Genomic DNA, 56,464 nt, shown 5'->3' with positions numbered 1-56,464 from the left:
TCCGGCAGCGAGTTTTCGTAAACTTCCGCCAGCTCTTTTGGGCTGACGCTGTAGTTTCCCAAAATCCACTCACACGTCAGATGAACAGTCCCAAGGACATAAATGCGGATATACATTTCCGTTTTCGCATCAAGCCGCGTCGTCTGTGATACTCGCTGGACGATTTCTTTCAGGCAGCTGAAATGAATCTCACTCATGTTGCAGATAAACGAATCAAGTCCGCTGGTATGAAGAAACAGATTGGCAAGATAGCGCTTCTGCTCCTGAAAGTAGTTCGCCGCATCGATAAGCGACTGCCTCCAGGAACACTCTTTTACGCCAATCTGCAGCATGATCGCTTCAAGTCTTCTGCTATAGTCCCATGCAATGAGATCATACTTGTCCCGGAACTGCCGGTAAAAGGTTGCGGACGAGTAGCCGCAGTTATCGGCGATTTCTCTAACCGTAATCTTATCGACGGATTTATTTTCCGCCAGCTCCCGGAAAGACTCCGCGAATATTTCTCTTGCTGTTTTTCTTTTCATGCGCTCCCCCGCCAACGGCAACTGTTTTTTTTACTCTGGACCCGCAGTTCCCTTTCCGAATCGGAAGATAAATCAAGGAGATCTCGAAGTCCGCGGCCGGACATGAAGATTCCCGCTTTTTTACGGACTGCCCAAAATAACAGGCACGCTTCGCGCCGCATATTATGTGAAGCGTGATACTTTTAATTATACCGATTCATGATTTCCTCATCAAATCGGACGAAAAGACATGAAAAGGCTCGTAGCGAACGGGACCGCATCGAGAGCATGCCGCCGCGCCGCGGAGACGAAAAAAAAAAGAGAATCCCCAACGGCATGAACTCGTTGGGGATTCCCTTTTATATCGATGATTTTTTGCGCCTCCGCGGCCGCTTTCGTTAAAAAACGAACGCCTACTTCTTGAACTCGATGGAGTTGAAGACGTTCGTGGCGAGATCGCTCTCGTGGTCGCCGGCGATGGCGATGTAGCCGATCGCGGTGTCGTCGATGACGAAAACCTGCGCGTACACGGGCGCGTTGTTGACCGTCGCGGTGTATTCGTAGCTCTCCCCCTCGCCGTCCATCCTGGCGAGATCGGTCGCGCCGTGGACTTTGGCGAACTGCTCGGCGGCCGTCTTGACCGTCAGCTGCTCGGACGCCTTGAGCGCCGACACGGTGAAGGCCAGCGAATTGTCGGCGGCCTTGAGCACGCCGGTGACGGAGTTGTCGTCCTGCTGGACCATCTCGAACGTCCAGCCCTCGGGCACGTCGGCCGTAAAGTAGCCGCAATCCATCGGCGCGGCCCAGGCCATGGCGGCCATCGCCAGCACAAACACAAACGCAAGAAGCTTTTTCATCGTTTTTCCTCCTTGAAAAATGGCGGTTCGTACCGCCAATCGCCCGGGCATGTCCCGGCGTCTTCACATATTCTATCCACAGCTGCCGCGCGCCGCAATGCCCCTCTTGGCTAAAATTGCGCCAAGAAAATTAGCCGAAAGTCCTTGACAAGGGATCCAAAGAAACGTTAGCATTTTGAAAGGACTTCAACCACTCGCAGAAAGGTTCAGAAATCAGATGGTTCACATTGTCGTTGTCAGCCGCCAGAACTTGATCCGCCGCCTGCTCTCGGACTGCCTCGCCGCACAGAAAGATTTCGAGGTCGCCGCCGTTTTGGAACATGAAGAAGAAGCGCCCGGCGTCTGCGAAAGCCTGCGCCCCGATCTGCTTCTGTTCGACGTCGCCCTCGACGGCGTGCGGAGCGCGCTCAGCAGCTCCGCCGCGGTAAAAAAAGGCTCTCCCGCCGTCAAGATCATGTTCCTCACGGGGCTGTCCGACTCGTCGCTGATCGCCGACGCGCGCGAGCGGGGCGTCGACTCTTTCCTCTTCTACAACTGCGTGCAGGAAGGGCTGGTCACCTGCGCCCGCGGCACGGCGGGCGGCTACCAGATCTATCCCAGCGAAGAAATGCTCCGCCAGACCGACCCGTTCGCCGGCATGTTCACGCGCCGCGAGGTCAAGCTGCTCTGCATGCTCTGCAGCTCCCGCAGCCGCGAGGAGATCGGCGCCGCGCTCGCCCTCTCGCCCAGTTCGATCAAAGGCTGCGTGTCGTCGATTCTGAACAAGACAGGCTACGGCAGCATCTCACAGCTGCTTTCCCACATGCTCTCCCGCGGCTGTCTCGCGCCGCGGTGAGCGCAAAGAGTTCTCGCATGCAACGCCGTTGAGAGCAGAAGCAGCGATGGCCGCCATTTTGTCCAGATCTCGAGGGAGCGCTCAGCCATACGGCGGCGACCTCCGCCGGCCCGCCGCGCCCTTTCGCTGGACGGACGGCGCCGTTTTTGACAGCGGAAAGACGCGGCGCGGCAAGATCAAAACATCTTGAGACAAAGGAGCTGAACGACTGTGAACAAGCGGGAAGTGATGGCGATGCTGGACGCCGAAGGGATCGCTTACGAAAAGGTGGAGCACGATCCCGTCTATACCATCGACGAAATGCTGGCGCTTGGCCTGCCTCACGTCGAGGCGATCGCCAAGAATCTTTTCGTCCACGACGACAAAAAACAGCGCTATTATCTGATCACCGTCAAGGAAGAAAAGCGCGTCGACCTGAAAGACTTCAAGGCGCGCTTCGGCACGCGCCGACTCAGTTTCGCCTCGGAGGAAGAGCTGAACCGGATCCTCGGCCTCGCCAGGGGCTCGGTCACGCCCTTCGGCATTCTCAACGACGAAGGACGCCTGGTGACGGTTTATTTCGACGACGATTTCCGCGGCAAAAAGATGGGCATCCACCCCAACGAAAACACCGCCACCGTCTACGTGAAGACCGAAGACGTGGCGCGTCTGATCACGGCGCACGGCAACGAACTGAACTTCGCCCGCTTCTGAGACCGATTTCCAACGTTGAAAGCGGCCGGGGACTGATGACATTCGACTCATCAGCCTCCGGCCGCTTTTTTCGGTTCGGCGGGCGTTTCGCTTTCATTCTTCGGCGGGCGGAGCGGCGCTCTCCTTGGCGGCGGGGCCGGAATATTGGCCGAGCAGCAGGGCGAAATACAAGTTGAAGCAGGTACGAAAACTGTGGATGTCCTCGCCGGTGAGGCGCCTGATCTTCTCGAGGCGGTAGATCAGCGTGTTGCGGTGGATGTGGAGCCGCCGCGCCGTCTCCACCAGCGAGAAGCCGCTTTCGCACCAGGCGCGGATCGTCTTTTCCAATTCCGGCCAGTCGGATTTGCCGCGCAGGTTGCCGGTCAGCCCCTTGATGAAGCGGATGCGCACGGGCGCGTCGATGGTGGAGATCACGTCCTCCATGCGGAAGTCGGCGATGCAGTACACGTCGGGACGCTGTTTGAACTTTTTGCCCAGCATCAGGGCCTTGCGGGCTTCCTGGCAGCTGAGCGACAGCGCCGCGACGCTGTGGGCCGGCGAGCCGATGCCGATGGCGGCTTTCAGCCCGTAATCCTCGAGCCGGTCCAAAAGATTCTGCGAGAGTTCGACGACCTGCGCAAGGGCCGCCTTTTCGTGCTGCGGGGCGGCGTGGTCGGCGTCCTTGACGGCATGAAGCGTGACGAAGCGGTTGTTGCCGCTGACGCTGGAAACGGTGCGCGGGTGGGAGAAGATGCCGCGCATTTCCGCGAGGACGGCCTTCTTGATGTTGAGGATGCGCATCTCCACCTGCCCGCTGTCCCCATCCCGACATTCGCGCCGGACCTCCAGCGCGTAGCGGCCGAACTGATAGAGGTCGACGACGATGGGAATGTAGAACAGGCTCGGATCGTACCCAAGCTCGATGGCCCGCGACTGAAGCATGGTCTCGTTGCCGACGCCGGGGACGAAAGTCTCCAGATCGTGGATGAGGTCCTGCAGAATGCTCTCGCGGCTGCTGGAGTAAACGTAAAGCTCGCGCTCGCGCAGCAGGATCTCGATCTGCTTTTTGACGATCAGCCCGAACGGGCGCACTTCGTCCGGCGAACCGGTGAGAGCCATGGTGCCGACGGTGCGCCCGTTCAGATTCTGGATCGGGAAGGTGACGCCGGGCAGCGTGCCCCTGAATTGGCGCGCCTGTTCCCGCGTCGTCTCGGAGGCCGCACCGGTGCGCGCTACTTCGAGCGAGGCCTCGTGCAGCTGGCCGATGCGCTCACTCTGGCTGGCGCCGATAATCTTGCCGTCCACGTCGGTGATGATGATATTGTGGCCGATGATCGCCGCCGTGGAAGAAGCGATTTCTTGTGCATATTTTTGAACTAATGAACGCTCATCAGAATCATATTTTTTCGTCATTATGAATCACCTCATATGATTGATACGAATTTTCGTGAGTATTAACTCACGAAATCTGGTAACTTGCAACGGTTTTTTTTGCGGGAGCATTCTTTATCATTTTAAATAAGGCGAAGAACCATAAATAATATTCAACAAGCTAAGGAGGAATACTTCTATGAGGCTGGAACTTCGCAAGGCGCATGTGACCGGGCTCGAGTGGGGCAGCCCGACCCGCATGGAAAACGGCGTGCTCTACGTCGACAAGGAAGGTTTGATCGCCGCGCTTTCCGACGACGACCGCATCGAAAAGTGGGACGCCGATCTGGCCCGCCCGGGCGAATCGGTGCGCATCATCCCCGTCAAGGACGTCGTCGAACCGCGCGTCAAGCTCGAAGGCGGCGAAAGCTACTTTCCGTCCGTAGTCGGCCCCAACGACACGGCGGGCGAAGGCGCGACCTTCGTGCTCGACGGCGCGGCCGTCGTCACCGTCGGCCCGATCATGGGATTCCAGGAAGGCTTCATCGACATGTCCGGCCCCGCGGCAAAGTTCAGCCCGTTCGCGGAGCTGTTCAACGTGGTGCTGATCGCCCAGCCCGTCAAAGACCTGGAAAAGCATCAATACGAGGAAGCGATCCGCGTCGCCGGGCTGAAAGCCGCCGTCTGGCTGGCCGACTGCTGCAAGAATGCGAAGATCGACGCTGTCGAAGTTTTCGAAAAGGGCACGGTGGCCGAAGAGCTGAAAAAATATCCCGACCTGCCGCCCGTCGTCCATCTGTGCATGTGCATCACGCAGGGACTGCTGCACGACACGTACGTGTACGGCGCCGACGTCAAAACCTGCCTGCCCACGCTGCTGCACCCCAACGAAGTGCTCGACGGCGCCATGGTCTCCGGCAACTGCGTGTCCGCCTGCGACAAGACGACGACGTGGCACCATCTGCACGATCCCGTGGTCAGCGAACTGTACGCCCAGCACGGCAAAACCGTCAACTTCCTGGGCATGATTCCCACGCAGGAATCGGTCGTCCTCGCCGGCAAGGAGCGCGCCTCGTCCTTCAACGCCCGCCTCTGCCACGAGCTCGGCGCCAAGGGCGTGATCATCACCGAGGAGGGCTACGGCAATCCCGACAGCGACCTCTGCTTGAACGTCAACAAGTGCGAAGCGCTGGGCATGAGCACCGTGGTCATCGCCGACGAAGCCTCCGGCACCGACGGCGCTTCGCAGGGGCTGGCCGACGCCACGCCGCAGATGACGGCCTTCGTCTCCTGCGGCAACGTCAACGAGATGCTCGAGGTGCCGGCCATGAAAAAGGTGATCGGCTTCATCGAATCGATCGCCCACGTTTCCGGCGGCGCGGCCGAGAGCCTTCGTCCCGACGGTTCCATGTACGTCGAACTGCAATCGATCATCGGCTCGACCTGCGAGACCGGCTTCAACAAGTCCGGCTCGCTCTGGGTGTAAGGAGGAGATCGGTCATGACGTTCCGCATCGTTCATTACATCAACCAGTTCTACGCCGGCATCGGCGGCGAGGAAATGGCCCACGTGCCGCCCGAAAAGCGCGACGGCAAAGTCGGTCCCGGCGCCGCCCTTCAGGCCGAACTGGGCAAGGAAGCCGAGATCGTCGGCACGGTAATCTGCGGCGACAACTACTTCAACGAGCACAACGAAGAGGCCAAGAAGACGCTGCTCGAGATGATCGGCAGCTACAAGCCCGACCTGCTGATCGCCGGGCCGGCGTTCTTCGCCGGACGCTACGGCATGGCCTGCGGCGACATCTGCGCCGCCGTGCAGAACGCGCTGGGCATTCCCGTCGTCACCGGCATGTATCCCGAAAATCCCGGCGCCGAATCCTTCGCCAAGAAAGTCTTCATCGTCAAGACCGCCAACAGCGCCCGCGGCATCAAGGACGCGGCCAAATCCATGGCCTCGCTGGCGCTCAAGCTGCTCAAGAAGGAAACTCTCGGCCCCGCCGCCGAGGAGAACTACATCAGCCGCGGCTTCCGCCGCGTCTTCTTCCACGAAAAAAACGGCGCTCAGCGCGGCCTGGAAATGCTGCTCAAGAAGATGGCCGGCGAGCCGTTCCAGACCGAGTACGAGATGCCGACCTTCAAAAAGATCGCACCCTGCGCGCCCGTCAAGGACCTCAAGCACGCCACCATCGCCCTGATCACCTCCGGCGGCATCGTCCCCAAGGGCAATCCCGACAAGATCCGCGTCTCCTCCGCGGAGTCCTACGGCCGCTACGACATCACCGGCCTGAACGACCTCACCCCCGAGAACTACGAGTCCATCCACGGCGGCTACGACACGCAGTGGGCCAACGCCGATCCCGACGTGGTGCTACCGCTCGACGAGATGCGCGAGCTGGAGAAGGAGGGCAAGATCGGCAAAATCTACAAGTACGTGTACTGCACCACCGGCACCGGCACGGCCGTGGCCTGGGCCGAGAAGTTCGGCCAGGAGATCGGCCCGGAGCTGAAAGCCGCGGGCGTCGACGCCGCCATTCTCACCTCCACCTGAGGCTCCTGCACTCGATGCGGTGCATCGATGTCGCGTGAAATCGAGAAGGCGGCCGGCATTCCCGTCGTACAGATCGCCACGATCGTGCCGATCATGATGACTGTTGGTTCCAACCGGATCGTCCCCGGAGTCGCCATCCCCCACCCCGTGGGCAAGCCCGAGCTTGGCGACGCAGAGGACAAAAAGGCCCGCCGCAAGCTGCTCGAAAAGGCGCTCGAGGCGATGGTCACGCCGATCGACAAGCAGACGATTTTCAAAGCGTTCTAGCGTTCGAAGAATGGCTCCTGTCGCTTTCCTGTGATGGGACACCAAAAAGCCGGCGGAACCTCGTCGGGTTCCACCGGCTTTTTGCGCCGCCGCGCAAATGAAAATTTTCACGATCCATTCTCTCAGGCATAAAACCACGTTAACAAAGACGAATTTAACGTCTGATTCTTGAAATCATTTTCTCGGAGGGCTGACCATGATCGTCACCAACAATCCGGACGTCGAAGCGGCGAAACTCGACGCGACCGTGCTGGTCGAAGGAAGTCCGCTGGACGTGCTGCTGAAAGTTTCCGAATATGTGGAGAAAAAATGGCATCTGGTCACGCATCCGCTGTCGGCGAACAACCGCCTCAACAGAAGCCCTTATCGTTCCGTCGTCGTCGCCGAAAAATCCTCGTGGGAGGGCGACGACCGGGACATTCTCGACCGGGCGATCGAACTTCTGTCGCGGCAGGGCTTCGACGATCCCAAGGGAGCCGACGCCGATTACCGCTGGATCGACCTTGAGCATTTGAAAACGGCTCTTGCCGAAGCGGCAAAACTCCACGTGTGATTCGGTTCCCGTCGCAGAGGCCCTGCGTGCCGCGGCTTGGACGGAAACCGCAAGAGCGTGCCGTGAAAATCACGGCCGCAACGTATTGAAATGGAAGGGATGATTCGTTATGGAAGAACAGAAACGGGACAGTTTTGGCAGTCGCATCGGTTTTATCCTTTCGGCCGCCGGATTTTCCATCGGCCTCGGCAACGTCTGGCGTTTTCCTTACCTCACCAGCAAGTTCGGCGGCGGCGCTTTTGTGCTCGCCTACGTGCTGATCTGCGTTTTCGTCGGTCTGCCTCTGTTCCTCGGCGAGCTGAGCATCGGCCGCCGCATGAGAGCGACGCCCATCGTCGGCTTCTTGAAGGAAAAGAAGCCTTTCTGGTCGCTGATCGGCTGGGTCGGAGCCATCGCCTGCATCGTGCTGATGGCCTATTATACGGTCATCATCGGCTGGATGGTCCGCTACGCCGTGAAGGCTTTGAGCGGCGTCTTCGCCGGTTCCACCTTCGAGCAGACCAAAATGATGTTCAGCGACTTCATGAAGAGCCCCTTCGAGCTGATCGCCTACACCGTCGTCGTCTTCGTCGCGCTCGGGCTGGCGATTTCCCGCGGCGTCAAGGAAGGCGTCGAGAAACTTTGCAAGTGGCTGCTGCCCATCCTCGGCGTCATGATCGTGACGCTGGCCGTCCGCTCGCTGACGCTCAGCCCCGTGGAAGGCGTCGGCAAAACCGCCATGGACGGCATGAGATGGTACCTCAGCCCCGATTTCAGCCAGCTGGGCAACCCCGAAGTGTGGCTGTATGCCCTCGGACAGAGCTTCTTCTCCATCGGCGTCGGCATCGCCACCGCCGTCGTGTACGGCTCCTATCGCAGCGACGCCGACAACATGCCCAAGGACGCCGCCATGGTCGTGACCATGGATACTTCTTTCGCGCTGATCGCCGGCGTGGTCATCTTCCCGGCTCTGCTCGTCTACGGCGCCGATCCCAACGCCAGCGGCGTCGGCCTGGTCATGGAGATCATGCCCGTCGTCTTCGGCAAGATGCCCATGGGGTCGTTTTGGGCTTCGCTGTTCTTCATTCTCGTCGCCGTCGCCGGCTACACCTCCGGGCTCGGCTATCTCGAGGCTCCCGTGGCCTGCTTCGCCGATTTCTTCAAGGTGAAGCGCAGCAAGATGACCTGGATCGTCGTCTTCGTCATGTTCGCGCTCAGCCTGCCCTGCGTCTATTCGCTCAGCGAAGGGCACGGCTGGATGTCCGCGTGCCGGATCCTCGGCAAGAGCATCTTCGACTTCGCCGATTACCTGTCGGGCAACGTGATGATGCCGGTCGACGCGCTGCTTGTTTCGCTCTACATCTCCTTCGTGCTGAAGTTCAACGGCTACATGGAAGAGGCGAACAAGGGCCTGAACGAAAGCCATGCCTGGCGCGTCAGCGGCTGGTGGAGACCCTGGATCACCTACGGCCTGCCGGTCGTGCTGATCGTGATCATGTACCGCAACGTGTTCTAGAAAAGGAGCGCCGTTCCGCGCCAAGCGGCGCAGTGAATGAAAAATCCCCGCCGAACGGGCGAAAGCCCGCGCGTCGGGGATTTTTTGCGTTCAAGGCGAGACGTTTTGCCGCGGCGGCATGGAAGTGATAGAATACAGCGCAAGCCGCCGCGCGGCGTTTTGCTTCGTCAATTTTGCGTCCAGAAAGGGAGTCGTCGGCATGAAAAACGGGCTTGGAGACGCGGTGCTGTTTTTCCTTCCGTTCGCCGCTTCCGGTTTTTTCCTCATAAAAAACCGGAAGCTCGGCTCGCTGGCGGTCCTTCTCGGCTACGCGCTGGCGGTGGCTCAGGCGGTCTGCGCCGCCGTGCTGAACCGGGATCTCGATTATTTTGTCTTCATGCGGCTCGACTGGGACATGCTGCGCATGGCGCCGTCCGTCATGGCGGCGAGCAGCGCCGTCTTTATCGCAATTACGGCGCTGGTTCTGCTCGCCGTCTGGCTGAATTGGACGGGGCGGCTGCGGCGCGTTTTCACGCCGAAGCGCCGCTTTCTGCGTCTGGGCCTGCTGGCGCTCTGCGCGCTGACAATCGTTTTTTCGCCCGTAACCTCGGTTTATTGGGAGATGCTGAAGTCATGGCGGCACTACGCACGGGCCTCGTCCTGTTCCGAGGCGGAGCTGTTCGCGGCGCTGGGGGCGCGGCGAAAGCCGGTTGCGGAGGCTGACGTCGCAGCCGAAGCGGGCAGGAATATCGTGGTCGTTTACTGCGAGTCGCTGGAGAACAATTTTTTGAACCGGGAGGATTTTCCGGACTCGCTGCCGCGCCTGCACCGCCTTATCGACGCCGGCTGGAGTTCGTGGAGCGATTACCGCTGTGTCAGCGGCGCGACCTGGACCATCGGCGCGTTGTACGCGACGCAGACGTCGTTTCCCGCCTTTTTCGGCGGCGCGGGCGACGAGCTGTTCGACCGGCTCCGGAGCAGCCGGCTGACGTCGTATACGAAGGTGATGCGGCGAGCGGGGTACGACTGCCTGTTTCTGGCGGGCTGCGAGCTCGGCTTCGGCGGCACGGGCGGCCTCATGAAAATGCTGGGCTACCGCGTCAAGGGATTCCGCGACTTCGAAAAGGGCTGCGAAAAAACCGTCTGGGGCGCTCACGACGCCGACCTGTTCGAGCAGGCCAAGCTCGAATATTCGCGCCTGGCGGCCGCCGGACGCCCGTTCAACCTGACGCTGCTGACAGTCGACACACACTTTACGAAGGGACTTCCCGACGCGCGCCTGAAGGATAAGGTGTCGCCCGCGGTGCCGCCCATGAGCCACGAGTACTGCATGGCCTGTCTGGATTATCTGCTCGGCGACTTCGTCGATTTCGTCGCAGCGCAACCGGGCGGCCGGGAGACGGCGATCGTGATCCTCGGCGACCATCTGATGATGGGCAGCGAGAACAACACGCCGATCCTCGGACGTCTGAAAAAACGCCCGCGCACGGTGGCGCTGCTGACGAACCGCCGCGCCGCGGGCTGGGACCCGCGCGGCGAGATCGGCTTTTACAACGTTCCCCGGCTGATCCTCGATCTGGCCGGAATCAAACACAACGCGCTGTTCCTCGACGGACTCGTGCCGAACCTTTCGCCGCGGACGATCGAAGCGCGCAGCGCCGAACTGACCGCCCTCAACCTGCGCCTGACCGTCGGGGACGCGGCGGAGCCGAAGGCGGAAAATGATATCAATTAAACATCATAATTCATGATGCCTTGGAAACTCAGCGACGACGTGAAACAGTTCCACGTGGAACATCAAAAGACGCCCCCGGCGCGGGCCGATGAATTTTCTTTATCGGCCCGCGCCGGGGGCGCTTTTTTGTCGGAGAAAATGTTGCGTTCCCTTTCGGATCTGGAGGTCGTTTCCGTTTTTGCGGCATCTTTTCGAGGCAGTGTCCGCGCCGCGGGCTATTCGTCCCGGCGCGGCATGCGGGGCGCGAACTTTTCCGCGCCGGCGGTCATCGACTGGATGTAGGCGGCTGCCTCCTGCAGCGCCGGCACGGCTTTTTCGATCAACTGCGGCGTGAGGCGTTCCGTGGTGCTGGCGAGGCCGAGCGCGCCGAGCAGCTCGCGGCCGGCGCCGAAAACGGGCACGTCCAGCGCCGCGGTGCCGTAGGTGCGCTCTTCGCGCGAGACGGCGTAGCCGCGGCGCAGCGTCTCTTCGACGGCGCGCAGCACTTCGTCGGCGGTCGTCGGCGTGTGCTCGGTATAGCGCGGATAAGGGGCTGCGGCGAGGATTTTGGCGCGCAGTTCGTCCGGCCCCCAAGCAAGCATCACCTTGGAGGCGGCGCCGTAGGGGAACTTCGCCTCGCTGCCCTCGGGCGTGACGTAGCGCGCCAGCTGCGCGCGGCAGACGGAACAGACGCACAGGCGCCGGTCGTTGCGGATGATCTGGAAGGAAACGTTCTCGTCCAGTTCGCGGGCCAGCTGTTCCAGCTGCGGGCGCAACACGTGGAGCAGCGGATTGTGGCGCTCGAACGCCTTGCCCAGCGACAGCACGCGGGGACCGAGCACGTAGCGGGCGTCTTCGCCGCGGCGGATCACGTAGCCCATCCGCTCCATCGTGCCGCACAGGCGCATGACGCGCGATTTGTGGATGCCCAGAGCGTTGCTCAGTTCCGTCAGCGACGCCGAGCCCTCCGTTTCGAGAAAATCAAGCGCCTCGAGGCTGAACACGACCGAGGCGTTCAGCCGTTCGGCTTCTTTGACGCGGTTTTTCAGCTCCATGCGGAGTCCTCCTTGCAGGGACGACGTTCGCCGCAAAAGCGGGCGCGCCGTCAGCGCGTTGAATTTCGGCGGGAGGCTTGACAACCTTCGCTGGCTTGCTAAAATAATAGCAATTTTTAAAAATAGAATCAAGTGCCATAAAAATAGAACTTTTGCGCGCCCGATTTTGATCGGACGGCGCGGGACGGAGGATTCTCGATGAAGGAAAAGATGTTTGCGCTGATCGACGCGCTGAAGCCGGAGCTGTCGGCGATGTCCGACGACATTTACGATCATCCCGAGGTCGGCCTGACGGAGGTCCGCGCTTCGGCGCTGCTGACGGAATGGCTGGAGAAGCGCGGCTTCGCGGTGGAGCGCGGCGTCGGCGGTCTGCCCACGGCGTTCCGCGCCGTGTACCGCCGCGGCGAGGGCGGCCCGCGCATCGGCCTGCTCTGCGAGTACGACGCGCTGCCCGCTCTGGGGCACGCCTGCGGCCACCAGATGCAGGGGCCGTGTATTCTCGCGGCGGCGGCGGCGCTGAAGGATTCCGGCCTGCCCGGTCCGTTCTCGGTGGTCGTCTACGGCACGCCCGCCGAGGAGACGGAAGGCGGCAAGATCCTCATGATCAAAAACGGCGACTGCTTCCACGATATCGACGTGGCCCTGATGATGCACGGCAGCGGCGAGACGACGACCGACGTCAAGTCGATGGCGCTGACGAACTTCTTCGTCGCATATCATGGCACGGCGGCGCACGCGGCGATCAGGCCCGAACTGGGACGCAGTTCGCTGGACGCGATGTCGCTGGCGTTTCACGGCGTGGAGTGCCTGCGCGAGCACGTCAAGGAAGACACGCGCATCCACTACAACATCACGGACGGCGGCGGCACGGGCGCGAACACGGTGCCGGCTTTCACCAAAGCGCAGTTCTACGTGAGGTCCTACAACCGCGCCTATCTGGAGAGCGTGATCGCACGTTTCCTCAAGGTGCTGCGCGGCGCGGCCATGATGACGGAAACGGAAGTGGAGATCGAGCGCCGCAAGGACGTGGACAACAAGATCCCGGCGCTGAAACTGAACGACGTGATCATGGAAAACGCGCGGCTCGTGAACGCGCCGGCGATCCGACCGCCGCGCCAGAAGACCGGTTCGACCGATCTCGGCAACGTCATGCAGCTCATGCCGGGTTCGTGCATCCGCGTGGCCTTCGTGCCCGAGGGCTCGCCCTCGCACTCGCAGGCGTACCTGGACGCCGGAAAGACGGAAGCCGCCCACAGCGCCATCGTCACCGGCGCCAAGGTGCTGGCCGGCGCGGCGGCCGATCTGATTTCCGTCCCCGGTCTGCTGGACGAGATCAAAAAAGAGTTCGCAACGCGCAAGGCGCAGCTCGAGGCCGAATCGCGCGCGTAGGTACAAGCGTCGTGGTCCTTGGGGTTTTATTGTTGGAAGCGAATTTGTGAGGAGGGTTTTGTTATGGCAGAAGAAGTGAAAAAAGCGGAAGCCTCGGCAGCCAAGCCCAAAAAGGCGATGAACACGCTGGTGATCATTTTCTCCGTCGTCGTGATCGCCTGCCTGGCGACGTGGATCATTCCCGCCGGCGAGTTCAACCGCGTCAAAGTCGGCTCGCGCTCCGTCGTCGACGCGGCGTCGTTCCACTGGGTGGAGAAAAGCCCCGTCAATCCGCTGCTGATCCCGCTGCACATCGCCAAAGGAGCCAAGAGTGCCGTCGACCTGCTGTTCATGCTGCTGTGCTCCGGCGCGGCCTTCGCCGTCGTCATCAAGTCGGGGGCCATGCATTCGTCGATCGGCACGCTGGCGCTGAAGTACCGCGAGCGCAAATCGATGTTCGTGCTGTCGATGTTCGTGCTGTTCTGCTTCATCATGCTCACGCGCGGCCTCGTCGAATTCGTGGCGTTCGCGCCGGTGCTGGTGATGATCTGCCTGGCGCTCGGGCTTGACTCGGTCACCGCCGTCGCCATCATGACCGGCGGCACGGCCGTCGGCTTCGCCACCGGCATGCTCCAGCCCAGCACGACGCTGATCGCCCAGGAGCTGGCGGGGCTGCCGCCGTTTTCGGGACTGTGGTACCGCGCCATCTGCTTCGGCCTGTACATGATCCTGACCGGTTTTCTGATCTGGCGCTACACCGTGAAGATCGGCAAGGATCCTGCGGCGTCGCCGATGTACGACCTGGACCGGGCGGAGAATCTCGGCGATTCCGACGCGATCAAGGCGTACGGCCCCATGGATCCGCGCAAATGGCTGGTGACGCTGGCGACCGTGGCGGCGATGGTGCTGATGGTTTACGGCAGCATTCGGTGGAAGTGGAAGTATCAGGAGCTTTCCGCCACGTTCATCGGCCTGGCCATCGTCGCCGGGCTGTGCGCGCGCATGAAGCCCGCGGAAATCTCCAAAACGTTCGTGGACGGCGCCAAGACGATGGTCATGGTCTTCTTCCTCGTCGCCGCGGCGCGCGCCATTTCCAGCATCCTCACCGACGGCAGGGTGCTCGACACGATCGTCTACGCCCTCGGCGAAGCGCTCAAGCTCGTTCCCGCCGTGCTTCAGGCCCCGGCCATGTTCATCGCCAACCTGCTGATCAACACGGTCATCCCGTCCGGCTCCGGCCAGGCGGCGGCCGTGATGCCGATCATGCTGCCGCTGGCCGACATCATCGGCATGACCCGGCAGACGGCCATCCTCGCCTTCAACTTCGGCGACGGCTTCTGCAACTGGGTCATCCCCACCAGCTCGGCGCTGATGGCGGTGCTGGGCATCGTCAACATGCCCTTCGAGCGCTGGATGAAGTACAGCTGGCGCGTCTTCCTCTGGTGGGTGGCGCTGGGCTGCGTGCTCGTCTCCGTCGCGCAGATGATCGAGCTGGCGTGAATGAGTTCGCCGGGTTTCGCGAAGAAGGCAAGGTTCTGCATTGCGCAGGATCTTGCTTTTTATGTTTTTTTGCTATAGGATTCGAAAAGGGATCGGCGGCGCATCCCCTGCGACAAGAATCCACTCATACTGATTCTTAATAGAAAGTATTAACATAGTTTTCCGGGCGTTCGGCCTTTTAATTAAGAAATAGTATCAGCACAAAAATGCGATGAGGTGTCTGCGATGAACGGCGATAATCATGAGCTACCGCTTATCAGCGTCATTTTTCCTGCTTATAACGTGGAAAAATTTGTCGAGAAGGCCGTTGCTTCCGTCATGAAGCAAGATTATCCCCATTTCGAGATTGTCTTCATAGACGACCGCTCAACTGACAACACCGCGTCCGTTGCGCAACGGACGCTGGATTCGTGCACGCGCCCCGTTCGCCTGATCAGGAGAACGGAGAACCGCGGCGTGTCGGCGGCGCGCAATCTGGGACTTGCCTTGTCGCGCGGAGAATTCGTGTGTTTCATCGACGCGGACGATTTTATCGAGCCCAACTATCTGACGCTCCTGTATAACGCGATTTCAGCGGAGAAATCCGACCTCGCATTGTGCGGGTTCAACCACTATTTTGTCGATTCGGGAAAAACAGTCCCTGAGCGCTTCAAATTAAAGAAATCACTTGCGCAGCCTGAAGACTATCTTTTCGCCTGGCATATGCGAAAGATTTCCACATCAGTTTGGGGCTTCCTTTACCGCCGAGAGTTTCTTTTGTCAAAAGGAATTCGCTTCAACGAGCGGTGCAACAGAGGGGAAGACGGCGAGTTCATTCAGAAAATTCTCGTGCGAAGCTCCAAAACGGTCTTCGTGCGCGAGCGCCCTTACAATTATGTCCATCACGACCAACAGATTACGGCGATTGGGAGAGAAGATGAGCGCGCTCCCGGGCTGAAAAAGGAAATGACCCTGGCTTCGGTGAGGGCTGCCCGGTATGTCCTTCGTTACAGCCGCTCGAAAAAAGTTCGCTATGCAGTCAGGTATATCCAGGAACCGGAAATACTGATCGGCCGTTTCACTTTTTACGCACGCAGAAGAGATTGGGAAAATTATCGGTCGCGGCTGCGCTTTCTTCGCCACAGGATGGTTCGGAAAATTCTCCTCTCAAGTTTTTGGGCCCTCCCCTATTCGCCGGAGCTGTTTTTTAAGTGCGTCGTTCTGTTGTCCGCGCCGAGACTTTTTTATAAATTACGGGCTCGACAGCTTCGTTCACCCCGACCATAAGTCCAAAGAGGAACTTTGCGGCGCTCGTCATTCCGAGATAAGTCCCTGTGGACAATCCCTTTTCGTCGCCGCGCCGACGGGGGTACCATCGAGAAAAAGGGCGGTCTTCCCGCCGCATCGACAGGAAGGTGACTTGCAATGAACCGTATCCCGATAGAAGACGAAATCGCGGCGCTGCGGCGCGACCTGCACCGCCATCCCGAGCTGAGCGGCCGGGAAACGCGCACGGCGGCCCTCGTCGCCGCCGAACTGGAGCGTCTGAGGCTGAAGGTGATCCGCGCGCCCGAAAAAGGCAACAGCCTGCTGGGCGTGCTCGACACGGGACGTCCGGGCAGGACGCTGGCGCTGCGCGCCGACATGGACGCGCTGCCGCTGCAGGAGAACGCCTGCAACCTGAACGGGCCCAAAGCGGTCGTCTCCGAAATCGACGGCGCGGCGCACATGTGCGGGCACGACTTCCACACCGCGGGCATGCTGGCGGCGGCGCGACGATTGAGCGCCGCCAAGGAGCGGCTGCGGGGGCGGCTGATATTCTGTTTCGAGTCCGGCGAGGAGATGGGCCTGGGCGACGACGCGCGCGCCCTGCTGGCGGAACTGAAGCCGATCGACGCGATTTTCGGCGTTCACGTGCAGGCGGCTTTCCCCTGCGGGACGGCAGTCGTGATCGACGGCTCCTGCACGGCCGGCTGCGAGACCTTCGCCGTCAAGGTGCGGGGCAAGAGCGCGCACGGCGCCATGCCGCACCTCGGCCTCGATCCGATCAACTGCGCCGCGCAGATCCTCTGCGGCGCCAATTCGATCATCTCGCGCCGCGTCAACGCCCGCGAGGCGGCCGTGCTGACGGTGTGCAACTTTCACGGTGGCTCGACGTGGAACCGCATTCCCGACGAATGCCGCATGGAGGGCAGCCTGCGCTTTTTCAGCGAGCGGGTGGGGCGCGACCTGCACGCGCTGCTCGAACAAACGGCGGCCGGAATCGCTGCGGCCGACGGCTGCACGGCCGAAGTGCATTGGCGCAACTGGTGCCCTCCCTCGGTCAACGACGCGGCGCTGGCGGCGCTCGCCCGCGCGGCGGCGGAAAAAATCGGCGCCGACGTGATCGCCGGCGAGCCGTGGATGGCTTCCGAGACGTTCGCGCGCTATCGCGAGATCTGTCCCGAAGTATTGGCCTTCGTAGGCTGCGCCAATCCCGACAAGGGCTGCGGCGCGCCGCAGCACAGCGACCGGTTCGACGCCGACGAAGACTGCCTGGCACTCAGCGCGGCGCTGACCGTTCAGTTCGCGCAGGACTTTTTGGGCGGGGCTTGAACAAAGGCCACCACGGAGACGCGAAGACACGGAGAAAAGCAAAAAAGACGAAGAGTCGCTTCGCAAAAGAGAGCGGCCGCAGTCAAAAAAACTGCGGCCGCTCTCTTTTGCGAGACTCTCGAACGTCCCGGCCATGAAATATGAATGAGTTTTTTAGTATAAATTTTCGATAAGAAGGGCGCAGTTTTTCTGGCCCTTTTATCGCGCCAACGGCGCGCCGGAAACTGCACGAAATCGCGCCCTGAAGCTCGGGCATTTTCAACGATGCTTTCTCGTCGAAAATCAGGATTCGCATCTTTCGATTTTCTTCGTGCCTCCACGGCCGCGGCGGCACAGACGTTTTCCGGCGGCGGAAAGTCCGGCTCGCCGATGCGAGCGCGGTCACGTCGACGCCCTGCGCACCACTTTCTCCACGCGGGACGAAAGCCTGATCGTGGCCGAAGGGACGATGTTTTTCGCTCGGGTTGAGATCACTGCGGTCATCTCTTTTCAGGGAATTGCGGATGGAATCGGTCATGGGGCCGTAAAGCGCGTTTGGGGGAGTGAGCTTTCGCGGCTGATGCCATCTCCGTTTTCCTGGGCGCGCTTTGCCTGCCCCGCGGGGCGGCGGCTGGACTGGCGGCGCAGCGTGCCGCGGATGACGCGGATCACCTGCGAGGCCGTGCGCTCCAGATCCTCGCGCGAACGCTGGAACGACTGCGACGTGGTGCAGGGGCCGGACGTGATCGGAAAGACCGCCGTCAGTCCCATGCTCATCAGCGGCCCCACGTGGCCGCGCACGCAGCCCACCAGCGCGACCAGCGGCACGCCGGCGGCGCGCGCCCGCGCCGCCAGGCCGGAGATCACCTTGCCCTGCGCCGTCTGGTGGTCGATGCGTCCCTCGCCGGTGAAGATCACGTCGGCGCGCTTGATCTCGCTGTCGAGACGGACGACTTGGGCCAGCAGGTCGACGCCCCTGGCCAGCCTGGCGCCGAGCAGCCCGGTCAGTCCGGCCCCAGCGCCGCCGGCCGCGCCGCCGCCGGGCAGATCAAGCACGTCGCGTCCCGTGGTGCGTTCGACCGCGGCGGCGAAACGGCGCAGCCCCGCGTCGAGACGTTGGACGATCTCCGCGGTAGCGCCCTTCTGCGGTCCGTAGACAGCCGCGGCGCCGCTGGCGCCGCAAAGCGGATTCCGCACGTCGCAGGCGAGCATCAGCTCTGTTTCCGCAAGACGCGGATCGAGGCGCGACAGGTCGATGCGTTCGACCTTTTCCAGCGATTCGCCGCAGGGCGGCAGCTCGCCGCCGGCGGCGTCGAGAAAGCGCGCCCCCAGCGCGGCGAGGATGCCCATGCCGCCGTCGTTGGTGGCGCTGCCGCCCAGGCCGAGCACGACGAAGCGGCTGCCCGCGTCGAGCGCGGCGCGGATCTGCTCGCCCGTTCCCAGCGAAGTGGTATGGAGCGGGTTGCGCCGCCCGAAGGGAATCAGCGGCAGTCCGGAAGCGGCCGCGATTTCCACGACCGCGCCGCGGTCCGGCAAAAGCCCCCAGGCCGCCTCGACAGGGCGTCCCAGCGGCCCCGTGAAGAGCCCGTGCACCGTCCGCCCGTGCATGGTGCGCACGAAAGCCTCGACGGTGCCCTCGCCGCCGTCGGCGATGGGCAGGATCTTCAGCTCCGCCCACGGGCAGCCGCGCCGCACGCCGCGGGCCACGGCTTCCGAAGCCTCGAGCCCGCTGATGTTCCCCTTGAACGAATCCATTGCGATCAAAACTCTCATCGATTTCACCTCCCCGCCGGGGAAAAGTAGTCTGCGCTCATTTTAGCGTATCTGCCGGCGAAAAGGGGAACGGCCCGCGAAGATTTTCAGGCGGAAATCTGACAAAAAAAATTTTTCAGAGTATAATTTTTACGACGTATCGCCCCTTTTCGCCGTTGCAGCGAAAAAATTCTCACGAGAAGTCGAGGTGTGTGAAAAATGAACGCAACGAAAACGTTCGTCGCTTCGCTGGCCGTCCTCTGCCTGTCCGCCGGCGGCGTTTCGGCGATGACCCAGAAGGAATTCGTCGATCTGTGCCGCGACGGCGACCCCGCCGAGATCACGCTGGCCCTCCGCAATGAGAATCTGTCGCCCGTCAAGGCTGCCAGCGGCGTCACGCCCCTGATGGGCGCGGCTTCCGCCCGCGGCGCGGCCGCCTCGGTGGAAAAACTGCGGCTGCTGATCGACGCCGGTGCCAAGGTCAACGTCGCCGACGGCAACGGCATGACCCCGCTGATGTACGCCGCCCAGTTCGGCGACAGCCCCGACGTGCTCCGCTTCCTGCTTTCGGCCGGAGCCAACCGCGAGGCCAAAGACCGACGCGGCTGGACGCCCCTCGCTTTTGCCGCCGCCAAAAACGGTTCGGTCGAAATGGTAAACGCCCTCGTCGACGCGGGCGCCAATATCGACGCCCGCGCCCGCGACGGCGCCACGCCGCTGCTGCTGGCCCTGCGCGGCGGCGCCAACCGCGGCGCCGTGATCTCGCTGCTCGATTCAGGCGCCGACCGCGAAGCGAAAGATCTGTCGGGGCGCGTCCTCGGCGATTATTTCAAAGCAAGCCGCTTCAAGGACGATGCCGACATCGCTGCCCGCCTTCAGAATTCCGCCGGGCAGAAGCCGCTCGAGCCTTCGCGATTCGTCCAGCTGTGCCGCTTCGGCAGCGCCCAACGCCTGCGCTCCGCACTGAAGGCCGGGAGCGATCCCAACGCTGCCGTCGACGGCCTGACGCCGTTGATGTGGGCCGCCCGGGACAACCGCGATAAAGACGTGCTGAGCGCGTTGATCGACGCCGGCGTCGACGTGAACGCCCAGGACCCGGAAGGGCGCACGGCCCTGATGTACGCCGCGAAGAACCCCGCCGCCGTTCAGATCCTGATGAACGCCGGCGCGCGTGTCGATCTGTTCGACACAAAAGGCCGCAGCGCCCTCGAATACGCCGAGGAAGCCGGCGCCAAAATCGACGAGCTGGGCGGACTGAAAGCCGCGGTCGAGAACCACCGCGCCCGGGCGGACTACGAAAACAAACTCGGCGCTCAGAAGGCCGAGTCCGATAAAAAAATCGCCGAGCTGACCCGGCAGCTCGAGAAAGAACGAACCGTCCATCAGGTGACAAAGGACGCCGCCCGCCAGGCCGAAGAAGAAGCCCAAGCCGCCGCCGAACAGGCCGCGGCCGAGAAGGCCGAACTGACCAAACAAATTGAGGCGGCCCAAGCCCAAATCGCCGCACTGACCCGGCAGCTCGAATCCGAAAAGGCGGCCCACCAGGCGGCGAAAGACGCGGCCGTGAAAAACGACGAAGCCGCGAAAGCCGAATTGGCCGAGGCCTCTACGGCGCTCGAAGCGGCAAAAGCCGCCGTGGCCGAACTGAACGTCCGGATCGAAGCTGAAAAGGCCGCGGCCGAGAAGGCCGACGAAGCCGCGAAAGCCGCCGCGGCCGAATCTGCCAAGGAGCTTGCCGCCGCCCAAGCCCAAATCGCCGCACTGACCCGGCAGCTCGAATCCGAAAAAGCGGCCCGCCAGGCGACGAAGGATGACCCGCTTTCCCCCGCCGAGGAAGCGAAAAAGCCTCTGGGCGGCCTGCTTGACCTGCTTCGGCGCGCAGGAGGCGCGCCGAAGGAATAACCCTTCGGGCTGAAAAAAAGGGCCTGCGCCCGGCTCGCCGCTTGACGATCCGGGCACAGGCTCTTTGCGTTGTTCGGGAGGGCGGTTATTTCTTCATGAGCCCCTTGCCGGCGTTCCACGCCTGGCCGGCTTTCTCGCCCGAAACGTAGTAGCCGGACTGGAACTGATCGAAGATCAGCGCCTTCAATTTGGCGGGTACGATTTTTCCTCTCGCGAACGGCGATAAAGTTCATAAAAAACGGCGCGATATCTGGGGGCATGCCTCTCTTTTAGGCTTGCCTCCGAAGATAAGAAAAGATAAAATTATGCGCATGTGCAAAGGCGGGACAGCAGAGCCGCTTTTCTTTTTCCGATCGGGGAAACGGCCCGTTCGAACCGAAAGGCGGCGGCTTTGAAGCCTACAAAACCTATGAAACCGCGGGACGCGCGTTCTTTGCGGCACGGACGCGCGAAGCGCGGCATTTTCAATGATGCCTTTTAATTGAGAATCAGGATCAGAGAGTATCTGCGCAAAAGGGCGCTGGAGACCGGCGGAGACATCGCAGGCCCCAGCCGGAGATCGGGGTCGCCCTTTCGTGGGGTGATCCCGACGGAGCCAGAAAGATCATGACAGGCACGACACAAGAGACGAGGGGCAGGGGGTAGTGTATGAGTATGAGAAAAGCGGCCGCGCTGGCGCTTTCGGCGGCGCTTTTGGCGACGCCCGTTTACGCGGACGGTTTTGCGGTCTATGAGTGGAGCGCCCGCGGCGTGGGTATGGGCGGCGCGATGATGTTCGGCGACGAAGCTTCGCTGATCGCCTACAATCCGGCGGCGATCACGCAGTTCGACGAGAAGGGCACCTTTTCCGGCGCCGTGACTTACATCGCGCCGCGCGGCTCCGCCGATTTCCTCGACGGCGGCGACAACGTCTTTCTGACGCAGCACAACAAGAACAATCCGGCCTATGTGCCCGCCTTTTTTCACGCGCGCAGGATCCAGCCCAACGCCTGGTTCGGCGTCGGCGTTTACCCGCGCTTCGGCTTGAAAGCCTCCTATGATCCGGGCTGGTACGGCCGCTTCAGCAACCGCAGCATCGAGTTTCTGTCGGTCTCCTTCGCTCCCAACGTGGCCTGGAAGATCGCGCCGTCTTTGTCGATGTCCGTGGGCGCGGAGCTGATGTACGCCGGGCTGAAGCTCGACAAGTCGACCCGCCTCGGCGGCGAGACGCCGATCGATCTCGACGGAGACAGCTGGGGCGTGGGCTGGAACGTCGGCCTGAGCTGGCAGGCGACGCCCCGGCTCTCGCTGGCGGCGCTGTACCGTTCCGAAGTCAAGCAGACGGTCGAGGGCGACGTGAACCTGTACGGCGGGCTGGGGCAGATCGCCACGCGGGGGCATGGATCGATCCATCTGCCCGAAAGCTATACTTTCGGCGTCGGCTACAGGTTCAGCGACCGCACGCGCGTCGAGTTCAACGCCATCAAGACGATGTGGAGCTCCTACAAAGACCTGACCATCAACGTCACCGTGCCCGCGCCGTTCCGCCCGTTTCTCGGCGGGCTCGCCAGCTATCCGTACAACGAAGCGAAAAACTGGCGCGACGGATGGCGCTACCAGTTCGGCATTGAGCACAAGATCAACGACAGATGGACGATCCGCGCCGGCTTCGTCTCCGACGACTGCTCTTCCTGCGATCCCGACGACGCCGATTTCATGGTGCCCACCGGCACGCGCCGCACCTACACCGTCGGCGCCAGCTGCCGCGTCAAAAACGTCGAGTACTCGTTCGGCTACGGCTACATGGACGTCGGCGACAAACGCATCAACGGCGCCGGCGAAAAAGGCGAAGACGCCTTCACGCGCGGCTGCGACGCCCACATCGTTTCGATCGGCGCGCGCATCGACCTGTGATTTTCGTCTGCAAACGGATATAATTCAAGGGCAGAAGCTGAAAAAGCTTCCGCCCTTTTCCTTTATCCTCTTTCCGAAGGAGCGATTCCCATGAACTGGCTTCCCTTTCTCAGCTATGTTCTTGTCTCCACCTTCACGCCCGGGCCGAACAACATCTCCTCGATGTCCAACGCCGGCCGCTACGGCTTCGGCGCTTCGCTGCGCTACCGCCTGGGGATCTTCTGCGGCTTCTTCGCCGTGCAGCTGCTGGCGGCTTTGTTCAGCGCCACGCTGCTGGATTATATCCCCGCCGCCCAGCCTTACATGCTGGCTCTCGGCGCCGCATACATCCTCTGGATGGCCTGGAAGACGCTGACCAGCCGATCCGGCGGTGAAGAAACGTCCGCCGCCGACAACGCTTTTCTGTCGGGCATGCTGCTCCAGTTCGTCAACGTCAAGGGGCTCATCTACGCCATGACCATCATGTCGACTTTTGTGCTGCCCTGCGTCCGTTCTCTTCCCGTGCTGATTCTTTTCGCGCTCGGGCTGGCGGGCACGGCCTTCGTCTCGGTCAACTGCTGGGCCGCTTTCGGCGCCGCCTTCAGCCGCGCTCTGCGCCGCCACGAACGCGCCGCAAACGCCGTCATGGCCCTGCTCCTCGCCTACTGCGCGCTGTCGCTGTATCGGTAGCGAAACGATCCCGCTCCATGTTTTGCCAATCGCCGGGGCGCGTGCTATAATGCCGCTGGCACTTCGCGGAGGGGTGGCCGAGCGGTCTAAGGCGGCAGTCTTGAAAACTGTTGAGCGCAAGCTCCGGGAGTTCGAATCTCTTCCCCTCCGCCATCGGAAATTTCACGCATAAAAATCGCGGCCGGTCATCGTTGAGCCTATGCTCTTCGATGACCGGCCGCGATTTTTTTCTCTCCGTCTTTCTGCGCTTCGGCAAGAAGATCTTAGCCGCTCTGTTTCTCCGTGTCGTATTTTCTTTCGGCTGTGCCGACGATGACGGTGCCGACGAGGTCGCCGAGGCAGTTGTTCGTCGTGGTGCCCATGTCGAAGAGGCGATAGAACGCGGCGATGACGCCGACGACTTCAATGGGCAGTCCCACGGACTGGACGACGACCATCAGCTTGACGATGCCGCTGCCGGGGATCCCCGCGCCGCCCATGGAGAGAATGGTGGAGATGAAAATTGCATTCAGCAGCTGAGGCATCGACATGGGCTGACCGATCATCTGGCTGATGAAGAGTATGACGCAGGCATAGAGCAGTACGGAGCCGTCGGTGTTCATCTGCGAGCCGAGGGGGATGGTGAAGCCGGAGACGCGCTCCGGAATGCCGAATTTTTCTTCGGCGGTCTTGATATTGACGGGGATCGTGGCGATGGAGCTGCACGTGGAGATGGTGTAGATCCATACGTCGGCGCTCTCCTTGATGAACCGGAAAGGATTCATGTGAGGCTTGAAGGCCAGAAGGAAGCCGCCGTACACGAAGACGACGTGGGCGAGACAGGCAGCGTAGTAGGTTCCCACGAGCACGGCCATGGAGGTGAAGATACCGGCGCCGTACTTGCCGAAGGAATTGCCCATGAGAAAGAACACGCCGATGGGCGACACTCCCATGACCATGCCGATCAGCGAGAAGACCATGCTGCTGAAGCCGTCGAAGCACTTCTTCATCGTCGCCCTGCGTTCGGGATCTTTGATGCGCAGGATGGCGACGCCGAGCAGAATGGCGATGACCAGCGTCTGCACAACGTTGCCGTCGGCGAACGTCTTGATCATATTGGTGGAAAACAGCCCCTTGAGGAAGCCGGCTAAAGTGATGTCGACGCCGCCCTTGATCTGTTGCGAGGCCATGCCGGCGAAGTTGGCGAACTTTCCGGGCTGGAGCAGCGTTGCTACGATCATCCCGACCACGCAGGCCAGCACAGTGGTGACCACGTAATAGGCGATGATGCGCGCGCTGACGCGGCGCAGGGAAGCCAGACTGTCCTGCGAGGTAATGCCGGTCACGATCGTGCAGAGCACCATGGGGACCACGATCATCTTGATGCAGTTGAGCCAGATGTCGCCGACGAAGCCGAGCTGGACCATGGTCTCGCCGCCCACGAGTCCGGCGACGGAACCGAGGATCATGGCCACGAAAACCTGCGTTGTCAGAGAAATCTTTTTACCGCCGATAATCACTGTGTTGTGCCCCTTTCGAATATGGTCAAAGCGCCGCGTCGATCTCGCGGATGATGGCTGCGGCCCGTTCCGCGTCACGGCGCGTGATGCCTTTGTAAAAGACAAGCCGCACCGAGGTGTTGATGATGGGACGGATCAGCAACCCCTTTTCCCTGGCGCGCTCGCAGAATTCCCGAGGCGTGACGCCGGAGTCCTTTACGTCGAGCATCATGATGTTGGTCTGCACGTTTTTCTGCACGAGCGTTTTTCTCAGCCCCGTCAGCAGCGAAGCGCAGTACGCGGCGTTTTCGTTGTCCTCCCTCAGACGCTCTATATTGTGCTCCAGCGCGTAGATGGCGGGCGCGGCGACAACGCCGGCCTGACGCATGGCGCCGCCGAGCAGCTTGCGGGTGTCCTTGGCTTTGCCGATGAAGTTTTTCGACCCGCAGAGAAGGGATCCCACGGGCGCTCCCAGCCCCTTGGAGACGCAGAACATGAGCGTGTCGGCGTATTGGGCCAATTCCTTCGCGGAAACGCCGAGATACGCGGCGGCGTTGAAAACGCGCGCGCCGTCCATGTGGACCGGCACGCCGTATTTATCGGCCAGGCGGCGGACGGCGGCCATGCGTTCCGGCGTGATACAGGTCCCGCCGGTGTAATTGTGGGAGTTCTCGACGCAGATCAGCTTGACGGATTTTTCCCTGAGCGTTCGTTCCATGTCGGCCGGGTCGGGCATGCCGTCGGCGTCGAATTTGTAAAAAGCTTTTTCCATCTGCCCGAAGCGCGGCTCGAAGGCGGTTTTTTCGCTGCGGTCGAGGTGCTGCAGCTCGTCGACCAGCACGGTGTCGCCGGGGCGGCACCAGGTCAGCAGGGCGGCCTGGTTGCCCATCGTGCCGGAGGCGCAGAACAGCGCGGCTTCCTTGCCCGTGAGAGAGGCCGCCATGTCCTCCAGTTTGTTGACCGTTGCGTCTTCGCCGCGTCCTTCCTCGTCCAGCCGTCCGTCGTCGCCCAACGGCGCCGACAGGATCGTCTCCAGCATGGGGCGGTCCGGGAGCGTAAGCGTATCGCTTCTTAAATCGATCATTGTGCGCCAGCCTCTTTTCGATCGTAAAAATTTGTTCTTGCACCGATATTAAATGTCAACTGTCGAATATAATCCAATATAAATGTTAAAATGTCATCATAGATAAAGATAAATGATCAACGCACATTACCCCAAAATAAGGAGACCGCGCCATGTTTCAGTACGCTGACTATATCTATGCCGTTTACCGCGAACGAAGCTTCAGCAAAGCGGCGGACAAACTATTCATCACCCAGCCGTCGCTCTCGATCACCGTCAAAAAGGCGGAAGCCGAACTGGGACTGCCCATCTTCAACCGCCAGACCGTGCCCGTGACGCTGACGCCGTTCGGGGTGGAATACATTCAGGCGCTGGAACAGCTGCGCGGACTGGAGCGGCGGCTGCGCGAGTTCGTCGAGAAAGAGGGGACGCTGCAAAGCGGCCGGCTGGCGGTCGGCGGCAGCAATCTCGGCATGTCCTATTTCGTGACGGAACGGCTGGCGGATTTCCACCGCCGGTATCCGCAGATCGAGCTGCAGGTCCGCAATTTGAATACAATGCAGGCCAAGCATCTGCTCGATTCCGGCGAGCTGGATTTCGTGATCACCAACCGTCCTTACGACGGCAAGAAGTACGAGCAGAAGGTGTGCTATCGCGAGTGCCTGATCCTCGCTGTACCGAAATCGTTCGGCGTCAATGAAACGCTCTATGGCAAACGGCTTGCGCCGGACGAACTGGGCGACGCGGTCTTTTCCATCCCCGCGGCGCGGTCGGTGCGGCTTGACGCTTTCGCTCGGATGCCGTTTCTCCTTCTCAGCAATCAGAATTACCTTCGCCAATACACCGACATCCTCTTCCGCGAACGCGGCGTCGATCCGCCGGTAGTTCTCGAGGTGGAGCAGTCGGCCGAATCCTTCAACTTCGCCCGCCTCGGACTGGGCGCGACGATCCTGAGCAACCGGCTCGTGCAGAGCTCCGATTGCGAGGCGCTGTATTTTTACAAGCTCGACAGCCGCTACGCGGAACGCGACGCGTTCCTGAGCAGCCGCCGCGGCGTTTATTTCACTTCGGCCATGAAGAGCTTCGAGCGGATGTTGCTGGATCCGGAACGGAGCGAAAAGCAGTTTTTTCCAACGTGCGGCGGCGACGTTTCTTCTGGTTGAACAGGGGAAAATGTATACTTTTATCGAGGTCGTCTTGAGGATGCAGTTGAAAAAAACAGGGCTACTATTTATACTTCAAAACAAAGAATACATAAAACATTGCGAGAAAGACGCCCGTGAAAGCGTCTTTATTTAATGAGAACATGAAGGAGATGACGAGAAGAAGCGCGCGGCGGTTGAAACTTTGGGAAAGGGGAAAATGAAACAGGATGGGGAAGTACATTCTTCGCAGACTTGTGATGTCCGTTCCTGTCATGATCGGCGTCTCCATTGTCGCGTTTCTCATCATGCACCTGACTCCGGGCGATCCGGCGCTGCTGCTTGCCGGCCCCGACGCGACGATCGAAGATGTTCGGCTGATCCGCGACCGGTTCGGTTTGGACGATCCTCTGCCCGTCCAGTATGTGCGGTTTGTCAAGGGAGTTTTCGACGGTTCGCTTGAATCGATGAAATACGAGGTTCCCGCAATCGGCCTGATCGCATCGCGGCTGAAGAACACAGCGGTTCTCGCCGGAGCGGCGATGCTGCTCGCGGTCGCTCTGGGGGTGCTGGCGGGAATTCTCTCGGCGGTGCGGCGGTATTCGTGGATCGATTATCTTTCCACGTCGCTGGCGCTGATCGGAGTCTCGATGCCGGCTTTCTGGCTGGCGATCATGCTGGTCATGCTGTTCGCCGTCGAACTGGGGTGGCTGCCGGCCGCCGGCATGGGCGGCGTGCGGCACATTGTTCTTCCTGCCGTCGTGCTGGGTACGGGATCGGCGGGAATCATCGCGCGCATGACCCGCTCGACGATGATGGACGTGCTGCGCCAGGATTATGTGACGACGGCTCGCGCCAAGGGGCTGACGGAGCGCGTCGTCGTGTATCTGCACGCGCTCCGAAACGCCATGATCCCCACGGTGACCATAATCGGCATGCAGATCGGTTCGCTGCTGACGGGAGCCGTTCTCACCGAATCAGTCTTCGCCTGGCCGGGGGTGGGACGTCTGCTGGTCGATTCGATTCTGGGGCGCGACTATCCCGTGGTGCAGGCGACGCTGCTGGTGGTGGCTTTTATCTACGTAGGGGCCAACCTTTTGGTCGATATCCTTTACGCTTTTCTCGATCCGAGGATCCGCTATGAATAGTCAGAGGAGAACGCAAACTCACGCGGCGCTGGTATGGCGTCGTCTGCGCCGGAGCAAGACGGCGGTCGTCGGTCTGATCATTGTGGCCGTCTATCTGTTTCTGGCAGTCTGCGGCCCGTGGCTGGCGCCGTACGATCCTTATTTCCAGGATCTGAATATTTCCTATCTGCGCCCCTGTATGGCTCACTGGCTGGGCTGCGACGAATTCGGACGCGACATCCTCAGCCGTCTGCTTTACGGCGCGCGCGTCTCGCTGGTGATTCAGTTCTGGGCGGTGATGATCTCGCTGGCGGTGGGGACGTTCCTCGGCTCGGCTAGCGGCTACTTCGGCGGCAAGGTCGACGAGATCGTCATGCGCCTGATGGACGTCATGATGGCTTTTCCCGGCATTCTGTTGGCTCTGGCAATCGTCGCCATCCTCGGGCCAAGTCTGACGAATCTGATCGTCGCTATCGGCATCAATTCAGTGCCGGGGTTTTCGCGCGTGTCGCGCGGCGCGGTGATCAGCGTCAAGAAAAACGATTACGTGACGGCGGCGCGGGCGATCGGCGAGAGCGATCTGTCGATCCTGTTCCGCTATGTGCTGCCCAACGCCATTTCGCCGATCATCGTGCAGACGACGATGCGCATGGCGACGGTGCTGCTGACGGCCGCGGGGCTGGGCTTTCTCGGGTTGGGGGTGCAGCCGCCGTCTCCCGAATGGGGAACGATGCTTTCCGCCGCCCGGGTGTACCTGCGCTCCGCCCCTCATGTCGCGATCATTCCCGGCGTGACGATCATGATCGTCGTCCTCGGCTTCAATTTCTTTGGAGACGGACTTCAGGACGCGTTGAATCCCCGTTTGAAGGAGTAATCCGCCATGACTGACGATAAAACGCTGCTTCGCGTCGAAAATCTGAACGCATGGTTCTACACGGAAGAAGGAATCGTCAAGGCTCTGGAAAACGTCAGTTTCAGCGTCGCCCGCGGCGAGATCCTGGGGCTGGTCGGCGAGACGGGCTGCGGCAAGTCGGTGACCTCGGCCTGCATCATGCGTTTGATTCCGTCGCCGCCGGGAAAGATCATCGGCGGCAAAATTCTGTTCGAGGGCGAAGACCTCGCGCAGGCGACGCCGGAACGGATGCGCCAGATCCGCGGCAAGGATATTGCCATGATCTTTCAGGATCCAATGAGTTCCCTGAATCCCGTCTTCACGGTAGGGCGTCAGGTGGAAGAGGCGATCCGCGTTCACAATCCCGATATGGGCGCGGCGCAGATTCACGAACGCGCCGCGGAGATGTTCAAAAAAGTCAATATTCCCGATCCCGAAAAGTCGATGAAGCGCTATCCGCATCAGTTTTCGGGCGGCATGAAACAGCGCGTCATGATTGCCATGGCGCTGTCGTGCAATCCCCGTATGCTGATCGCCGACGAGCCGACGACGGCGCTCGACGTTTCCATTCAGGCGCAGATCCTGTCGCTGATCAAGGATTTGCAGAAGGATTTCGGCAGCAGCATCATGCTGATCTCCCACGACCTCGGCGTGATCGCCACGATGGCACAGAAAGTGGCCGTCATGTACGCTGGCAGCATCATCGAATACGGCTCAGTCCGCCAGATCTTCGAACATCCGCTTCACCCTTATACGCAGGGGTTGCTGGGAGCCATTCCCCGCCTCGATCAGGCGCAGGAATATCTGGAAGTCATTCCCGGCGCGCTGCCCAATCTGCTGCACCTGCCGGAAGGCTGCAAGTTCCGCGCTCGCTGTTTGCGCGCCACGGAGCGCTGCGCTCTGGCGCGCCCGGCGGCCGTGGAGGCGGAGGAAGGACATAAGGTGGCCTGCTATGAATATCGTTGAAGTCAAAGATCTTCGCATGTGCTTCCCGATTCTGAAGGGCGTGCTCTTCCATTCGGTCGCGGGGTACGTCAAGGCCGTGGACGGCGTTTCCTTCTCCATCCCCGAGGGCGAGACGTTGGGGCTGGTCGGCGAGTCGGGCAGCGGTAAATCCACCGTGGGCAACATGCTGCTGCGCCTGCTCAAACCGACGTCGGGCGAGATCCTGTACCGGGGACGGTCGATCCTCGGCCTTTCGCCGCAGGAGGAGCGCGAATTCCGCAGCCGGGTGCAGATGGTCTTCCAAAATCCATTCGCCTCGCTGAATCCGCGTATGATCGTCGGCGACATCATCGGCCGCGTTCTGAGAGTGCAGCGTCCCGAGCTGAAAAGAGACGAAGTGCGCGATCTGGTGCTGAACGGCATGCAGGAAGTAGGCCTTAAAGTCGAGCACATGACGCGCTATCCGCACGAATTCTCCGGCGGCCAGCGCCAGCGCATCGCCATCGCCCGGGCGCTGATCTCGTCCCCCGAGTTCGTCGTCCTCGACGAGCCGACTTCGGCGCTCGACGTCTCCGTGCAGGCGCAGATCCTCAACCTGTTCAAGGATATTCAAAAGAAAAGACATCTTTCGTATCTGTTCATCAGCCATAATCTCTCGGTGATCCGTCACATCAGCCACCGCATCGCCGTGATGTACCTCGGCAGCCTGATGGAATTCTGCGACCGGCAGGAGCTGTTCCGCAACCCGCTTCATCCGTACACGCAAGCGCTGCTGCGCAGCATTCCCAAACCCTACGTCACCGGCGAGGACATTTCCGACAAGATCATCAAAGGAGACATTCCCAGCCCGATTGACCCGCCGGCTGGGTGCCGTTTCAACACGCGCTGTCCGCAGGCGACCGACGAATGCCGGAGCGTGCGTCCGCAGTGGAGAGAGGCGCGCGACGGGCACTGGGTCGCGTGCCATCAGGTTTAGCAATCCGTTTGCCGGCGCTGGCGCGCCGGCGAGGAAATTCCCGCAAGGGACGAGAGTCTTTCAAGGAGGAATGCCGTATGAAGTTTTACCATACCGCGCTGCTCGCGCTCGTGGGGGCGGCTCTGCTCGCCGCCGAACCGATTCTGGCTCTAGACAAGGACGTTCTGACCGTCGTAAAGTACGCAGAAGTCATTTCGCTCGATCCCCAGGACATCACCGACACGCCGTCCGAAGACCTGAACCGCAAGATCTACGAGGGACTCGTCGACTTCAACATGTCGTTGGACGTCGTTCCCAAGCTGGCCAAAAGCTGGGAAATCTCCGAAGACAGACTGACCTGGACGTTCAAACTCCGCGAAGGCGTCACGTTCCACAGCGGCGCGCCCTTCAACGCCGAGGCCGTCAAGGTTAACTTCGACCGCATCCTGAACGGACGCTACAAGAGGACATCGCTCTATCAGCCCATCATCAAGGAAGTGCGCGTCGTCGACGAATACACCGTGGCGTTCGACCTCAAGCAGCCCTTCGGCCCCTTCCTCAACAATCTGGCCCACACCGCCGGCCTGATCCTCGACCCCAGCTACGTCAAGGATCCCAAGAAAAACGCCAAAATCAAGCGCCAGCCCTCCGGCACCGGCCCGTTCAAGTTCGAGGAATGGGAACCCGGCGACTACGTGAAAATGTCCGCGTTCGAAGATTACTGGCAGGGCAAGCCCAAACTGAAGGGCCTGATCTACAAGTTCGCGCCCGAGCCCTCGACGCGCGCCATGCTCGTCGAAACCGGCGAAGCCCACGTCGGTCAGTCCATCGACACCAACGACGTGGAACGGCTCAAAACCCGAGACGATGTTGAGATGCGCATCTTCCCCAACATCACCGTTTACACGCTTGTCGTCAACACCAGCGACGCAATCCTCGGCGACGTGCGCGTGCGTCAGGCTTTGAGCCACAGCGTCGACCGCCAGGGCATCTGCGACAAGATCCTGCACGGCAACGCCGTTCCAGCTTACAGCATCATCTCCCCAATGATCAACTGCGCCGCCGGTCAGAACAACATGATCGCCTACGACCCCGAGCTGTCCAAAAAACTGCTCGCGGAGGCCGGCTGGGACAAAATCGGCAAAGACGGCATCCGCACCAACGCCGAAGGCAAGCGCCTGAGCGTCGAACTGTGGACCTCCAGCAAGAGCGCCATCATCCCCGAAGCCTATATCGGCTTCGCCCGGGCCGTCGGCATGGAAATCAAGCTCCAGACCATGGACTGGGCGACGCTGAACTCCCGCATCGAATTGCCCGAAGAGAAGAATAAGGCGCAGATTTTCATGATGGGCTGGAGCCCCTCCACCGGCGACGCCGATTGGGTGTATCGTCCGCTGCTCGCTTCCTGGCTGGTGCCTCCGATGGGACAGAACCAGAGCTTCTACCGCAACGAGATCGTCGACCAGGGCATCAAAGACGGCATGCGCGAATCCGACAACGCCCTGCGCAAGGCCGCCTACGAAAAGATCGAAGAACAGCTGATCGCCGACCAGCCCCGCATCCCCATCTACTCTATCAAGAACCTGTACGCCGTGCGCAAGGAAGTGAAGAACCTCGACATTTACCCGATCAACTTCGTCATGGTGAACCATCTGACCTACGTGGAATAACGGTTCGCAAAAAAACGGAAGTGCGCGGATCCAGGCGCGAAAGAGGGACTGAGGCCGGCCTTTTCCGCCCTCAGTCCCTTTGCTGTCGCCGCCGCGCCCTTCGTGACAAACAAAAATCTCGTGAAAGGAATCTGATTGCCCCATGAAAATTTACATCAGCGCCGATATGGAAGGCTGCACCGGCGTGACCGACGTTCATCAGACCATGAACGGACGTCCCGAATACGCCTTCGGCTGCAAGATGGAACTGCACGACGTGCGCGCCGCCGCCGAGGGCGCGCTGGAAGCCGGCGCCGACGAAGTACTGGTCAACGACGCGCACGGGCGCAAGATCAACGTCGACATCAACGGCCTGGGCAGTCGCGTGCGCCTGCTCAGCGGCACGCCCAAGCCCCTGGGCATGATGGAAGGCTGCTCGGGAAGCGACGGCGTTTTCTTCATCGGCTACCACGCCATGGCCGGCACTCCCGTCGCCGTGCTCGATCACACTATCTCCGGCGGCACGGTCTATTCCATTACGCTCAACGGCGTGGAGATGGGCGAACTGGGACTGAACGCCGCCGTCGCCTCCTCCTTCGGCCTGCCGGTAGCGCTGGTCGAGGGTGACGACGCATTGGAGCGCGAAGTCCGCGCGCAGCTCGGCGCGGCTCCCGTCTACGCGCGGGTGAAAGTCGCCAAAGGCCGTCTGGCGGCGGACTGCCTGTCGCCGGCGGATTCCTACGGCTATATCAAGGCGAAGGCGAAGGAAGCCGTCGAGCGCCTGAAAGCGCGCCAAATCCCGCTTTTCGACATCGGCGACGGCAGCTACGACCTGCGCGTCACGTTCCATACGACGACGCAGTGCGACGCGGCCATCCAAATTCCCGCGCTCGAACGCCTCGGCGGCCGCACCGTGCGCGTCCGCGGCCGCGGCATGGCGGAAATGCGCCGCTGGACCGGCGCGATCATCGGCCTGGCGGGGACGGCCAACGGTTGATTCGATACGACTTTTACGACCTATTTTGTACGTTTCGATACAAAAAGATTTCTGCCCGGCTGCAATGCCCGGGCAGAAATTTTTGTATGCGCAATGGGGTCAGGCGGATTTTTCCTGAACCCTCGACTTTTTATTCACATAGTTCATCAGAACCGGCGTGAACATGGAAAGCGCGATAAGGACCAGCAGCGCAAGGCTGATGGGGCGGCTGAGGAAATATTTGAACATGTTGCCGCGGGACATGATCAGCGCGCGGCGCCAATTGCTCTCGACGATTTCGCCCAGCACCATGCCCAGCACGAGGGGCGCGGTGGCGAAGCCCGTCCGCCGCAGCAGATACCCCAGCAGACCGAACGCAAGCATCACGAACACGTCGAACATGTTGTTGCGGATCGCGTAGGTGCCGATGGCGGAGAGCGCGACGACAAGCGGGCCGAGCACGCCCATCGGAACAGTGCTGACCCGGGCCACGTATTTGGCAATGGCCAGGCCGATGAGTCCCATGAGAATATTCGAGAGCAGATAGCCGAATATGATCGTGTAGGTGACGGGGGCCTTTTCGGTGAACATGGAAGCTCCCGGGACGAGCCCGTGCATGAGCATGCCGCCGAGAAGGATGGCCGCCACCGCGCTGCCGGGCAGAGCCAGCGTGATCAGAGGAACGAGCGCGCCGCCGGTGGCGGCGTTATTTCCGGCTTCGGACGAGGCCACGCCTTCAAAAGAGCCGCTGCCGAATTTCTCGGGATGTTTGGAGAACTTTTTGCCGAGGCTGTAGCAAACCCACGAAGAAACGCCGGCGCCGGCCGCCGGAATGATGCCGATGATCGTGCCGATGATGGACGAACGCGCAATGGTCGGGACCAGCTCTTTGAATTCGTTCCAGGGCGGCAGGATACGCCCCGTCATGCTCTTTTCGTCGACGATGGTATGCTTGCCCTTGAAGACGTCGTCGGCGATGATCATGACCTGCGAGATCGAGAACATGCCGATCAGCGCGGGGACGAACTGGATGCCGTCCTCAAGCTGGATGGAGCCGAAGGTGAAACGCGGCGTGCCGGTGATGGCGTCCAAGCCGACGGTGCCGAGGAACAGACCGAGAATGCCCGAAAACAGCCCTTTGTACAGCGACTCTCCAGCCAGGGAGGCGATGATCGTGACGCCGAAGATGGCCAGCATGCAGTATTCAAGCGCCGAAAATTGCAGAGAGAATTTTCCCAACGGCGGCGAAAGGAACAACAGCGCCAGCGCGCCGACGACGCCGCCGATCATGGAAGCGACCGTGCAGACGCCGACGGCTTCCATGCCGCGCCCCTGCTGGGTCAGCTTGTATCCGTCGATCGCCGTCGCGGCGGAAGCCGGCGTGCCGGGCGTGTGGCACAGAGTGGCGGTGATCGAGCCGCCGTAAATGGCCGACGTGTAGACCGCCGTCAGCATGATCAGCCCGGCGACGGGCGACATTCCGTAGGTGATGGGAATCAGCAGGGCCACGCCCATGGAAGCGCTGAAGCCGGGCAGCGCGCCGATGATGATGCCGCCTACGGTGCCGACGATCAGCCCCGTCAACGCCCCCCACTCAAACGTCATACCGAGAACCTGTTTGACCAGTTCCATGAGATCGCCTCCTAAAATCCGCCGCGCATCTGCAGCCAGTTGCCGATCCAGCCCAATTCGTCGATGGAGACGTTCAGCTGGCGGACAAGGAAAAAGTAGGTGAAGGCCACGAATCCGGCGGTGGTCATCGCGATGAGCGGCCAGCTCTTCTGCTTGAGAAAACGCATCGCCGCGATCAGGAAGAGCACCGTTGCGGCATAGTAGCCGACGGCGAGAAACAGCAGCACATAGACAACGATCAAAGCGAACATGGTCAGCGGCGTTTTCAACGCAGCGCAGGTCACGAAAGGCTTGACGGGATTTTCCGCCGTTGCGTGACGCGTTTTTCGAATGCCGTCGGCCAGGATGATGAGCCCCAATACCGCCATAAAGGCGAGCAGAATGAGCGGCATCAGGGCCGGTCCCATGTCCATACGCAGGGCACAACGCGTGAAAAAGGCGCAGAACAGCAGGATGACGATGCCAATGGTCACGTCCTGATGTCGTTTCATGAGAAACCTCCCCTTGTTTTACTCAAAGCGCCGCTGACCAGCAAAAGGCAGCGGCGCGAAAAATTTCATCAGACCGGGATTAACGCTTCACGTCCCAAATCCTGCATCTCCATTCGAGCTGATCGTTCAGCAGCTTCTTGTAAGCGCCGCCGGCATAGAGCTCGACGTTGACGCCCATCTTGCGCATGTTCTCAAGACACTCGGGGTCTTGAATGGCGGCGCTGACAGCCTGAGTCATCTTCGCGACGATCTCGGGATCGACTCCCTTCATGTAAGCGTAGCCGCGCGCGGAGAAGGATACGTAATCGCCCAGCCCCAGTTCCTTCTCGGTGGGCACGTCGGGCAGCTGTTCGTCGCGCTCGTTGGCAAAGAGGACGATGACCCTGTAGTTTTCGGGATTGAGCGTGACGTCGCCGACATTGCCGATCAGGAAGTCGATGTTGCCGGAGATGAACATGGTGTTCGCGTCGCCGGCGCCGCCGACGGGCACGACGCTGACTTTGGCGCCGTGGAATTTTCCGAGCATGCGGGCCACGCTCGCTTCGCCGCTGGTAATGCCGGTGCTGGAGGCGGCCGTCAGAAGCTCGTTGTTCTTGGCGTATTCGAGCAAGCTTTTATAATCCGTGAAACGCTTTTCGTCGGGGCGGATGGCGATGACCTGATAGTCAATGGCCTGGTTGGCAAGAAGCTCAAAGTCGTCAATGGTCTCCTTGCGGGGCGTCTTGTCGTCGTAGTGGCCGAACACGGCGCTCAGGTTGACGAGGGCGAACGTGTTGCCGTCGGCGGGCGTGTTGTGGAGAAAACGGTTCCACGCCACCCAGCTGCCGCTGCCGGGACGGTTTTCGACGACGACGGGCACGCCGAGCTGCTTTTCAAGCGCCGCCGCCAGATAGCGGCAGCCGAGATCGGAACTGCCGCCGGCGCTGTACCCGCATACCAGCGTGATCGGCTTTGTGGGCCAGTTAATTTCTGCCATAGCGGCGCCGCAGAACAGAATAGTCAGCGCCGTCACAATACCTGCGATGCGCGAGCTTTTTCTCATCATGATTCGCCTCCTGAAAAATTTTGAGGATCCGGTGCGGTGTGAACATTTCAGAGCGGATCAGAAATCCGCTGACTGCCAAGGAACTGCCGGTTGACGACGCTGCGCGGGTTCGGTCCGCGCCCGCTCTCCACGGCGTCGATGTTGTCCATGATGTAGGCTGCCATGTTGCGGTTGTTGTCTTCCGTGTTGCCGCCGGCGTGGGGAGTGATGATCAGGTTGTCGAGGCTGAAGGCGGGATGACCGGCGGGGAGCGGTTCGTTCTCGATCGTGTCGAGCGCGGCGCCGAAGAGGCGTTTTTCCGCCAGCGCCTTCAGCAGTGCTTCGGTATCGACGATGCCGCCGCGGGCGGTATTGACCAGCAAGGCCGATGGTTTCATTTTGGCGAGGGCGGCGGCGTCGATCAGGTGCCGGGTCGAATCGAGCAGAGGCATGTGCAGGCTGACGATGTCGCTGCTTTTCAGAAGTTCGTCGAGCGGCAGAAATTCGACGCCCAGCTCTTTTTCGGTCTCCGGCGCGGCGCGGAAAGGATCGTAATAGGTCACTTCCGCGCCCATGCCGCCGACGGCTGCGGCCACGCGCCGGCCGATGCTGCCAAGGCCGACGAGACCGACGCGTTTGCCGCAGATCAGCCACGAGCGCGCGATGATGTCTTCCTTGTCCCTGCATCCCGCTTTGGCGCGGTCCATCAGCTCGGGCAAATGGCGCAGCGAGGCGAGCATCAGCATGACGGTCAGTTCGGCGACGGGTTGCGAGTTGACGCCGGCGCAGATCGAGACGGTGATGCCCTTTTTTCCCGCCGCTTCGATATCGACCGCGTCGAAACCGACTCCCCAGCGGTGGATCAGACGGGCGCCGCCGCCGAGCTTTTCGATTTCCGCCGCTCCCATCGGGAAGCCGCGCAGGATATAATAGGTAGCGTCCAGATGCTTCGCCAGATCCTCGCTGCTCAGGACCTCTGCCACCTCGTAGCGGCCGGCGCAGCGTTCGTACAGGATTTTTCTGCCCGCGTCCGGCACTCTGCCGGCGATGACGACTTTATTCATAACACCGTGCTTCTTTCGGGAGCGGACGCTTTACAGGCCGTATTTGTCAGCAAAACTGCCGAGAAATTCGGGAGTGCGGCCTTCCATGCGCTTTTTGGTGGTGACAGCGTGCTTCTCGGCGTACGCTTTCCAGTCGCCGTCCATCAGCGCGAACGTCTTGTCCTCCGAAGCTTTTTTCTTCTGCGCGGCAGCCGCCATTTCCGGAGCGTCCTCTTTGTGGATCACGACGATGCCGTCCATGTCGCCGACCAGGATGTCGCCGGGGAACACGACCTGCCCGCCGCAGGCGATCGGCGCGTTGATCTCGCCCGGGCCGTTCTTGAAAGGCCCCTGCGGCGTGATGCCGGCGCAGTAGACCGGCATGGACAGCCCGCGCAGCGCGTCGAGATCGCGCAGGCAGCCGTCGACGACGACGCCGGCAAGCCCCTTGTACTGGGCGAACTTGAGCATGATCTCGCCGGCCAGCGAACGATTGTTGCAGTGACCGCCGTCCACGACGATAACGTCGCCGGGGAGCGCCATGTCGAGCGCCTGATGAAAGAACAGATTGTCGCCCGAGGGGACCTTGACCGTGACGGCCGTGCCGAGCAACTGCACGGCATGGTCGGGATTGACGAGGCGCACGAAGTCGTGCATGCAGAAGAGGCGGTTCATCTCGTCGTTGATATTGCTGGAAGGAATGCCCTTGAAGGCTTCGACGAGATCGCGCCCCGGGCGTCTGACTTCGCTGAAGATCCGATTGCCGATTGTGCTCATGAAAACCGCTCCTTTGAAATTTCCAGAAATTTGGCCGGACTGTTGGAGAGAATGATTTTTATCCTGCTTATCAAGATAAACGGTTATGATTTTTTTATCAAACAGAAAAAAGTAGAAGGGACTCACAGCTTTTGACTGTCGGAAACGGAGGAACGGGGATGCCTTTGCAAAGTCTGAAATATTTTCTGGCCGCCGCCGAGGAGATGAATTTCCGCAAAGCGGCCGAGCGGCTCTACATCACGCAGCAGTCGCTCAGCTCCAGCATTCAGAAATTGGAACGCCAGTACGGCGTGGCGTTCTTCGAGCGCAAGCCGCGCCTGATCCTGACACCGGCGGGGCGCAGCATGGTCGAGTATGTGCGCAAAGTCCTGCACACTGAGCAGCAGCTTGTCGCTGCCCTGGCGGACACCTCGCGCACCAGCACGGGGTCGCTGCGTGTCGGCGTGACGGGCACGCGCGGCGCCGTGTTCATGCCGCGCATCTGGGACGTGTACCACAGGCAATTCCCCAACATCGTCGTCACCACCGTGGAAGCCTCAACCGCGGAACTGGACGAGCTGCTTCGGGATGGAAAGATCGATCTCTATATCGGCGTCAACGTGCCGCGGCACAACAACATGCAGGTGCTGACCTTCATGCGGGACCGCATCTACTGCGCTTTCAGCCGCCGCTTCCTGGCGAAAGCCCCGCCGGCCTGGCGCGAAGCGCTGCTCGATCCGCACGGCTTCGATCTGACGAAGATCGACAGCATGCCGCTGATCACGTTCACGCACAGCAACGGACTGCGCTACACGCTGGAACGCTTTTTCGAGAAGCAGGACATCCATCCCAACATCATTTTCGAGACGAGCCGGCACGATCTGGTGCTGAAACTGTGCCGTCAGGAACACGGCATCGGCCTCGTCTACGAGATGATCCTCTACGACGTCTTGAGGCGTCCCGACATCGCCGACGAACTTTACGCCGTGCCCGTTCGCGCTGAACTGCCGCAGAAAAACACCGAGCTGACCTACCGCATGGAGAGCTCCCATCCCCGCTATCTGCAAGGCTTTATCCAAGTCGCTCAGGCCGTTTTCGAAGAGTACTCACAGACCATCGGCGCCGTGATTCGCCGCGCGCGAAAATGACCGGTCCATAAAAAACGAGCCCGTCTCGCCCCCTTGCGGCGGCGGAGACAGACTCGTTTTTTTAGACATTGTAGAACGCGCCGTTGAACAGCAGAATAGCGGTTTCTCCCACAGGTTGACGCCCATGATCAGTCGCCCTTTCGGCGAGAGATTCTTTCTCATGATTCTCTTTATTCAGCTCCAATGGAAGATACCGGCGAAAATCTTGACGCAGCCGCAGCAGACCGGGAAAAACTCCTTTTCGGAGCGCCGCGCGAAGAGCTTTCGCTCCCGCGGGCGCGCCGAGGCGCGCCTCACTCTTCCCTGACGACGACGGTTCGGGGATTGTCGGGATTGGGATAGCCCTTGGTCTTGCCCGTCAGCGACGTGATCTCGATTGCCAGCACGTTGACCACTTTTTCCAGTTTGGCGTCGGCGACGGAGTAGTTCTCCCTGACGTCACCGTAATGGGCGTGGAGCAGGTCGATGGCGCGGCGCTTTTCGTCCAAGTCGGTGACGACGCGCACCTTTCCCTCGCCCATGACGCTGCGGTAGACGCCCCATTTATAGCCGGCCTTGACGGGGCTGGGGACCAGCTCGTAGCCGGCGACGACGTGAAAAGCCACGTCGGGGTGCGCCCGCATCGTTTCCACCTTGCGCCCCTGCATGGCGCCGTGGATATAAAGACAGTTGTCGCCCAGACCGTAATGGACCGGCACCGAGTAGGGTTTCCCCGCCGGGTCGATCAGCGCCAGATGAAGGATCTCGGCTTCTTCGAGGACCTTGCGGATCCATGCCTCTGACGTCACTTCGCGGTCTTTTCTTCTCATAAAAATCCCCCCGGACGGAACCAATTGGCGAAACGGCGCCGGCGGCGACAGGCTGTTCCGCAGCCGGCCGTACAGAATCGGAGCGCGGGTCCTACTTGACGAACTTGGCCCTGTAGGCGAACTTGGAGATGACCATGTTGCCGAACACGGCGATAAGGATATACCCCCAGCCGGGCAGCGGGACGAACTTGCGCACCAGCAGCACCAGCGGCAGCGCGTACAGGGCGATGCGGGGCTTCTTGACCACGAACTGCATCAGCACGGCGCCGAACAGCGCCGGCAGAATCAGGTTGGAGATCGCGTTCTTGACGGTCTGAGGCAGGACGCCCAGGATCTGGTAGCCGAAGACGACGAAGATCGTCAGGATCGTGACGTTGGTGACGATCGAACCGGCGATGCCCATCGTGGAGATGATCTCGCCCTTGTCGGAGCCGGCCTCGTTGCCGGTAACGTCAAGCGCGGTGGCGGCGGCGGGAACGCGCATCTGTCCCATGGAGCCGGCGAGGATCCCCATGTAGGAACCGGCCGTGCCAAGCACAGTGTAGTAAGTGATCGGCTCGATGACGTAGAACGCCCCATAGGCCGCGGCGATCTGTCCCCAGCCGGCCAGCAGGTTGCCGATGTCAGGTCGGGCTCCGTAGAACAGAGAGAGTACGATATTGGGCAGGAAGCTGCAGCAGATTGCCAGGAGCATGCTGACGCGGCCGACACGAACGACCGATTTGTTCCATTCCGTTCTGAAATCCATTGGAACGCCCCCTCACATGAAGAAGTAACCGCCGATCAGGCCGGCGATGATGGCGAAGCCCAGCGAGTAGTCCTTGATCCAGGGATACGTTTTGCCGAGCTGAATCAGCACGAACATGGAGACAGCGCCGACGATCGCGGCGACGGTGCGGGCGCTGAATGTGACCAGATAAGGGCTGGTCATGTGACTGTAAAGGCCGATGCTCGCCGTGGCGGTGAGAATGGCGCGCCATGCCTTGTCGGCGCCGCCGGTCTTGTCGCTGACTTTGTCCATCCTGTGGGTGAACAGCCACACCATCAGCAGCCAGCCGCAGCCGTTCACGCTCATCGTGAACCAGGAAACGGCCATCTGATTCAGGCCGTAGCCGGCGCCGCCCAGTTCCACGCCGCAGGCCGCAGCGCCGGTGCGGGCAGCGGTCAGCTCGGTGGCGGCCGAGCCGATCATGGACAGACGGATCCAGGAGATGGGGCCGCCGACGACCGAGATCATGGCCAGAATGACGATGACCTGGGCGATAGCGGGTCCCGTGGCGGAGATCATGCCGCTTTTGAAAGCGCGGTTGCAGGCGCCCCTGTCGAGGCCGACGCTGCCGGCGAATTTGTAGCCCAGCTTCACGTAGCGGAGCGCCAGCGACACGACGATGCCGACGCTGATGGCGGCGCACCCCCAGAAAGGCGCCGCGTTGCCGATCTTCAACAATTCTTCCATAAAAGAGCTCCTCCTTGGGCGGGGACGAACATTTTGAGAGCGCGGAGCGAGTCGAACAGTTCCGGAACGTCTTCTGAGAAAAAACTAGAATTTGGGCGGGAACTTGTCGACGAAGCCGGTAACCGCTTCGTAGGCCGAGGCGAACTGCAGCGCCTCGAACTCACGGTGCGGCGCGGCGACCAGCTGCAGGCCGATGGAAAGGCGATTTGCGCCGCCGAATCCGGCCGGCACCGTACAGACTGCGTTGCCGCCCATGGTCCACGGCGTGACGATCTCCATCCAATTGTGATAGGTGCGCATCGGCGTGCCGTTGATCGTCTCGGGCCAGTGAACGTTTTTGTCGAAGGGGAAGCAGCAGGCGGTGGGTGAGACGATGTAGTCGTAGTCGTCGTAAACCTTGAGCATAGCGTGATAAAACTCGGTGCGCTTCTCGAAGGCGCGGTACACATCCTGGGCGCTCATGGCCAGCGAACCATCGTACTCCCAGCGGCTCTCCGGCTTCATCAGATTCTGGCGGCATTTGTCGTACCACGGCTTCAGCGAGGACGCGCAGTAATGGCGGATGGGCAGCCAGATGGTCTCCCAGAACTCGTTCATATTGTAAAAGGGCTTGATGTCCTCGACCACCGCTCCGAAGTCCTTCATGCGCTCGACGGCCGCGCGGCAGGTTTCCATGACGCCGGGCTCGGTGGGCAGCGCGCCGCCCCAGTCGCCGATCCAGGCCACGCGAACGCCTTTCTGGTCCTTTTTCAGCGCCTCGCGCACGTTCGCCGGCGTCAGCGCTTTCAGACGGGAGTCGGCCTCGCGGCTCAGCGGGAAAGCGGGGTTGTAACCGGCGATCGTGCCCAGCAGCAGGGCTACGTCGGCCACGGTGCGCCCCATGGAACCGTTCGTGGCCATGGAGTTGGTGAACAGTTCGGTGCCGCCGGAGGGGACGACGCCGATGGATGGACGCAGGCTGACGATGTTGCACCAGCCGGCCGGATTGCGCAGTGAACCCATGAAGTCGCTGCCGTCCGCCACGGCCTGCATCCTCAAAGCGACGGCGCAGGCCGCGCCGCCGGACGAGCCGCCGCTGGTGCGGTTCTCGTCGTATGGATTGCCGGTGGCGCCGAACACTTCGTTGTAGGACTGGGAGCCGTAGCCAAACTCGGGCGTGTTGGTCTTGCCGATGATGATGGCGCCGCCGCGCTTCATCGCGGTGACGACAGCGCCGTCGGCGTCGGGAATCCAGTCCTTGAGAAGCAGCGAACCTTTGGTGGTGCGGATGCCTTTGGTGGGAACCAGATCCTTCACGGCCTGCGGGAAGCCGTGCATCCAGCCGTTGTCCCTGCCGGATGCCAGCTCGGCGTCCTTTTCACCGGCCTGCTTCAGCAGCGCCTCGCCGTCGACGCGGGTGACGATGGCGTTGACGCGGGGATTGGTCTTGTCGATGTGATCAAGATAGGAAGCCATCACCTCGCGGCAGGAAACTTTCCTGGCATGGATGGCCTTGGAGAGATCTACGGCCGTCATTTCGACAACAGCATTGCTCACGAAAATTACCCCTTTCTGGCGTTTTCATGAAAGATTCCTTCCCACAAAACAATTTTGCTGAACTTATGAAGGACTGAACTGACTGTTATTTTATAAATTTCGTCAGCTGCGATCAATCTAGGATAGAAATCTTGCCTATGTTAGAATTCTGATATACTGCCGTGGAAAAGAGGCAGAAAAGCTTTTCGTTTCGCCGCCGTCCGGGAAAGAGGAGCCATGCCGCTTTGGAAAGCGCGGCGGTCCGTCGGAAAACGGTAGCGGGGTCGTCACTTTCTGACGGCCGGCGCAGCAGACGAATTTTTATGAAGATGAGGCGAATTTCATGATTCCGGAAGACTTTGCCGAAAAGATCACGTTCAACCGCACCTGGGATCTGCTTTCCCATCGCTGGAAGTTTTACGTCGTCTATCTGCTGGGCGAGCGGCCGCTGCGTTTCGGCGAGCTGCGGCGGCTTTGCGCAGCGGTGTCGCGCGTGACGCTGACCGGCTACCTGCGCCAGCTGGAGCGGGAAGGCTTTGTCAGCTGCCGCAAGCTCAGCGAGCCGGCGCTTTTCGCCGAGTACGCGCTGACCGACTTGGGACGCAGCGCGCTGCCCCCAGTGCGCCAGTTGATCGCGTGGGGCGACGAGGCGGATTGATGCATAACGACGGCAAATCCTTTTCGGTCAAACGGAAGCTCATCAACGCCGAGCACAGAAGTGATCCCGACGAAGCCAATTGGGAGCTGGCGCAGTATCTGCCGCTCCACTACAACGAGATCGACCGCATGAAAACACGCGATCTGACGGCGCAGTGCCACATTTCCTTCTCCACGGTACGCGCTTCTGTCAAAGCCTGGGCTTCGACAATTTCTCCGACCTGCGCAAGGCCAGGATGAACAACCCGGAAAATCAATACGAAATAGCGCTGGACAATTTCGGCCGTGGACTCCATGAGCCGCGGCGGCTTTACGACGAGATCCTGAAGAACGTCCGAGCCGTCGGCCAAAAAATGAAGCAGCGCGGTGAGAGGACCGCGCGGAAAATGTTCCACGTGGAACATCGCGCCTGAAAAACGTCCGACGATTCAGGAGTCGTCGGACGTTGCGCTCTGATCGGATTTTTGTTTTTCTCCGTCTCTTCTGACGGTGTCGCCGGCGCCGTGAAGGACCGACCTCGCTTGGTAACGCGACGTTTTCATTCCGTGCTCTCGGCGCCGCTCAGCCGGCGCAGGAAGGCGATCTGCGGCCGGCCGGTCTCGGGGCGAGGCGTAACGCGCGTTTCCACATGGTAGAGCCGCGCGATGAGCTCCGGCGTGATCACGTCCTGCGGACGCCCCGCGGCAGCGACGCGTCCCTGACAAAGCACATAAAGCCGGTCGCAATATTGCGAGGCGAGATTGAGGTCGTGCATGACCACCAGCGAAGCTATTCCCATGCGGCGGATCAAGTCCATGATCTCGAGCTGATAGTAGATGTCGAGATGGTTGGTCGGTTCGTCGAGGACAAGGAAGTCGGTATCCTGCGCGATGGCGCGCGCGATCAGGGTGCGCTGCTTCTCGCCGCCGGAAAGACTGGAAAAAGCCTGATCGGCTTTCTGCGAAAGTCCCACGTAGTCCATGGCTTGCGCTGCAAGGCGACGGTCGTCGTCGCTGTCGCGCTCCATCGCTTTCTTGTAGGGATAGCGCCCCATCGCAACGATCTCGCGCACCGTGAAGTCGAACTGCGCCGGCATCTCCTGCGGCACGGCCGCGCAGCGGCGCGCCGCCTGCGAGGCGGGCATCTTCCACAGATCCTCGCCGTCGAGAAAGACGGCGCCGAAGTTGGGCCTGTTGACGCGATACACGCAGCGAAGAAAACTCGATTTGCCGCTGCCGTTGGGGCCGATGACGCCCACGAATTCCCCCGGGCTTACCGTCACGTCGACGCCGTCCACGATGCGGCGTCCCGCGGCCTGCCACTGCAGCTTGGCGACGCTCAGCTTTTCGCTCATTTGTGCCCTCCGCGGCTCAGCAGCCAGATGAAAAACGGCGCGCCAATAAAGCCCGTGACGATGCCGAGCGGCAGTTCCCGCGGGGCCATGACCGTGCGCGAGAACACGTCGGCCCAGATCAGAAAAACGGCTCCCAGCAGCGCGCCCAGCGGCAGCACGCGACGATGATCGGCCCCGACGGTCATGCGCATGATATGGGGCACGACCAAGCCGACGAAACCGATGGAGCCGCTGACGGCCACGAGCACGCCGGTGAGCACCGAAGTGACGACGAACAGAAAACGGCGGAACTTCTGCACATCAACGCCCAGAGCGGCGGCGCTCTCGTCGCCGAGCAGCAGCGCGTTGAGCGAACGGGATTGGAGCATGAGCACGACAAGGCAAAGACTGGTGACGGCAAAAGGAATGGGCAGCCGGTCCCACCGCGCGCCGCCGAGCCCGCCGAGCATCCAGAACATGGCGGTCTCCGCGCCGCTGCGCTGATTCAGGTAGACAAGGAAATTCGTCATGGCCATGAAAATATAGCTGACGGCCAATCCGGATAAAACCATGCGCATCGGAGTCAAGCCGCTGCCGCGGCTGGCGATCAGGAAGACGAGCGCGAAGGCCAGCAACGCGCCGAGAAAGGCCAGCAGAGACACCGTCGGCATGCCCGAAAAAGCCGCGCCGAGCAGCTTTCCCGCGAACAGAATCGCCAGCACGGCGCCGGCGCAGGCCCCCGAAGAAATGCCGAGCAAATAGGGGTCAGCCAGCGAATTGCGCACCAGCGACTGGATCGTCGCTCCGGCCATCACCAGCCCCGCGCCGACCAGCGAACCGAGCAGCACGCGCGGCAAGCGGAGCTGCCAGACGATGCCGACCTCGTTCTTCGGCCAGTCACGGGCGAATGTCTGCCAGTCGGGAAAGAGCTGATGCAGGATAATGCCCCAGACTCGGCCGAAAGGAATGGACACCGAGCCGATGGACACTCCCATCGTTATGGATACGAATAAAAGAATGCAGAGGATGAGGGCAAGCAGCCCCGTCCTCTGCCGAATCGAAGAAAAACGCATCGAAACCCTTTCAGAACAGCTCGGGATGGTAAAACTTCGCGAGAATCTCCAGCCCGTCCACGGCGCGAGGACCGGGATACGTGTTCTCGACGCGCGTCGAATAGATGCGGTTATTCTTTACGGCTCTGACGCCGGACAGTTCGGGCATGCTCCGCAGCGTTTCGGCGATCTTGTCGCAATCGATCGTGAATCCGTAGGCGAGAATGACGATCACGTCGGGGTTATGCCCGATCACCTCTTCCCAGCTCACCTTGATCCAGCTGTCGTCGACGCCGCCAAAAACGTTCCGTCCGCCCGCCAGAGCCGTCAGCGCGCTGGGCATGGCCTGCCCGCCCACCGTCTTGGCCGCTGTGCCGATAGCGACGTCGGTGTCGGTTACCACGCGGAGAATAAAGACGTTCACCGGTTCCCGGACCGCTGCCGTCTTGTCCGTCACCGCCGCCGCGCGGGCCTTCATGGAGCTGATCACTGCCGCGGCTTCGTCCTGCACGTTGAAGATCACGCCCAGATTGCGCACGTCGTTGTACGTGTCCTCGAGACTCACCGGCGGTTTTTTCATGACGCGGATCAGCGATTCGGTGATGGCATAGCTCTTGATGCCGTATTTGTCGAGTTCTTCCGGAGTGATCGCGCTGCCCGTCGTGTCGCCGGGGATGTCCAGTCCGTAGAAGTAGCCCGACAGGAACATGTCGGGATTGGCGCCGACCAGCTGTTCCAGCGTAATGTAATCGTCGGAGATCATTTTCAGCCTCGACAGACGCTCCACGTACTTGTCCGAGACCGTCATTCGCTTCGGATTGAAACCGGCATACCCGATCACGCGGCCTTCGAGCCCCAGCGCGAACATCAGTTCGATGATGTTGCTGTCGCCGTTGGTGACGACGCGTTCAGGCGCCTTCTCGAAGACGAGCCGGCGATTGCCGTTGTCGACGGTTACGGGATAAACGGTTTCCGCCGCGAAGGATGCCGCGGCCATGGCCAGTGAAGCGGCTGCCGCAAGAAAACTGCGAAGAATCTTTTTCATGCTGTGAACCTCCTGCGCAAAAAAACGTGACCCGGCCCCCGCCGGCTCGCCTCTATAGAAAACGCGGGCATAAAAAAAGACACGGTCCGCGGCCGTGCCTTTAGAGACAGTGATGTCTGCTGCACTGAAAAGATTTCGCCCGCGCAAAAGCCTTCCTTCGCGTCGCCCGGCGCGTATCCTGACTCCCCATCGTCCTCCGCGGCGCCCTTCCCAAAGGCCGAAAGCCCTCAGTGAGCGTGATACCGTTTCGTCAGGGGTTACAGTGGCGGGGCCGCGCAGGATTTTCACCTGCTTCCGACGCCCGGCGACGTTCCATTTTCACATATTTTAAGCGCCTCCAGGCGCCCTGTCAAATCCTGAGGCGGGACGAGACTGAAGCGGGACTCGCGCAGACAGCGCAACGTTTTTGTGCTATGCTTGGCTCGCCAAACAAGATCATTCCGAAGAGGAGGTTGCTCGTTATGAAACGTACTCTTGCAAAAATTTTCCCGGCGCTTTTCGCCGCCGCGGCGTTGGGTGCCCCCGCCATGGCCGCCGATCTGCGCGAATTGCTCGCGGCGACGCGAACGGCGCAGAAAACCGGCGAGATCATCCTCGTCGTCGACCGAGCGCTGACCCTGTGGAAGAAAAGCGACGCCAGCGCCTGGCAAAAAACGCTGGAAGCGCCGTGCGGCTGCGGCAGGCTGGGGCTGACGGAAAACAAGCGCGAAGGCGACAAAAAGACGCCCGTCGGCGCCTTCCCAATCCTGTACGCCTTCGGCAACAAGCCCAACCCCGGCACGGCCATGAAATGGCGCTCAGTGACGCCCAACTCCTACTGGGTCGACGACGTCAAGCGCCCCGACATCTACAACACCTGGGTGGAGAGCGCGGGCAAGATCGGCGGCGAGCGTCTGGCCGACTATTATCAGTACGATTACGCCATGGCCGTCGGCTACAACACCGACCCTGTCGTGCCCGGACAGGGCTCCGCCATCTTCGTCCACGTCAAATCGCGCAACCATTGGACCACCGCCGGCTGTATTTCGCTCGAACGCCGGGACATGATCGAGCTGCTGCGCCAGTGCCACGACGGCGCCTGGATCGTCATCGTCCCGAACGCGGAGCACCTCGTCCGTTTTTAGACGGAACCATACCAAATACAAAAGCCATTTCTTTCATCATTCGCCGCGGCGATAAAAACTGCCCCGCCTTTCTCGGCAAGCGAGAAAGGCGGGGCAGTTTTTATCGCCGCGAATCAATCCTGAGGCCTGTTCAACGCGCGGTCGAGGTTGCGCACGAAATCCTGCGTATTGGTAACCATGCTGACGGCCGTGACGGTGCCGCGGTCGGAGAGCTTGTTGACGGCGAATTCCTGAACGTCGACGGTGTACATGTAGACGGGGCGGACGACGCCGCCGAACTCGTTGTACGAGGGGGTCATGTTGCCGGTGGCGATGGTGTAGAGGATCGCCGACATCATGATCATGGTCGAGGTCTTGCGGGCGTGCGCGCGCATGGCGTTCTGGGCGGCGTAGACGTTGTTGTAGGCGCCGGGCAGGGCGAGGCGGTCACGGATGGTGCCGGCCATGACCAGGGCCGTGCCGCATTCGACGCAGGCTTTGACGAAGCCGTCTTTGACTTTGCCGGAGGCGGCGAGCGCTTCCAGCGAGCCGTAGGAGTTGGCCAGGTTGATGGTGTCGTAGAGGTTGTAGGTGGTGTTCTGCTCGTGTTCGAAGACTTTCTGTCCCCACGACGTGCCGAAGATTCCGCGTTCGAGGTCGAAGGCGGCGGTTTCGGAGCCGCAGAAGATCGCCTGCACATAGCCGTTGCGGATCAGGCGCTCGAGCGCCAGGCGCGAGTTCTGGTCGAGGGCCAGCGCCGTGCCGACGACGAGCGTCACGTAGCCGCGGTGTTCGCGCTCGTAGCGCAGCACTTCGTAGAGCGTGTCGTAGTCGAGCGAATAGGCGGTCTCGCGCGAGCGTCCTTCGCGGAAGGCGAAGGTGTCGGAGGTGCCCGCTTCGGCGAGGAAGCCCTGCGTCCACACGTAGATGCCTTCGCTGGCGTCTTCGGTGCGGCCGATCACGACTTTGTCGCCTTTTTTCAGGTTGCGGAACTCGACGATCTCGACGCGCTCCCGGCCGGGCGTGTCGCTGGCCACGCAGACGGTGTCCATGCGGCTCTGCGTCGCCAGCACCCATTTGTCGTTGATCTTGAAATACTCGGGGTAGACCGACAGGGCGTGGTAGCCTCGAGGACTGATCCCGTCGCGCTCGACGGTTTCGAAGCGGCAGTTGGGCGCGTTCTTCAGGAACTCCTGCTCGAAATCGGGGTGGCGGTACTTCGGCATCTGGAATTTCATTTGCTCGCCCCCTCGTGCCGTGCGTTTTTCACGGCGACAAATTCCTCGACGGGAACTTCCATCGCCTCCACCCGTTCTTTGGCCACGTCGCCGACGAGCGCGCGTTCGCAGTTGACGACGAAGTCCTGGACGTTGGTGTTCATCGGCACGACGGCGATGCGCTCGCGGGCCGCGACCACCTTGTTGGTGACGTTTTCGGTGATGTCGATGATGTACATATAGACCGGCGTGATGGCGCCGTCTTTTCGCACGCGGTAGCTCGACGCCATGTTGGCGACGGAAAGGCTGTGCAGCATCGTGGCGATGCCGATGATCAGCGTGGCCTTGTCGAGGTGCTTCTTCATCTCCGTCAGCGCCTTGTCGGTGTCGCCGATCACCTCGGGCAGCGGGCCGTCGTCGCGGATCGAGCCGGCCAGCACCAGCGGCACGTTCATCGAGACCAGCGTCTTGATGATGCCGTCCTTGACGTGACCGTCGTCGATGAATTTCTTCGTGGAGCCGGCGGCGCGCACCTCGTTGAGCAGGTCGAGGTGGTTGTAGTGCCCCATCGGCTGGTTTTCCTGCGTGTAGATGTTCTGTCCCAGCGCGGTGCCGAGGAAGCCGCCCTCGAGGTCGTGCGTGGCCATGGCGTTGCCGCCCATCATGCAGCTGATGTAGCCGTTCTCGGCCAGGTGGTTGAGGGCGACGCGCGTGTCGTAGTCGAAGACGACGCTCGGCCCCAATACCCAAACGATGTAGCCGCCGTTGTCGCGCTCGTATTCAAGCTGCGCGAACAGCTGCTCGTAATCGGTCGTGTAGGCGGTCTCCACGGCGCGGCCGGGCGCGGCGTAAACGCTTTCGGGGAAGCCTTCCTTGCACACGAGAACGCCCTCGGAGCCGTCGGTCGCGCGCCCTATAACGACCTGGTCGCCCGCTTCGAGGTCGCGGATTTCCGTGACGATGATTTTCCCCTCTTTGAGCACGGGCACGCAGTTCAGCGAATTATGCTCGGGAAGCTGCCACGTTCCGTTGCAGCGGTAGAAGGTCGGCAGATGGGTGGTCAGATAAAAACCGCGCGGCGCCACGCCCTTCTTTTCGACCTTCGCGCATTTCACTTCGCCTGCTTCCCGATATTTCGCGTCGGCAAAGTCGGGGCACGCAAAGACAGGCATTTCAAACTTCATGATTGCTCCTCTCTGGACAAACGAAACAGGCGGCCGATGTCCACCTTGTCTTTTTGTTCCGTCACTCGTTCTCGAAACTCGCTGGCCGTAATTTTGAGCCATTTCAGGAAGTTACGGTTGAAACTCCGCAGTGAATTGTAGCCGACCTGAAACGCGATGTCCGTCACCGACTGATCGGTGCGAAGCAGCAGGTTCGCCGCCTCGTGGATGCGCAGGTAATTCAGGAAATTCGTAAAGTTCATCTCGACAATGTAGCCCAGGGATTCGTTGACCATTTTGGGCGAGGTGCAAAACCGCTCCGCCACGTCCAGGATGGTGAGGTCGCCGGCGAAATTGCGGTAGACGTATTCGATGATCTTGCCGGCTTTCGGCGCAGGCAAAACCATGGAGACGCCGGGATTGTTCCGGTAGCAGCGGCGGAACTGCTGCGCTCCGATCCCCTGCTGGTCGGAAAAGACGCGCGACAGGTGCGATATGTCCGCGTAGTCGAGGATATCGGCGATCTCCGCCAGCGAAATGTCGGTGTGCAGCAGCAGAAACGTGACCTTCGACAGCTTCATTTCCTGAAGCAGCTCGTAAAAGCCGAGTCCGGTCACCTTGAAGATGTAGCGGGAAAGCGACGCTTCGCTGACGAAATAGATCCGGCTCAGGTCCTGAAGCGTCAGCTTGCGGTGCAGATTCAGGTACATGTACTGAAAAATGTGGGGAGAACAGCTTTCTTCCTCTTCTTCGAGACGGGACTGTCCGTCGGAACGTTCTTCCTGATCCTGCGCCAAACGCAGGTAGAGGACGACCAGTTCCACGAGCTTCGCCGTCAGGTACAGGCCGGACCACGGCTGACGATTGGTCGGGCTGACGATGGAGACCGGCTCGATCTCGCGGCGGATCTCGTCAAAGAGCGCTTTGACGCGCGGACGCTCCCGCTCCGGCACGCGCACGCCGCCGCAGCGGTACAGAAGCGTGACCATGTCGAGCTTCTCGTTTTCGATGTTGAACTGGTTCTTGACGATGAAATTCAGAAACTCGAACGGATAGATGAGCAGGTAATAGCGCAGCGGCTCCTTCACTTCGACGATTTCGGAAATTTCCCACGGCAACAGGGCGATGACCGCGCCCGGCTCCATCGCATAGTCTTTGTCGTAAATTCTGATCGTGCCTTTTCCGGAAAGGACGTAGAGGAAACGGCTGTTTTTGTGCAGCAGCGGCCTGGTCGGCGCGCTGTCCGACTGCACTTCGAAATAGGTCGCGACGCCCTCGCGGGACGCCGTGCGGTAAAATTCCTGAATTTCCACGCGCTTCCCCTGTCCGGGATTTTTCCGGGAAGTCATCTGTCCTCCCCCTTTTTACATGCCGGCGGCACGGCCGGCGCCTCCAGCGTCCCAAAGGCCCGCGGCGCTACGCCTGGATCCAGGTGCCGGTAGAACCTTCCAGACCTTCTTTCGCCTTCTCCAGCGACGTGATCAGCGCCCTGCGCCCCGGTTTCGACTCGGCAAACCTGATGGCCGCGCTGATCTTCGGCAGCATGGAGCCTTCGGCGAATTCCTTGTCTTCGATGTACTTTCTGGCTTCAGTCGTCGTCAGCGTGTCAAGCCACAGCTGATCCGGCGTGCCGAAGCGGATCGCCACCTTTTCCACGGCGGTGAGGATCACCACCACGTCGGCGTCGATCGTTTCGGCCAGCTTCACCGACGTAAAATCTTTGTCGATCACCGCGTCGATGCCCGTCAGCACGCCGTCTTTCTCCACGACAGGAACTCCTCCTCCGCCGCCGGCAATGACGGTCACGCCCTGGTCGATCAGCTTGCGGACGGCCTCTTCCTCGACAATGCGGACAGGAGCCGGCGAGGCGACGACCTGGCGGTAGCCGCGCCCGGCGTCTTCGACCACGGCCACACCGGCAGCAGCCAGTTTGTCGGCGTCTTCCTTGCTCATGAAGTTGCCGATCGGCTTCGTTGGACGCTGGAAGGACGGATCGGCGGCGTCGACCTGGACCTGCGTCACGAGGGTGGCGACGCTGTCGTTCATCTTTCTGGCGCGGAATTCGTTGCCAATGGCGTTCTGCAGGTGGAAGCCGATGTAGCCTTCGCTCATGGATCCGCACTCCGGAAACGGCACGTAGGGCAGCTTTTCATCCAACTTGGCAGTGATGTCCATGGACTTCTTGATCATACCTACCTGCGGACCATTGCCGTGACACACCAGCACCTGAACGCCGGACTGGACAAAATCGACGATGGAGCGCGCCGAGTGCTTGACGCGTTCTTTCTGCTCTTCGGGTGTGTTTCCAAGAGCGTTGCCGCCCAGAGCGATGACGACTCTTTTCATTATAATCTCCTATTCTCGCAAATGGAAATTTTTTTTCGGAAAGCGATCGCTGGTCCGTATGACAGACAATACGCACACCGGGACGCAACTGGCCGCGCAACTTTTTTGCGGCCAAATCGACGAGGACGGCCTTCATGTACCTGACGACGGGATGAGCGCCGCTTTCTGAGCCGTTGAAACCGGCCGTCACGGCGCCAAGTGTCGCGGCGCCCCAGGTCAGTTCGATCTGGTCTTCCTCAAGCCCGGCACGCAGTTCCGCTAGCCGAGCAGCGTCCAGATCAGGTGCGCCGCAACGCCGGCACAGAGGCCGCCGATCGTGTGCGACAGGATCGCGCTGCCGGTCATTTCCTTCATGTCGAGCGCGTCCATCATGGCGATATGCGTGGATAAATAGCCGCTCCAACACATACAGATAGCCGTGAAGACCGCCAGATCGTTGCTCGTCGCCGCGCCCTTCTTCACGAGGTCGCCGACCATGCCGATCGCCGCGCCGCTGCTGCCGAGCGCCGTGATCGGCACGGCGATAGCCTCGGGCGATTGGAAGCCGAACAGCGGATCGAGCAGAAAGCGAAGCTTGGAACCGATCAGCGGCAGCAGCCCGATACCTTCGCCCGCCGCACCGGTGTACGCGCCATTCGGCCCCGGGCCGTTGGTCAGCATCAGCACGATCGTGCAGATCAGCAACACGCCGGGAATGATGGAGATCCCCATATCGACGCCGCTCTTGCCGCCGTGCAGCATCGATTGTATGAAACGCGACCCCACCGACCCTTCGCGAACCACTCGCATGTCTCCGGGAATCGTTTCGCCGCCGGAAGTCGGCATCATCGTCTCAATACCGTAATGAGCCTTCGTCTTGCGCAGCATCAGGCGCACCGAGACGACGGAGCCAATCACCGCGCCAAAATTGCCGATCAGGGCCGCCTTCATCGCGCCTTCCACGGACAGGCTCATCATCGTCGTCGTGATGATCAGCCCCATGCCGAACGCCGTGCCCAGATTGGTCAGCGCCGCCATCTGGTATTTTTTGAAATAGCGCTTGAAATTGTCGTCCTGGGCAAAGGCCAAAATCGCCGGATTGTCCGACAGATAACAGTTCATAATGCCCAGCGCGCTCGAACCGGGCAGGCCGTACAGCGGGTAAATGATCGGCCGCAGCACCCGGTTGATCAAAGAAATCACGCCGAATTCGGACAAAAGCCCGGCGGCTCCGCCCGCCAGCACCGACACTGCCATCAGGTAGAAACAAACGGACGTCAGCAGCTGATAGCCCGTCAGCATCATCGTCTTGAACATTTCGGTACAGCCCATGACGCTGCCGATGCCTACGAAAAAGGCGAGGAAAAAGAAGAGGAAAATGAAAGCCTCTTTCCCGATCTCTTTCTTGAACCTGACAAATTCCCCGTTCGCTTTCATTGTACCTCCTGTAATAGCACGGGAGTGCGGTTTAACGCTCCGCGATAAACCGCACTCCCCGCCGACTGAATACCCTATTTTTGTATTCTACCGTTTATTTCCTGCGGGGGAAATAGTGAAGAACTCGTCGACGATAGCGCGGACCTTGCCGCTCATCATCACCATTCACGGCTTTTTCAGCAGAGCGTCGCGTACATGACCGCCTTGATGGTATGCATGCGGTTCTCGGCCTGATCGAAAACGTAGGACTGCTTCGACTCGAAAACCTCGTTGGTGACCTCCATCTCGGTGATGCCGAACTTCTCGGCGATCTCCTTGCCGACCTTGGTCTCGGTGTCGTGAAAGGAGGGCAGGCAGTGCAGGAAAATGGCCTGCTCGTTGGCGTTTTTCATGGCCGCGGCGTTGATCTGATACGGCTTCAGAAGCTTGATGCGCTGCTCCCAGATCTCGGCCGGCTCGCCCATGGAGACCCAGATGTCGGTATAGAGCACGTCGGCGTTCTTCGTGCCTTCATCGACATCGCTCGTCAGCGTGACGGCGCAGAAGTTTTCCTCGGCGATCTCCTTGGCCGTTTCGATCAGCTTGGAATCGGGGAAAAGCTCTTTGGGAGCGCAGGCCACATAGTTGACGCCCATCTTGGCGCAGGCGATCATCAGCGAGTTGGCCACGTTGTTGCGGGCGTCGCCCATATAGACGAACTTCAATCCCTTGAGACGGCCGAAATGCTCCTCGATCGTCAGAAGGTCGGCCAGCATCTGCGTGGGATGCCATTCGTCGGTCAGCCCGTTCCACACCGGCACGCCGGCGTAAGCCCCCAGTTCCTCGACCGTCTTCTGCGAAAAACCGCGGTATTCGATGCCGTCGAACATGCGCCCCAGCACGCGGGCCGTATCCTTGATGCTCTCCTTGTGCCCCATCTGCGAACCGGCGGGGTCAAGATACGTCACGCCCATGCCCAGGTCGGCGCCGGCGACTTCGAACGAGCAACGCGTCCTCGTCGAGGTTTTCTCGAAGAGCAGGACGATGTTCTTGCCCTCGAGGTAGCGGTGCGGAACGCCGGCGCGCTTCATCGACTTGAAGTTCTTCGACAGCTCAAGCAGGTAGCGGATGTCCTGAGACGAAAAATCAATCAGCTTCAAAAAATTCTTTCCACGCAAATTCTTACCCATTGCGGCGCCTCCTGAAATTTATGAAATGGAGTGTCACGATTTACACTCAAAGCAATGATCTTAGTTATTCTATAGGAGTCATTCCGTACTTGTGAGACATTTCTCTTTCATTTATTTGTCTTTTTTTGCAGAATAAAAAGAAAGGGCCCCGCAATCGCGGAACCCCAAAAACGAGAATCTCGACAGTCGCCGCGTTTACGTCGAAGCGTCCGGGAGATTCTTCGTTACTTCAATCATGGCATTATTTTAAAGTTATAGCACAAAAAGGAAGAAAAAAACAGAGACACGGGCGACGACCTACTCTCCCGCGAAGCGAATCGCAGTACCATCGGCGCGTGAGGGCTTAACTGCCGGGTTCGGCATGGGACCGGGTGGACCCCCTCCGCTTTTATCACCAG

General features: G+C 60.8%; 51 protein-coding genes, 1 tRNA gene, 1 rRNA gene and 1 riboswitch (1 of these 54 cut by a window edge). Of the genes, 26 read left to right on the top strand and 27 right to left on the bottom strand.

The window, feature by feature from the left end; genetic code table 11:
• Together FYJ74_RS10620 and FYJ74_RS10615 are read right to left on the bottom strand one after the other, a co-directional pair.
• Positions 1-524: the 5' portion of a TetR/AcrR family transcriptional regulator C-terminal domain-containing protein gene (locus FYJ74_RS10620; protein ID WP_154529550.1), read on the bottom strand. The gene continues 25 nt to the left of window position 1, outside the view; the window shows 524 of its 549 coding nt (coding positions 1-524); the start codon lies at positions 522-524; its stop codon lies beyond the left edge, outside the window.
• A gap of 392 nt (positions 525-916) precedes the next feature.
• Positions 917-1,360 carry a hypothetical protein gene (locus tag FYJ74_RS10615; protein WP_154529549.1) on the bottom strand — a complete coding sequence of 148 codons (444 nt, stop codon included), beginning with the start codon at positions 1,358-1,360 and terminating at the stop codon, positions 917-919.
• A 217-nt stretch (positions 1,361-1,577) separates the two neighbouring features.
• On the opposite strand from FYJ74_RS10615, the gene FYJ74_RS10610 reads away from it, so the two are divergent.
• Together FYJ74_RS10610 and FYJ74_RS10605 are read left to right on the top strand one after the other, a co-directional pair.
• Entirely contained in the window at positions 1,578-2,195 is a 618-nt protein-coding gene (locus FYJ74_RS10610) for a response regulator transcription factor (RefSeq protein ID WP_154529548.1), read from the top strand.
• Positions 2,196-2,405: 210 nt separating this feature from the next.
• On the top strand, positions 2,406-2,888 hold the full coding sequence (locus FYJ74_RS10605) for a prolyl-tRNA synthetase associated domain-containing protein (RefSeq protein WP_320634302.1): 483 nt from the start codon (positions 2,406-2,408) through the stop codon (positions 2,886-2,888).
• Positions 2,889-2,981: 93 nt separating this feature from the next.
• Here the strand turns inward: FYJ74_RS10605 and FYJ74_RS10600 are convergent, their stop codons facing one another.
• Positions 2,982-4,280 (bottom strand): CdaR family transcriptional regulator, encoded by a 1,299-nt coding sequence (locus FYJ74_RS10600; protein ID WP_154529547.1) that lies wholly within the window; start codon positions 4,278-4,280, stop codon positions 2,982-2,984.
• A gap of 157 nt (positions 4,281-4,437) precedes the next feature.
• Here FYJ74_RS10600 and FYJ74_RS10595 point away from each other — a divergent pair, with 157 nt between their 5' ends.
• The 5 genes from FYJ74_RS10595 to FYJ74_RS10575 all read left to right on the top strand — a co-directional run bounded on the left by FYJ74_RS10595 (position 4,438) and on the right by FYJ74_RS10575 (position 10,814).
• Positions 4,438-5,724, top strand: coding sequence for a glycine/sarcosine/betaine reductase component B subunit (locus FYJ74_RS10595; RefSeq protein ID WP_154529546.1), 1,287 nt, complete (start codon positions 4,438-4,440; stop codon positions 5,722-5,724).
• A 14-nt stretch (positions 5,725-5,738) separates the two neighbouring features.
• On the top strand, positions 5,739-7,052 hold the full coding sequence (locus tag FYJ74_RS10590; RefSeq protein WP_154529545.1) for a glycine/betaine/sarcosine/D-proline family reductase selenoprotein B: 1,314 nt from the start codon (positions 5,739-5,741) through the stop codon (positions 7,050-7,052).
• 196 nt (positions 7,053-7,248) lie between these two features.
• Positions 7,249-7,605 carry a GrdX family protein gene (locus FYJ74_RS10585; protein ID WP_195838894.1) on the top strand — a complete coding sequence of 119 codons (357 nt, stop codon included), beginning with the start codon at positions 7,249-7,251 and terminating at the stop codon, positions 7,603-7,605.
• Between the two features lie 109 nt (positions 7,606-7,714).
• Complete coding sequence (locus tag FYJ74_RS10580; RefSeq protein WP_154529543.1) at positions 7,715-9,100, top strand: sodium-dependent transporter; 1,386 nt, start codon at positions 7,715-7,717, stop codon at positions 9,098-9,100.
• A 199-nt stretch (positions 9,101-9,299) separates the two neighbouring features.
• Complete coding sequence (locus FYJ74_RS10575; protein WP_195838893.1) at positions 9,300-10,814, top strand: LTA synthase family protein; 1,515 nt, start codon at positions 9,300-9,302, stop codon at positions 10,812-10,814.
• Between the two features lie 215 nt (positions 10,815-11,029).
• Here FYJ74_RS10575 and FYJ74_RS10570 read toward each other — a convergent pair whose 3' ends face one another.
• Positions 11,030-11,848: an IclR family transcriptional regulator gene (locus FYJ74_RS10570; protein WP_195838892.1), complete on the bottom strand. Its 819-nt coding sequence runs from the start codon at positions 11,846-11,848 to the stop codon at positions 11,030-11,032.
• A 198-nt stretch (positions 11,849-12,046) separates the two neighbouring features.
• On the opposite strand from FYJ74_RS10570, the gene FYJ74_RS10565 reads away from it, so the two are divergent.
• The 4 genes from FYJ74_RS10565 to FYJ74_RS10550 all read left to right on the top strand — a co-directional run bounded on the left by FYJ74_RS10565 (position 12,047) and on the right by FYJ74_RS10550 (position 17,290).
• Positions 12,047-13,237 (top strand): M20 family metallopeptidase, encoded by a 1,191-nt coding sequence (locus FYJ74_RS10565; protein ID WP_154529540.1) that lies wholly within the window; start codon positions 12,047-12,049, stop codon positions 13,235-13,237.
• Between the two features lie 63 nt (positions 13,238-13,300).
• Positions 13,301-14,716 (top strand): YfcC family protein, encoded by a 1,416-nt coding sequence (locus FYJ74_RS10560; protein WP_154529539.1) that lies wholly within the window; start codon positions 13,301-13,303, stop codon positions 14,714-14,716.
• 225 nt (positions 14,717-14,941) lie between these two features.
• Entirely contained in the window at positions 14,942-15,982 is a 1,041-nt protein-coding gene (locus FYJ74_RS10555; protein WP_154529538.1) for a glycosyltransferase family 2 protein, read from the top strand.
• A gap of 138 nt (positions 15,983-16,120) precedes the next feature.
• Entirely contained in the window at positions 16,121-17,290 is a 1,170-nt protein-coding gene (locus FYJ74_RS10550) for a M20 metallopeptidase family protein (protein ID WP_154529537.1), read from the top strand.
• 82 nt (positions 17,291-17,372) lie between these two features.
• On the opposite strand, the gene FYJ74_RS10545 is transcribed toward FYJ74_RS10550, so the two are convergent.
• Both FYJ74_RS10545 and FYJ74_RS10540 read right to left on the bottom strand, forming a co-directional pair.
• Positions 17,373-17,807, bottom strand: a complete 435-nt coding sequence (locus FYJ74_RS10545; RefSeq protein ID WP_154529536.1) for a hypothetical protein — start codon at positions 17,805-17,807, stop codon at positions 17,373-17,375.
• Positions 17,804-19,042 (bottom strand): glycerate kinase family protein, encoded by a 1,239-nt coding sequence (locus tag FYJ74_RS10540; RefSeq protein WP_154529535.1) that lies wholly within the window; start codon positions 19,040-19,042, stop codon positions 17,804-17,806. Before FYJ74_RS10540 ends, FYJ74_RS10545 begins: the two co-directional genes overlap by 4 nt.
• Positions 19,043-19,240: 198 nt before the next feature.
• Here FYJ74_RS10540 and FYJ74_RS10535 point away from each other — a divergent pair, with 198 nt between their 5' ends.
• The 4 genes from FYJ74_RS10535 to FYJ74_RS10520 all read left to right on the top strand — a co-directional run bounded on the left by FYJ74_RS10535 (position 19,241) and on the right by FYJ74_RS10520 (position 23,638).
• Positions 19,241-20,923, top strand: a complete 1,683-nt coding sequence (locus tag FYJ74_RS10535; RefSeq protein WP_154529534.1) for an ankyrin repeat domain-containing protein — start codon at positions 19,241-19,243, stop codon at positions 20,921-20,923.
• 648 nt (positions 20,924-21,571) lie between these two features.
• Complete coding sequence (locus FYJ74_RS10530) at positions 21,572-22,816, top strand: OmpP1/FadL family transporter (protein ID WP_154529533.1); 1,245 nt, start codon at positions 21,572-21,574, stop codon at positions 22,814-22,816.
• A gap of 90 nt (positions 22,817-22,906) precedes the next feature.
• Complete coding sequence (locus tag FYJ74_RS10525; protein ID WP_154529532.1) at positions 22,907-23,485, top strand: LysE family transporter; 579 nt, start codon at positions 22,907-22,909, stop codon at positions 23,483-23,485.
• A gap of 67 nt (positions 23,486-23,552) precedes the next feature.
• Positions 23,553-23,638: transfer RNA gene (locus FYJ74_RS10520), tRNA-Ser, on the top strand.
• A 110-nt stretch (positions 23,639-23,748) separates the two neighbouring features.
• Here the strand turns inward: FYJ74_RS10520 and FYJ74_RS10515 are convergent.
• The gene (locus FYJ74_RS10515) at positions 23,749-24,984 is read right to left on the bottom strand and encodes a dicarboxylate/amino acid:cation symporter (protein ID WP_326830932.1); all 1,236 of its coding nucleotides are present in this window, start codon (positions 24,982-24,984) and stop codon (positions 23,749-23,751) included.
• 25 nt (positions 24,985-25,009) lie between these two features.
• Positions 25,010-26,047, bottom strand: a complete 1,038-nt coding sequence (locus tag FYJ74_RS10510; RefSeq protein ID WP_154529531.1) for a threonine aldolase family protein — start codon at positions 26,045-26,047, stop codon at positions 25,010-25,012.
• 152 nt (positions 26,048-26,199) lie between these two features.
• Here FYJ74_RS10510 and FYJ74_RS10505 point away from each other — a divergent pair, with 152 nt between their 5' ends.
• The 7 genes from FYJ74_RS10505 to FYJ74_RS10475 all read left to right on the top strand — a co-directional run bounded on the left by FYJ74_RS10505 (position 26,200) and on the right by FYJ74_RS10475 (position 33,733).
• A complete protein-coding gene (locus FYJ74_RS10505) occupies positions 26,200-27,189 on the top strand; it encodes a LysR family transcriptional regulator (protein WP_154529530.1) in 990 nt (329 codons plus the stop codon).
• A 209-nt stretch (positions 27,190-27,398) separates the two neighbouring features.
• A complete protein-coding gene (locus FYJ74_RS10500; RefSeq protein ID WP_154529529.1) occupies positions 27,399-28,316 on the top strand; it encodes an ABC transporter permease in 918 nt (305 codons plus the stop codon).
• Positions 28,309-29,169: a nickel/cobalt ABC transporter permease gene (opp1C, locus tag FYJ74_RS10495; RefSeq protein WP_154529528.1), complete on the top strand. Its 861-nt coding sequence runs from the start codon at positions 28,309-28,311 to the stop codon at positions 29,167-29,169. The genes FYJ74_RS10500 and opp1C overlap by 8 nt, the downstream gene beginning before the upstream one ends.
• A 6-nt stretch (positions 29,170-29,175) precedes the next feature.
• The gene (locus tag FYJ74_RS10490) at positions 29,176-30,153 is read left to right on the top strand and encodes an ABC transporter ATP-binding protein (RefSeq protein WP_154529527.1); all 978 of its coding nucleotides are present in this window, start codon (positions 29,176-29,178) and stop codon (positions 30,151-30,153) included.
• Positions 30,140-31,108 carry an ABC transporter ATP-binding protein gene (locus FYJ74_RS10485; RefSeq protein ID WP_154529526.1) on the top strand — a complete coding sequence of 323 codons (969 nt, stop codon included), beginning with the start codon at positions 30,140-30,142 and terminating at the stop codon, positions 31,106-31,108. The genes FYJ74_RS10490 and FYJ74_RS10485 overlap by 14 nt, the downstream gene beginning before the upstream one ends.
• A gap of 77 nt (positions 31,109-31,185) precedes the next feature.
• Entirely contained in the window at positions 31,186-32,757 is a 1,572-nt protein-coding gene (locus FYJ74_RS10480; RefSeq protein WP_154529525.1) for an ABC transporter substrate-binding protein, read from the top strand.
• 142 nt (positions 32,758-32,899) lie between these two features.
• A complete protein-coding gene (locus FYJ74_RS10475; RefSeq protein WP_154529524.1) occupies positions 32,900-33,733 on the top strand; it encodes a M55 family metallopeptidase in 834 nt (277 codons plus the stop codon).
• A gap of 99 nt (positions 33,734-33,832) precedes the next feature.
• Here FYJ74_RS10475 and FYJ74_RS10470 read toward each other — a convergent pair whose 3' ends face one another.
• The 5 genes from FYJ74_RS10470 to FYJ74_RS10450 form a co-directional block, all read right to left on the bottom strand.
• On the bottom strand, positions 33,833-35,344 hold the full coding sequence (locus FYJ74_RS10470) for a tripartite tricarboxylate transporter permease (RefSeq protein ID WP_154529523.1): 1,512 nt from the start codon (positions 35,342-35,344) through the stop codon (positions 33,833-33,835).
• 11 nt (positions 35,345-35,355) lie between these two features.
• On the bottom strand, positions 35,356-35,835 hold the full coding sequence (locus tag FYJ74_RS10465) for a tripartite tricarboxylate transporter TctB family protein (RefSeq protein WP_154529522.1): 480 nt from the start codon (positions 35,833-35,835) through the stop codon (positions 35,356-35,358).
• A gap of 79 nt (positions 35,836-35,914) precedes the next feature.
• Positions 35,915-36,880, bottom strand: a complete 966-nt coding sequence (locus FYJ74_RS10460; protein WP_154529521.1) for a tripartite tricarboxylate transporter substrate binding protein — start codon at positions 36,878-36,880, stop codon at positions 35,915-35,917.
• 47 nt (positions 36,881-36,927) lie between these two features.
• Positions 36,928-37,923, bottom strand: coding sequence for a 2-hydroxyacid dehydrogenase (locus tag FYJ74_RS10455; protein WP_154529520.1), 996 nt, complete (start codon positions 37,921-37,923; stop codon positions 36,928-36,930).
• Between the two features lie 30 nt (positions 37,924-37,953).
• Positions 37,954-38,679, bottom strand: a complete 726-nt coding sequence (locus tag FYJ74_RS10450) for an RraA family protein (protein ID WP_229769467.1) — start codon at positions 38,677-38,679, stop codon at positions 37,954-37,956.
• 158 nt (positions 38,680-38,837) lie between these two features.
• On the opposite strand from FYJ74_RS10450, the gene FYJ74_RS10445 reads away from it, so the two are divergent.
• Positions 38,838-39,806, top strand: coding sequence for a LysR family transcriptional regulator (locus FYJ74_RS10445; protein WP_154529519.1), 969 nt, complete (start codon positions 38,838-38,840; stop codon positions 39,804-39,806).
• 293 nt (positions 39,807-40,099) lie between these two features.
• On the opposite strand, the gene FYJ74_RS10440 is transcribed toward FYJ74_RS10445, so the two are convergent.
• From FYJ74_RS10440 to FYJ74_RS10425, 4 genes are all read right to left on the bottom strand, one after another.
• Entirely contained in the window at positions 40,100-40,615 is a 516-nt protein-coding gene (locus tag FYJ74_RS10440; RefSeq protein ID WP_154529518.1) for a pyridoxamine 5'-phosphate oxidase family protein, read from the bottom strand.
• Between the two features lie 91 nt (positions 40,616-40,706).
• Positions 40,707-41,363, bottom strand: a complete 657-nt coding sequence (locus tag FYJ74_RS10435; protein WP_154529517.1) for a hypothetical protein — start codon at positions 41,361-41,363, stop codon at positions 40,707-40,709.
• Positions 41,364-41,375: 12 nt separating this feature from the next.
• On the bottom strand, positions 41,376-42,071 hold the full coding sequence (locus tag FYJ74_RS10430) for a DUF5058 family protein (protein ID WP_154529516.1): 696 nt from the start codon (positions 42,069-42,071) through the stop codon (positions 41,376-41,378).
• A gap of 84 nt (positions 42,072-42,155) precedes the next feature.
• A complete protein-coding gene (locus tag FYJ74_RS10425; RefSeq protein WP_326830931.1) occupies positions 42,156-43,607 on the bottom strand; it encodes an amidase in 1,452 nt (483 codons plus the stop codon).
• 322 nt (positions 43,608-43,929) lie between these two features.
• Here FYJ74_RS10425 and FYJ74_RS10420 point away from each other — a divergent pair, with 322 nt between their 5' ends.
• Together FYJ74_RS10420 and FYJ74_RS10415 are read left to right on the top strand one after the other, a co-directional pair.
• Entirely contained in the window at positions 43,930-44,244 is a 315-nt protein-coding gene (locus FYJ74_RS10420; protein ID WP_154529515.1) for a winged helix-turn-helix transcriptional regulator, read from the top strand.
• Entirely contained in the window at positions 44,244-44,483 is a 240-nt protein-coding gene (locus FYJ74_RS10415) for a hypothetical protein (protein WP_154529514.1), read from the top strand. The genes FYJ74_RS10420 and FYJ74_RS10415 overlap by 1 nt, the downstream gene beginning before the upstream one ends.
• Positions 44,484-44,781: 298 nt before the next feature.
• On the opposite strand, the gene FYJ74_RS10410 is transcribed toward FYJ74_RS10415, so the two are convergent.
• The 3 genes from FYJ74_RS10410 to FYJ74_RS10400 are packed head-to-tail and all read right to left on the bottom strand — an operon-like array spanning position 44,782 to position 47,652.
• A complete protein-coding gene (locus FYJ74_RS10410; RefSeq protein WP_154529513.1) occupies positions 44,782-45,576 on the bottom strand; it encodes an ABC transporter ATP-binding protein in 795 nt (264 codons plus the stop codon).
• Positions 45,573-46,628, bottom strand: a complete 1,056-nt coding sequence (locus FYJ74_RS10405; protein ID WP_154529512.1) for a FecCD family ABC transporter permease — start codon at positions 46,626-46,628, stop codon at positions 45,573-45,575. Before FYJ74_RS10405 ends, FYJ74_RS10410 begins: the two co-directional genes overlap by 4 nt.
• A 10-nt stretch (positions 46,629-46,638) precedes the next feature.
• Entirely contained in the window at positions 46,639-47,652 is a 1,014-nt protein-coding gene (locus tag FYJ74_RS10400) for an ABC transporter substrate-binding protein (protein ID WP_154529511.1), read from the bottom strand.
• A 151-nt stretch (positions 47,653-47,803) separates the two neighbouring features.
• Positions 47,804-47,972: riboswitch (cobalamin riboswitch) on the bottom strand.
• Positions 47,973-48,113: 141 nt separating this feature from the next.
• Here FYJ74_RS10400 and FYJ74_RS10395 point away from each other — a divergent pair.
• Positions 48,114-48,776: a L,D-transpeptidase family protein gene (locus FYJ74_RS10395; RefSeq protein ID WP_195838891.1), complete on the top strand. Its 663-nt coding sequence runs from the start codon at positions 48,114-48,116 to the stop codon at positions 48,774-48,776.
• Positions 48,777-48,889: 113 nt separating this feature from the next.
• Here FYJ74_RS10395 and FYJ74_RS10390 read toward each other — a convergent pair whose 3' ends face one another.
• The 7 genes from FYJ74_RS10390 to rrf form a co-directional block, all read right to left on the bottom strand.
• Positions 48,890-49,993: a putative NPN-dependent ornithine cyclodeaminase gene (locus FYJ74_RS10390; protein WP_154529509.1), complete on the bottom strand. Its 1,104-nt coding sequence runs from the start codon at positions 49,991-49,993 to the stop codon at positions 48,890-48,892.
• Positions 49,990-51,156 carry an ornithine cyclodeaminase family domain gene (locus FYJ74_RS10385; protein ID WP_154529508.1) on the bottom strand — a complete coding sequence of 389 codons (1,167 nt, stop codon included), beginning with the start codon at positions 51,154-51,156 and terminating at the stop codon, positions 49,990-49,992. The genes FYJ74_RS10390 and FYJ74_RS10385 overlap by 4 nt, the downstream gene beginning before the upstream one ends.
• On the bottom strand, positions 51,153-52,484 hold the full coding sequence (locus tag FYJ74_RS10380) for a helix-turn-helix transcriptional regulator (protein ID WP_154529507.1): 1,332 nt from the start codon (positions 52,482-52,484) through the stop codon (positions 51,153-51,155). The genes FYJ74_RS10385 and FYJ74_RS10380 overlap by 4 nt, the downstream gene beginning before the upstream one ends.
• 67 nt (positions 52,485-52,551) lie before the next feature.
• Complete coding sequence (gene arcC, locus FYJ74_RS10375) at positions 52,552-53,481, bottom strand: carbamate kinase (protein WP_154529506.1); 930 nt, start codon at positions 53,479-53,481, stop codon at positions 52,552-52,554.
• Positions 53,482-53,739: 258 nt separating this feature from the next.
• Complete coding sequence (locus tag FYJ74_RS10370) at positions 53,740-54,897, bottom strand: CD0519/CD1768 family membrane protein (RefSeq protein WP_154529505.1); 1,158 nt, start codon at positions 54,895-54,897, stop codon at positions 53,740-53,742.
• Between the two features lie 176 nt (positions 54,898-55,073).
• Entirely contained in the window at positions 55,074-56,066 is a 993-nt protein-coding gene (gene argF / locus FYJ74_RS10365; protein WP_154529504.1) for an ornithine carbamoyltransferase, read from the bottom strand.
• A 284-nt stretch (positions 56,067-56,350) separates the two neighbouring features.
• Positions 56,351-56,464 (bottom strand): 5S ribosomal RNA (gene rrf / locus FYJ74_RS10360).

The organism is Pyramidobacter porci, assembly GCF_009695745.1.
GTDB classification, from domain to species: Bacteria; Synergistota; Synergistia; order Synergistales; family Dethiosulfovibrionaceae; genus Pyramidobacter; species Pyramidobacter porci.
The sequence above is the reverse complement of the archived record's forward strand: the minus strand, read 5'-3'. Positions and strand labels throughout refer to the sequence as shown.

Excerpts from the sequence above, each read along its gene's own strand:
- FYJ74_RS10615 (WP_154529549.1), bottom strand. The coding sequence starts at position 1,360 with ATGAAAAAGCTTCTTGCGTTTGTGTTTGTGCTGGCGATGGCCGCCATG.
- FYJ74_RS10610 (WP_154529548.1), top strand. The coding sequence starts at position 1,578 with ATGGTTCACATTGTCGTTGTCAGCCGCCAGAACTTGATCCGCCGCCTG.
- FYJ74_RS10600 (WP_154529547.1), bottom strand. The coding sequence starts at position 4,280 with ATGACGAAAAAATATGATTCTGATGAGCGTTCATTAGTTCAAAAATAT.
- FYJ74_RS10595 (WP_154529546.1), top strand. The coding sequence starts at position 4,438 with ATGAGGCTGGAACTTCGCAAGGCGCATGTGACCGGGCTCGAGTGGGGC.
- FYJ74_RS10585 (WP_195838894.1), top strand. The coding sequence starts at position 7,249 with ATGATCGTCACCAACAATCCGGACGTCGAAGCGGCGAAACTCGACGCG.
- FYJ74_RS10580 (WP_154529543.1), top strand. The coding sequence starts at position 7,715 with ATGGAAGAACAGAAACGGGACAGTTTTGGCAGTCGCATCGGTTTTATC.
- FYJ74_RS10575 (WP_195838893.1), top strand. The coding sequence starts at position 9,300 with ATGAAAAACGGGCTTGGAGACGCGGTGCTGTTTTTCCTTCCGTTCGCC.
- FYJ74_RS10570 (WP_195838892.1), bottom strand. The coding sequence starts at position 11,848 with ATGGAGCTGAAAAACCGCGTCAAAGAAGCCGAACGGCTGAACGCCTCG.
- FYJ74_RS10565 (WP_154529540.1), top strand. The coding sequence starts at position 12,047 with ATGAAGGAAAAGATGTTTGCGCTGATCGACGCGCTGAAGCCGGAGCTG.
- FYJ74_RS10560 (WP_154529539.1), top strand. The coding sequence starts at position 13,301 with ATGGCAGAAGAAGTGAAAAAAGCGGAAGCCTCGGCAGCCAAGCCCAAA.
- FYJ74_RS10555 (WP_154529538.1), top strand. The coding sequence starts at position 14,942 with ATGAACGGCGATAATCATGAGCTACCGCTTATCAGCGTCATTTTTCCT.
- FYJ74_RS10550 (WP_154529537.1), top strand. The coding sequence starts at position 16,121 with ATGAACCGTATCCCGATAGAAGACGAAATCGCGGCGCTGCGGCGCGAC.
- FYJ74_RS10545 (WP_154529536.1), bottom strand. The coding sequence starts at position 17,807 with ATGACCGATTCCATCCGCAATTCCCTGAAAAGAGATGACCGCAGTGAT.
- FYJ74_RS10540 (WP_154529535.1), bottom strand. The coding sequence starts at position 19,042 with ATGAGAGTTTTGATCGCAATGGATTCGTTCAAGGGGAACATCAGCGGG.
- FYJ74_RS10535 (WP_154529534.1), top strand. The coding sequence starts at position 19,241 with ATGAACGCAACGAAAACGTTCGTCGCTTCGCTGGCCGTCCTCTGCCTG.
- FYJ74_RS10530 (WP_154529533.1), top strand. The coding sequence starts at position 21,572 with ATGAGTATGAGAAAAGCGGCCGCGCTGGCGCTTTCGGCGGCGCTTTTG.
- FYJ74_RS10525 (WP_154529532.1), top strand. The coding sequence starts at position 22,907 with ATGAACTGGCTTCCCTTTCTCAGCTATGTTCTTGTCTCCACCTTCACG.
- FYJ74_RS10510 (WP_154529531.1), bottom strand. The coding sequence starts at position 26,047 with ATGATCGATTTAAGAAGCGATACGCTTACGCTCCCGGACCGCCCCATG.
- FYJ74_RS10505 (WP_154529530.1), top strand. The coding sequence starts at position 26,200 with ATGTTTCAGTACGCTGACTATATCTATGCCGTTTACCGCGAACGAAGC.
- FYJ74_RS10500 (WP_154529529.1), top strand. The coding sequence starts at position 27,399 with ATGGGGAAGTACATTCTTCGCAGACTTGTGATGTCCGTTCCTGTCATG.
- opp1C (WP_154529528.1), top strand. The coding sequence starts at position 28,309 with ATGAATAGTCAGAGGAGAACGCAAACTCACGCGGCGCTGGTATGGCGT.
- FYJ74_RS10490 (WP_154529527.1), top strand. The coding sequence starts at position 29,176 with ATGACTGACGATAAAACGCTGCTTCGCGTCGAAAATCTGAACGCATGG.
- FYJ74_RS10485 (WP_154529526.1), top strand. The coding sequence starts at position 30,140 with ATGAATATCGTTGAAGTCAAAGATCTTCGCATGTGCTTCCCGATTCTG.
- FYJ74_RS10480 (WP_154529525.1), top strand. The coding sequence starts at position 31,186 with ATGAAGTTTTACCATACCGCGCTGCTCGCGCTCGTGGGGGCGGCTCTG.
- FYJ74_RS10475 (WP_154529524.1), top strand. The coding sequence starts at position 32,900 with ATGAAAATTTACATCAGCGCCGATATGGAAGGCTGCACCGGCGTGACC.
- FYJ74_RS10470 (WP_154529523.1), bottom strand. The coding sequence starts at position 35,344 with ATGGAACTGGTCAAACAGGTTCTCGGTATGACGTTTGAGTGGGGGGCG.
- FYJ74_RS10465 (WP_154529522.1), bottom strand. The coding sequence starts at position 35,835 with ATGAAACGACATCAGGACGTGACCATTGGCATCGTCATCCTGCTGTTC.
- FYJ74_RS10460 (WP_154529521.1), bottom strand. The coding sequence starts at position 36,880 with ATGATGAGAAAAAGCTCGCGCATCGCAGGTATTGTGACGGCGCTGACT.
- FYJ74_RS10455 (WP_154529520.1), bottom strand. The coding sequence starts at position 37,923 with ATGAATAAAGTCGTCATCGCCGGCAGAGTGCCGGACGCGGGCAGAAAA.
- FYJ74_RS10450 (WP_229769467.1), bottom strand. The coding sequence starts at position 38,679 with ATGAGCACAATCGGCAATCGGATCTTCAGCGAAGTCAGACGCCCGGGG.
- FYJ74_RS10445 (WP_154529519.1), top strand. The coding sequence starts at position 38,838 with ATGCCTTTGCAAAGTCTGAAATATTTTCTGGCCGCCGCCGAGGAGATG.
- FYJ74_RS10440 (WP_154529518.1), bottom strand. The coding sequence starts at position 40,615 with ATGAGAAGAAAAGACCGCGAAGTGACGTCAGAGGCATGGATCCGCAAG.
- FYJ74_RS10435 (WP_154529517.1), bottom strand. The coding sequence starts at position 41,363 with ATGGATTTCAGAACGGAATGGAACAAATCGGTCGTTCGTGTCGGCCGC.
- FYJ74_RS10430 (WP_154529516.1), bottom strand. The coding sequence starts at position 42,071 with ATGGAAGAATTGTTGAAGATCGGCAACGCGGCGCCTTTCTGGGGGTGC.
- FYJ74_RS10420 (WP_154529515.1), top strand. The coding sequence starts at position 43,930 with ATGATTCCGGAAGACTTTGCCGAAAAGATCACGTTCAACCGCACCTGG.
- FYJ74_RS10415 (WP_154529514.1), top strand. The coding sequence starts at position 44,244 with ATGCATAACGACGGCAAATCCTTTTCGGTCAAACGGAAGCTCATCAAC.
- FYJ74_RS10410 (WP_154529513.1), bottom strand. The coding sequence starts at position 45,576 with ATGAGCGAAAAGCTGAGCGTCGCCAAGCTGCAGTGGCAGGCCGCGGGA.
- FYJ74_RS10405 (WP_154529512.1), bottom strand. The coding sequence starts at position 46,628 with ATGCGTTTTTCTTCGATTCGGCAGAGGACGGGGCTGCTTGCCCTCATC.
- FYJ74_RS10400 (WP_154529511.1), bottom strand. The coding sequence starts at position 47,652 with ATGAAAAAGATTCTTCGCAGTTTTCTTGCGGCAGCCGCTTCACTGGCC.
- FYJ74_RS10395 (WP_195838891.1), top strand. The coding sequence starts at position 48,114 with ATGAAACGTACTCTTGCAAAAATTTTCCCGGCGCTTTTCGCCGCCGCG.
- FYJ74_RS10390 (WP_154529509.1), bottom strand. The coding sequence starts at position 49,993 with ATGAAATTCCAGATGCCGAAGTACCGCCACCCCGATTTCGAGCAGGAG.
- FYJ74_RS10385 (WP_154529508.1), bottom strand. The coding sequence starts at position 51,156 with ATGAAGTTTGAAATGCCTGTCTTTGCGTGCCCCGACTTTGCCGACGCG.
- FYJ74_RS10380 (WP_154529507.1), bottom strand. The coding sequence starts at position 52,484 with ATGACTTCCCGGAAAAATCCCGGACAGGGGAAGCGCGTGGAAATTCAG.
- arcC (WP_154529506.1), bottom strand. The coding sequence starts at position 53,481 with ATGAAAAGAGTCGTCATCGCTCTGGGCGGCAACGCTCTTGGAAACACA.
- FYJ74_RS10370 (WP_154529505.1), bottom strand. The coding sequence starts at position 54,897 with ATGAAAGCGAACGGGGAATTTGTCAGGTTCAAGAAAGAGATCGGGAAA.
- argF (WP_154529504.1), bottom strand. The coding sequence starts at position 56,066 with ATGGGTAAGAATTTGCGTGGAAAGAATTTTTTGAAGCTGATTGATTTT.